We start from the raw sequence: 54,321 nt of genomic DNA on the forward strand, positions 1-54,321 counted from the left end.
ACTGGGCGACCGCCAGCCAGTCGTTCTGCTCCGGGTGCTCGAAGTCGATGAGCCGGACTTTGCCAGCGGTCAGCGTGCCATCAATGGCGTCGTACTCGACATCGACGCCTTCGGTCAACAGACGGTGGATACGGCGGTTTTCTTCGAGCAAGGAAGGGAACTCGGACTGCATCATGCGCCGCGCTGCGTCCTGGCAAGCCTCCTCCGGCATGCCAGGATTCAAGCGCGCCACCGCCTGCTTCAGCCGCCGCTTCAGCACCACCTCATCGTGACTCTCGCGTTCGGGACGATGGCCATCGGGGCCGATGTCCTCCTCGCGTTCGATGCAGTACCCGAGCGCGCGCAGCTGATCCAGCATTGCGCTTTCGACTTCGGCCTCCGACAAAAACGCCACGGCTTACCCTCCCTGGTGCGCTGGCAGGGCCAGCATGTTTTCGATGAAGCGGATCATCACGTCCTTGTTATTGTTGGGCACGTTTCCATCACTGCGCCGACGAATGCCTTGAAGCTCCGTGATGCGCTTCGCGCTGGATCGAGATGACACCCGATTGCCCTGGCCGCCTCGATTTTGGCCAAACCGCTCTTGAAATAGCCGTGCTTTTGCATCACGCGCTCGAAGGCTTCCCAGGTGCCGCCAGCGATTTGATCTGGGTCGCGGAAAGCCTGCTGGCGCGGCAGGTTTGATGGCACCCGCGGATAGGCTTGGCACACCGCCGCCCAGTCGCCGAAGTACCAGGCTTCGAGCTCCTCGATGGCGATGCGGTTGACGAGCTGCCAAGGCGCGGTCGCGGCCTGTGTGCGTGTGCGCAGCCCGGCGCGCTGGGCCAACGACTCCATTCGACGCTTGAGCACGTGGCAATCCTCGTCGTCGCGGTCCACCACGACCACGATGCGCCAGTCCTCCGGCAGCCATGCCGCATAGCCCTTCAACCGTGCTTCGAGTTTGCCGAGCAGGTCGTGCTTGCCTTGGAAAGCATGCACTTCGAAGCTGCAGTCTTGCGGCAGCAGGCGTGGCAACAGCGCGCGCAGGAAGGCTTCCATCGACGGCTCTTCGACCAAAAATTCCAAATGCGCGACAGCCGCCATGCTCAACCACTCCGCTGCGGGCGGCTCGGCGCGCCTTGATTGACCAGCGGGTCGCCCACGCCAAGCTGCCCTTCCATCCACAGATGCCCCAGCAACGCGCCCTGGAGGACGAATTCACGCACGCCGGGCAGGTCGATCGCGCGCCGCGTTTGTGTGTAGCCCTGCTCGTCGCGCCACAACACGCGCACCTCCTCGGGTCGCAACGCGTTCACGAAGAAGGGCGAATGCGTGGTCACCAAGAGCTGTGTGCGTTCGCTTGCCGCACGGCACTCCTCTGCCAACTCGGGGAGCAGCCGCGGATGCAAAAAGTTCTCCGGCTCCTCGATGCCGATGAATGGCGGCGGGGTCGGGTCGTAGAGCAGGGCCAGATAAGCCAGCATCTTCAACGTCCCGTCGGATGCGAATTTCGCCAGCACCGGGTGGCTGAATGGCGCATCCTTGATCTGCAAGAGCAGGCGGCCATCGGGCATCGTCTCGGCCAGCACGCGCTCGATGCGCGGCACGCGACGGCGCAAGACCTCGAAAATCTGCTCCAGCCGGTCGCCATGCTGTTCGGCCAGGTATTGGATGACATTGGCCAGGTTGTCCCCTGTCTTGGTCAGCCGCTCCTGCGGGCCGGCCTCCGGCTGTCCGCGTGCGCTGTCGGCGGAGAGGTAAGAGACATACCAGCCGGTGATGAACTCGCGCAAGGCAGCCACACGGGGATGTTCCGCAAACTGGCCGAGTGCGTTGACCGCCAACAGATCGGCCGATTTGAGGGGAATGTCGATTCGTTCATCGCGTTCGTCGGGTTGCTCGCCGCTGACGGCCTTCCCTTTCCCTTCGCGATAGTCGAGGAAGCGGAACGGCTGCCCATGACTGCCGCGCTTCCAGCGCAGCCATTCTTCGACGACGATCGGGCTGCCGGCGCGCTCATCGACGGCGAGGTGGTAGGTGATGAGCGGGAACGCGGGCTCGCGGTACTTGATTTCGATCGTGACCGGGCCATTGCCGCCACGCGTCTTGAGCTCCTTTGCCCGCCCGCGCTTATCCCAGGCGCGGCGTAAGCCCATCTCGAAGCATTCGGCCAAAAAGGCAAACACGTCGAAGACGGTGGACTTGCCACTACCGTTCGGTCCCAGAAGGACGGTCAGTGGCGTCAGGTCCTTGAACTCCACCTCGCGCAAGGCACGGAAGTTTTGCACCTTCAGTGACGCAATGCGTGGAATAACTGCCGGGTGGTAAGACTTGTTGGTCATGGCCTCAACTCCTTCATTCGGCCCTGCCGGGCAGGGCCAGCATGTTCTCGATTAAGCGGATCATCACGTCCTTGTTCTTGGCGTCCGACTCCACCACCAGCGCTGCTTCCAGCTCCGCGGCGTTTAGCTCGAAACGCTGGCGGTCCAGGCTGTAGCCTTTTGTGAGGTGCTCGCGCAGCACGCCCGTGGCCCATTGGCGAAAGCGCGTGCCTTGGACTGACTTGACCCGGTAGCCGACCGAGATGATGACATCGAGGTTGTAATACTCGACCTGGTAGGTTTTGCCGTCGGCGGCAGTTGTTGCAATTTTTGCAACAACTGGCTCCCGCTCCAGCTCACCGCTGGCGAAGATGTTGCGCAGGTGGCGCGAGATCACCGATTTGTCGCGCTCGAACAGGTCGGCGACCTGCTGCAGGCTGAGCCACAGGTTCTCGCGATCGAGCCGCACCTCGACGCGCGCCTCGCCGGTTTCATAGATGATGATGTCGGTCACGGGCTTCACAGGCCGCGCTCCTCGAGGAAGGCTTCGGCGTCTTTCACGCGGATTTCGCCGGAGATGAGCTTGGGCAGCAGGGTGTCGCGGAGTTGGGCGAGGGAGCGGGGGGTAAAAATAGGCTTAAATACGTAACAGACTGATTCGTCTATGATTTCATACATCACCGCACCTCTTTTCAGGGGCACGATTAAATAAAGCTCAAGCCCAGAATGGGAGGTAGCGGGCGAGTGCACCATGCAGACGTATTCGACAACGGGTTCGGTCGCGGTGCGGTTACTCATTCAACTTCTTCCTACTGCTTGCCTTGAAACGCTCAGGCTTTCCCTTGACGAGCTCCAGCTCATAGCGCCTGCGGTCCAGTACCTCGAGAAAGCCCATCTCGTGTCCGGCTGACACGGTGATCTTTCCGTTTGATTCCTTCACCTCGACGCCCGTGCTCTCACATAGCTTCTTGAGCGCAGCCTTGTCGATGTTCTTGGTCTCTGCATGCCCGCAAATCGAGGCCAGGTAGCGAGCAGCACGCGGATGTCTTTCCGCATATGCCTTGATGCTATCGAAATCCACAAACTCGAGGTCTTCGCGGATCGCTTTGATGTTCGCGGGTACCGCATCCAGTATCGCTTGCTGGAGTTTGCCAGCGAACTCGAATCCGCTCGGCCGGAGGATGTGGATGTTGGCTGAGTCAATTAGCAAGTCGAAGTCGCTGTCCAGCTTGAATACATCGTCGGGGATCAGCTTCAGCGAATCCGTGACGAAGCGGATAAGGCGCTTCTTGAGAACGCCCTTGAACTGCGACGCGCGGCGCAGCGCCGTCAGCCGCCGCTGATTCTTGTCGGTCATGCGGACAAAGTAGCAAAACACGTTGGCCGGCTTGTCGAGCGCCGCGGTCTCGATGCCCAGGTTGGCAGCTTCATGCAGCTCGCGTAATGAGGAAGCCATCTCATCCGCCATTGGCAGATAAAGGTACTCCGTACCCCCATGCTTCTCGGATGGCTCGTACTTCTTCGGTCCGTCCTCGAATTCCTGCATTGCGTCCCATGTCGTCTGCACCATTTCGCGCAGGGCACCCTGCACGTCCGCATCCACCGGCACGGCGACGAACGTCTGGCCGTTGCCATCGTCCCGGCCCACGCCAAACTCGATGACCGTCACATTCGCAAGGTCGAACTGTAGATTTAGCTTCACGACTCAACCTCCATATACACCGTGTCGCTCAACCGGTAAGCGATGATCCTGTCGCCGCTGGCCAGGCTCTCGCGGCGGGTAATTACTGCCTGATGAGTCTTGCCAGTGAGCGGATTGCCGTCAGCCGGAGGGTCAACCGTGAAGACCCGAAAGCCGAGTGCCGCGAAAATCAGGTTCATGTAGTGCAGGTTCAGGTGCCAGAACAGAAAGACGATGAACGCCAGCGCGGCGAGCGTCGCCCCAAGGTCGCGCCAGGTGCCGATGGCCTCCGAGTAGAACGGCAGCAGCATTGCGAACAGATACACGAGGAGGTGGTCCCGATGGTCGTCGGCAGAACCGACAGTGATCTCGCGCTTGTCGTTTTGCTTCTTCGCCGTCCAGATGCGCAGCCACAGGAACGCATTGGGGACGACGACCATCACGGCGCAAAACACAATGAACCAGAAATCGGGTATGAGGCTGTTCCCGCGGATCGCCCACAGGATGAAGAGCGGCGAGATGCTGCTGAGCACCATCAACAGCCGAGCGGCCTTGAGCCCTTCGCGGTGCGTGCTGGCAGAGCGACTGGTCATGACGCCACCTTTTCTATGAACCGATCCACATCCTTCACCCGCAGCTCGCCGGAGATGAGCTTGGGTAAGAGTGCATCGCGCAGGGCGGCGAGGGTGTGGTTCGCAAAGAACACCGGCGGAATCCGGTCAAGCAGCGGTCGTGCGATCTGGTCGAATGACTTGCGAACTGGTGCTGGTGGCAAGACGACTGGCATCGACTCAAGCGAGCCCTGCCACACTGCATACGGAATAGTACTTCCGGTCGAGTGGTTGGTCGCGTACTCGATCGTTTTGGCATCGTGAATCAGCAAGGCGACAAAGGAGAAATCATCAGCCTCGCGTGGCTGCAAGACGAAGACGGTTGTTCTGGTTGTGCCGTCGAACGGAGCGATTGCCACTTTGTGGAAGTACGGTCGCATGGCTCCAAAAAGGAGATCCCCTCTCCGGAACTTAGTCAGGCTACTTTGTGCTTCCTCGCCCGGTCTGCAGTCAGCCAGCAGGAGCGAGCGAGCGGCAATGCATTCGATCGGCACGTACGGTCGAGATCGCGTCTCGACCGAGGGGCTACACCGGTCAACCCTCTGAACCAGCACGTCGCCGAGCGTCCCCACCTCCCACCCCTCCGGAATCTCGCCCAATTCGGAATCGACGAGACGGTCGGGGAAGAGGTCGTAGAGGTGGGCGGGGAGGCCGGGCAGGGACTCCCCGCGCTGCCAGCGCGGGCGACCATGAAGGTCGCCCCTACATTTGGCGCGCACAGGCTCGAAGTCCACAAACCACGCCTTGAACAAGGCGCGGGCCATCGCCTCCAGCGTTTCGTTCTGGCGGCGCAAGTTTTCGATCTTGTCGTCCAGCGTGCCGAGGATGTGCGCGATGGCGCGTTGTTCGGGGAGGGGGGGAACAACGAACTCCAAGGCCGCCAAGGATGCGACCGTCAAATACGGCAACGCCGTACCCTGTGCTATCTCGGCGAAGTCAAACTGCGAGAGCGCGTAGTAGAAGTAGCGGGCATCGACCCGCTCGACGCGGGGAATGGCACCCATCATGTTGTTGTCGATGAGTATTTCACGTCCAACTTGTCTCAAGCGGTTTTGACGTAGCGCTTCGCCGATCTTCGCAAACACGACAGTGCCCGGCGGGAATGGTTTCGCTCGTAACTCCTTGAGGTCTGGTGCTGAGACCCAGTTGTTCGCGTCCTGAATTCGTATCGTATTGGAAGGAAGGTTCATGTCACTAACCTTCACGAATGGGAACTCGCCTGATGATTTCCCTTGAAACGCAGGCTTGAAGACGGTCCCTGCTCGGAAGTCACATAGCTCGCCGAGACTGGCCGTCACCCACTCACCCCCCATCCCTCACCTCCTTTTGTTTTGCGCCGCTCACGCCATCCCACCGCGCAGCTTCGGCCCGCCGTCCCGCCAGCGCCGAGTTTTTCATTCCCCCGCCTCCTCGAACAGCCGTAAGTAAGGATCGAAGCGAAAGCGCCGGTTCATGGTTGCGTCCCTTCGTTGAGCACGTCCAGATACGCCTGATAGACAAACACCCGCTCGCGTTTCTTGCCGGTGATCTCGCGTACGATGCCGAGCCGCTCCAGTCCCTCGACGGCGCGGGCGACGGTGGGGAAGCTCAAGCCCAGTCGCCGGCTCAGATCGTCGATGCTCGCCAATGGCCGGCGGCGTAGGGCGTCGAAGACGCGCAGGGCGTTGGCCGCGGCGCGGCCAAGGATCTGCACCTGCGCGGCGTCCGCAGCAAAGAGCGCGAGCAGCCGGTGGGCGGTGTCCACCGCGCCGGTGGCGGTCTCGGCCACGCCGTCGAGGAAGAAGTCGAGCCAGGCTTCCCAGTCGCCACTTTGCCGCACGGCATCGAGCAGGCGGTAGTACTCGGCGCGGTGCTGTTTGAGGTAGAGCGAGAGATACAGCAAAGGCTGACGGAGCACGCCGTCGTGGTGCAGGATGAGTGCAATCAATAGCCGCCCGACGCGGCCATTGCCATCGAGGAAGGGGTGGATGGTTTCGAATTGCACGTGGGCCAATGCCGCCTTGAGGAGCGCGCCGGGGGCGTCCTCCGCGTGCAGGAAGCGCTCCAGTGCTGCGATGCAGGGCTCGACCGCATCGGGCGGTGGCGGCACGAACTGGGCGTTGCCGGGGCGGGTGCCGCCGATCCAGTTTTGGCTGGTTCGAAATGCGCCGGGCTGTTTGTCCGCGCCGCGCCCGCGCGCGAGGAGTTTGCCGTGGATCTCGCGCAGCAGCCGGTTGCACAGCGGAAAGCCTTCGGCCAGGCGCGAAAGGCCATGCTCCAGCGCGGCGACGTAGTTGGAGACTTCCACCACGTCGTCGAAAGGCACGCCGTGGGCTGCATCGAGCTCGAACAGGAGCAGGTCGGAGAGCGACGACTGCGTGCCTTCGATCTGGCTCGAGAGCACCGCCTCGCGCCGCACGTAGGCGTAGAGGAAGAGGTCGGGGTCGGGCAGCAGCGCGGTGATGGCGTCCAGCCGCCCGCAGGCCAAGAGCGCGCGTTCCAGTCGCGCCTGCCGGGACGCGTCGAGCACGATGGGCGGCGTGGGCGGTAGCGGCGCGGGGATGAAGGCCAGGATCTGCTCGCCGACCGTGGTCGTGATCCGGTAGCTGCCCGTGGGGCCGCGCTGCATGGTGGTTTATCCCTCCCTTATTGACGCCAGCGTGAATAGCTGTGCACATTATTCACAAATAGGCTAATTTCTGTAAATAGCGTGGCATTCAAAACCCCAGCGTTTTCAGATTGGCCTCGATGGCGGCGTCGAGATTGACGGCCTCGGCCTGCTGCAAGGCGGCCCCGGCCGCGAAATGCACGCGTCGCGCAAATAAATGCACGCGTGCATTTGCCGTGCATTTCCGTGCATTTCCAGCGCTCACCGTGGCCTCGTTGCTGCGCGCGTAGGAGGGTGCCGGGCGGCCGTTGCGCAGTTGTTCGTAGAAGATCGTGTCGATGCCGCGCGCGGTGCGCTCGACGATGCCGGCGCGCTTGAAGGCGTCGGCCAGCAAGGGGTTGCGGGGACGCGGTGCGGTGACGAGCAGGTTGTCGAGCCGCACGCCCTCGGGAAAGCCGCCGGGGCTGGTGATCTCGATCTGGTCGCGCTGCCACTGGAAATGCACGGCGCCCAGACGCTGGTAATCGCGGTGGATCAGCGCGTTGGCCAGCGCTTCGCGCAGCGCGCGCTCGGGATAGTCGGGCACGCCCACGCGCAGCAGGCCCACCATCAGTTCCTGCTCGCGGTTGCGGGCGCGGATGCGCGCTTCGATTTCTTCCATTGCCCGCAACAGTGGCCAGCGGAAGAAGTCATTGACCTCCACGTCCAGCCCGCGCAGCACCTGGAAGGCGACTTCGTGCGTGGGGACGAAGCGGCGCACCGCGTCTTCCTTGCCAAAGAGCAGCAGCGCCGCCAGCCGAACCCCGCGCACGGCGCCGTTGGCGTCCACGACGCCCAACGCCTTGGCGAGTTCCAGATCGGGCAGGTCGAGCAGGGATTCGTCGCTGCGCCCGCGCCGCTCGCGCACGCTGCGGCGAAAGCGTTCGAACTCGAGCGGGTCGAGATGCTCCCAACGCGCCTCGGGGACGATCTGCGCGGACGGATCGAGCAGCCCCCGGTCGGCCAGCAGCGACTGCACGGCGTAGCCATCCATCGGCATGCAGGCGGGCTTGCCATCGCCGCCCAGCACGCGGCGCAGAAAGACGCCATCGCTGGTGGCCACCGGCTGCCGTTGTGCAGGGATTTCGATGGCGAGCACGGTGACGCCAGCGAGTTGGACGCCTTCGATCCGCACGGAAAGCGCAGGGCGGGTGCGGTTGGCGATCAGGGCCGCCACTTTGGCCGGATCGGTCGTCGCGCCATGCCGAGGCCGTGCGCCGGTGATGCGGCCATCGTCTTCCACGCCGATGAGCAGATAGGCGCAGTCGTTGCCGGTGCGATTGGCCAGGCACACGACGGCCTCGATGATCTGGCGGTCGTTGAGCGGTCCTTGCTCCTCGCCCTTGAATTCGACCGCGAGCGTTTCTCCGGCTGTGATGAGGGCGCGCAGCGTCTCTGGGCTCATGCGGATTCACTCCAAAACCCCAGCGCCTTCAGATTGGCCTCGATGGCGGCATCCAGCTTGGCCGCTTCCATCCGCTGCTCGCGCCACTGGGCGGTGAGCCGGGCCATCTTTTCCGCGAACGGCTCGCCGTCGTCTTCCTGCGCCGCCGCGGCCACGTGGCGGCCGGGGGTGAGCACGTAGCCGTGCTTGCGGATGTCGTCGAGCGTGACGGATTTGCAAAAGCCCGGCACGTCGGCGTATTCGCCCGCGCCGGGCTCGCTGCGCCAGGCGTGGTAGGTATCGGCGATGCGTTTGATCTCTTCGTCGGTGAGCTCGCGCCGGGTGCGGTCCACCAGCACGCCCATCTTGCGGGCGTCGATGAACAGCACCTGGCCTCTGCGGTCGCGCCAGCCCTTGCCCGGGTTCTTGTTGCGCGCCAAAAACCACAGGCAGGCGGGGATCTGCGTGGAGTAGAAGAGTTGCCCCGGCAGCGCCACCATGCAGTCCACCACGTCAGCCTCGACCATCGCGCGGCGGATCTCGCCTTCGCCGGATTGGTTGGAGCTCATCGAGCCGTTGGCCAGCACCACGCCCGCGGTGCCGTTGGGGCCGAGGTGGTGGACGATGTGCTGGAGCCACGCGTAGTTGGCGTTGCCCACGGGCGGCGCGCCGAACTTCCAGCGCACGTCTTCACGCAGGCGCTCGCCGCCCCAGTCGGAGACGTTGAACGGCGGATTGGCGAGGATGTAGTCGAATTTCAGGTCGCGCAGTTCGTCCTTGTGAAAGCTGCCCTCGTTGTTCCAGCGGATGTCGGCATCGATCCCGCGCACCGCGAGGTTCATTTTGCAAAGCCGCCAGGTGGTGTAGTTCGACTCCTGCCCGTAGATGGCGATATCGCCGATGCGCCCGCCGTGCTCCTGCACGAATTTTTCCGACTGCACGAACATGCCGCCCGAGCCGCAGCAGGGGTCATAGACGCGGCCCTGGAACGGTTCGAGCATTTCCACCAGCACGCGCACCACGGAGCGCGGGGTGTAGAACTCGCCGCCGCGCTTGCCTTCGGCCCCGGCGAACTGGCCGAGGAAGTATTCGTACACGCGCCCGAGAATGTCGCGGGATTTGTCGCCAGCCTCGCCCAGCGCAATACCGGAGATCAGGTCGATCAGCTCGCCCAGCATCACCTTGTTGAGCGCGGGGCGGGCGTAGTCTTTGGGCAGCACGCCTTTCAACGATTCGTTTTCCTTTTCGATGGCGCGCATCGCGTCGTCGATCAGGGTGCCGATTTCGGGGCGCTTGGCATGGGCTTGCAGGTGCGACCAGCGCGCTTCTTTCGGTACCCAGAAGATGTTCTCGGCCAGATATTCGTCGCGGTCTTCGGCCGCCTGCGGGTCTTCGGCGAGCAATGCCTTGTGCTTGGCCTCGAAGGCATCCGAGATGTATTTCAGGAAGACGAGACCCAGTACCACGTGCTTGTAGTCGGAAGGCTCCATGTTGCCGCGCAGCTTGTCGGCGGCTTTGAAGAGCTCCGCCTCGAAACCGAGGCTGGCGCCATTGTTGTTCCGTTGCGTGCCCGGCTTGGCCATCTGAAACGCTCAGTGCAACACCTGCGGCGCATCGCCGATGCTGGAAGGCGGCACGGGCGAGGCGTGATGGACGATCATGCGCCAGCCCAGCGCGCCGCGGACATAGACATTGGTGGCGGCGACCGGTGCGGCGAGGTGTTTTTCGCCGACCACGGCGATTTGTTCGATCACGCTATGCACGGCGGTGAAGGGGCTGTGCAGCGTGGTCAGGGCGAGCAACTGGACTTTGAGCCGCCGACCGCCTGCGAAGATGTGACGCCAGCCTTCACGCACCAGCGCATAGCCGGCAAGCCGCGGCCCGCCCGGATGGACGCAGATGATTTCCTCGTCCTCCGCCCAGACGGACATCATCATCTCGAGGTCGCCACGCTCGAGCGCTTCATAAAAGGCGGCTTCGGCTTCCTGCGGCGAAGTGTAGATCGGTTTCTTGGGCATCAGTGGTTCAATGCATCGAGCACACGCTCGGGGGTGAGGTCTTCGAGGCAACGCAGCGTATCTGGCGGCGCGAGCGGGCACTCTCGCTTGAAGCAGGGAGAGCACGGTAGCTCGAGGCTGAGGATTTTCGCATGCGCCGAGAGCGGCGGCGTAAAGCTCGGGCTCGACGAGCCGTAGAGCGCGATGAGCGGGCGGTCGAGTGCCGCGGCGACGTGCATCAGTCCGGAATCGTTGCTGACCACGGCGCGCGCGCTGGCGATGAGGTCGATCGCCTGTTCGAGCGTGGTGCGGCCACACAGGTTCAAAGCCTTACCTGCGGACAAATGGGCAATCTCTTCGCCGATCGGGGCATCTTTCGCGGAACCGAGCAGCCAAACGGGGGCATCGAGCCGGCGTGCCAGAGTCGCGAAATGGTGCGCCGGCCAGCGCTTTGCCGGGCCGTATTCCGCGCCGGGGCAGAAGATCACCGCTACGCTTTCCAATGGCAGGCCGAGCGCTTCGCGTGCCTGACGTTGCCGTTCCGGCGTCGAGATCAGGCGGGGTTTTGGCGTGGGATCGGGAAATTCACCGGCCAGCGCAGCGTATCGGTCGACCAGTCGTGGCAGCGTGCTCTTGGAGTGGCGCTCGTTGAGCAGGAAGAAGCGCGCCTCACCGGTATGGCCGATACGGCGCGGAATGCGCGCGAAGAACGGCACCAGCGCGGATTTCCACGAGTTCGGCAAGACATAAGCGGCGGAAAACCCAGCGCTGGCCAGACGGCGCCCCAAGGCCCTGCGGCCGGCCCAGTCGAAGCTGCCGTGCGGAAAGGGGTTTTCGATCACCGCATCGACTTCCGGCATGCGCGTAAGGAGCGACGCGCTCCAGGCCGGCGCCAAGACCTGGATCTCGGCCGCCGGATCGCGTGCCTTGAGCCGCATCAGGAGCGGCTGCATCATGATCGTATCGCCGATCCAGGACGGCGCGACGATGAGGATTTTCAGTGATGCCCCTTCGGTTTTTCGCCCGTGAAGCGGTAGGTCGTGCCGCAGTAAGGGCAGGTCGCCGAGCCCGTTTTCAGCACGTCGAGGAAGACGCGTGGATGGCGCGCCCACAGTGGCGCGCCCGGACGCGGGCAGGCGAGCGGCAGATCATGCGCGGTGACGGTGACCTCGCGGGTCTTTTCATCCAATACGGCGTTCATTTCTCGTCTCCAGGATTCAAACCGGGGTGAGCCAGTCGGCATGGGCCGGGACGCGGCCGGCGACGACGTCGAAGAACAGCTGCTGGATCTTTTCGGTGATCGGCCCGCGCCGGCCGGAGCCGATGGTGCGGCCGTCGAGCTCGCGGATCGGGGTCACTTCGGCCGCAGTGCCGGTGAAGAAAGCTTCATCGGCGATGTAGATGTCGTCGCGCGTCAAACGCTTCGAGACGACCGTGTAGCCGAGCTCCTTGGCGAGCGTGTGGATCGTCGCGCGGGTGATGCCGATCAAGGCGGAAGCGATCTCGGGTTCGAAAATCTGACCGTTCTTGACGACGAACAGGTTCTCGCCCGGGCCTTCGGCGACGAAGCCATCGACGTCGAGCAGCAGCGCTTCGTCGTAGCCATGTTCGGTCGCTTCGAGATTGGCGAGGATCGAATTGGCATAGGTGCCGGAATACTTGGCGCGGCACATCGAGACATTGACGTGATGGCGCGCGTAAGAGGAGGTCTTGACGCGGATGCCCTTCTCCAGACCTTCCTCGCCGAGATAAGCGCCCCACGGCCAGGCGGCGATCGCGACATGCACCTTGGCGCCGATCGGTGAGACGCCCATCTTTTCCGAGCCGTAGAAGGCGATCGGCCGGATGTAGGCGGATTCGAGGCCATTGGCGCGCACGACTTCCTTTTGCGCTTCGATCAGCGTTTCCTTGTCATACGGCATCGGCATGCGGTAGATGTGCGCCGAATCGAACAGCCGGTCGGTGTGTTCCTTGAGCTTGAAGATGGCCGTGCCGCCTACGGTCTTGTAGGCGCGCACGCCCTCGAAGACGGCAAGGCCATAGTGCAGGGAATGGGTCAGCACGTGCGTGGTGGCTTCGCGCCAAGGCACGAGCTTGCCATCGTGCCAGATGAAGCCGTCGCGGTCTGCCATGGACATGGTGATCTCCGGGAGGTTTGAGATGCCTCAATTCTAACTTGGCCGCTAGAATGCGGGGCATGGATCGCATTTGGAAGCCCAATGTCACGGTCGCCGCGTTGATGGAACGCGACGGCAGGTTCCTGCTCGTCGAGGAAGAAACCGCGGAAGGGCTACGCTTCAACCAGCCGGCCGGTCATCTCGACGAAGGCGAGTCGCTGATCGAAGCCTGCACGCGCGAGGCGCTGGAGGAGACCGCCCACGCCTTCACGCCGACCGCGCTGGTCGGCGTCTATCAGTGGCCGCGCCCCAAAAGGTTGAATGAGGGCGACATCACCTATCTGCGCTTTGCCTTCGCGGGAAAAGTCGGCGCTCGCGATGCGGCACGGCCGCTCGATACCGGCATCCTGCGCGCCGTCTGGATGACCGTGGAGGAAATCGAAGCCTGCCAGGAGCGCCACCGCAGCCCGCTGGTGCTGCAATGCGTGCGCGATTATCTCGCCGGCAGGCGCTTCCCCCTCGATCTGATCCGGCATTATGGCTAAGGTCATCGTCGGCATGTCCGGCGGCGTCGACTCGTCGGTCGCCGCGCTGCTCCTGAAGCGCCAGGGCTTCGATGTCGTCGGCCTGTTCATGAAGAACTGGGAAGACGACGACACCGAGGATTACTGCTCGTCGCGCCAGGACCTGATCGACGCCACCGCCGCCGCCGACGTGATCGGCCTCGAGCTCGAGGCGGTCAATTTCGCGGCCGAGTATCGGGAGCGTGTCTTCGCCAATTTCCTCGCCGAATACCGCGCTGGCCGCACGCCGAATCCGGATGTGCTGTGCAATTCGGAAATCAAGTTCAAGGCCTTTCTCGACCATGCGCTCAAGCTGGGCGCCGACTACATCGCCACCGGCCACTATGCCCAGGTGCGCGAATTCCTCGGCGAGTATCAGCTCTTGAAGGCCGAGGACGGCACCAAGGATCAGAGCTATTTCCTCTACCGCTTGAACCAGCAGCAGCTGGCCAAGACCCTGTTTCCGCTGGGCGGCCTCTACAAGCGCGAAGTGCGCGAGATCGCGCGCCAGGCGGGGCTGGCCAACTACGCCAAGAGGGATTCCACCGGCATCTGCTTCATCGGCGAGCGGCGCTTCCGCGAATTCCTCGCCCGCTATCTGCCCAAGCAACCGGGCGAGATTCGCCGTCTCGACGACGATCGCCTCATTGGTGAGCACCAAGGGGTCGCGTATTACACGCTCGGCCAACGAGAGGGACTGGGTATCGGCGGGATCAAGGATGCGATCGATGCGCCGTGGTTCGTCGCCGCGAAGGACAACGAGAAGAACATCCTCTATGTCGTGCAGGGACACGACCATCCGGCGCTCTACCGCAACCGCCTGATTGCCGGCGAGCTGTCCTGGGTATCCGGACGCGCGCCGCACACCCACTGGGTGTATACGGCAAAGACGCGCTACCGGATGCCCGATGCGGCCTGCGAAGTCGAGCGCGTCGATGCCGAACGTTGCGAGGTCGTGTTCGCCGCGCCGCAGTGGGCGGTCACGCCCGGCCAATCGGTGGTGATCTACGAATCGAACGTCTGCCTGGGTGGCGGGATCATCCTTTAGGCGCAGTCTCGGCAAACGACGGCCGTTGCATCAGCTTGTCGTAGTGCTTCGCCAGATTGGGGTATTGGCTGCGCCAGTCGAGCTCGGGAAAGCGCAGCAGCAGATAGCCGAGCAGGCTGCCCAGCGCGACGTCGGCGAGCGTAATGCTCGTGCCATGACACCAGGCTTGTTCACCCAGATCGCGCGCGCAGGCGGCCAGAGCGAAATCGATGACCTTGCGCTGACGCTCGATCCATTCCTGGCTGCGTTGATTTTCCGGACGACGGTTTTCCATCACCACGGCGACGGCGGCATCGAGCGTGCCATCGCACAAGGCCTCCCAGCGGCGGATCAGCGTGCGTTCGCGCCCGGGTGGTGGCAGCAGGCGGTTGTTCGGTGCGAGATTGTCGAGATATTCGACGATCACGCGCGAATCGAACAGGCTACTGCCATCGTCGAGCAGCAGCACCGGGATGCGGCACAGCGGATTGTGCGGGGCCAGCCCGCTGCCATCGGGCCCGCCATTGTCGATGACGAACTCGCAGTCGATCTTCTTTTCGGCGAGCACGATGCGCGTCTTGCGGACATATGGGCTGGTGAGCGATCCAAGCAGTTTCATGAAGTGAATCCGACGATGCGATGCGGCGAATCGTATCATCCCACGTGCCGTTTCACACCATCGGCAAAGCTATGCGCTGATAAAATCATGCAATCGACCCTTGCCCGCCCCCATCGCCTTTCCCCTACGATGCCAAATGAATCCGATCGACGCCAATGATGTCCGCTCTTTTGCGCAGCTTGCCCTGACGGCGCTTTCCCCGCTCGATGGCCGTTATGCCGCCAAGGTCGAGCCGCTGCGCGCGCATTTCTCCGAATACGGCCTGATCAAGAACCGCATCCGGGTCGAAATCGAATGGCTCAAGGCGCTTGCCGCCAACCCGGCGATCGAGGAAGTGCCGCCCTTTTCCGCAGCCACGCTCGCCGAGCTCGATCTGGTCGTCTCCGGCTTCGCGGTGGCCGATGCCGAGGCGGTGAAGAAAATCGAGGCCGTGACCAACCACGACGTCAAGGCGGTCGAATACTGGCTCAAAGAGCGCTTCCGCGACAACGCGGAAGTGATGAAGGTCGCGGAGTTCATCCACTTCGGCTGTACCTCGGAGGACATCAACAACACCTCGCACGCGCTGATGCTCAACGATGCGCGCCGCGCCATCCTGCTACCCGGACTCGACCGCGTGATCGAGAAATTCCGTCAGCTTGCGCACGATTTGGCCGAACTGCCGATGCTCTCGCGTACCCACGGTCAGCCGGCTTCCCCGACCACGCTCGGCAAGGAGATGGCCAACATCGCCGCGCGGCTGATGCGTGCGCGAGAACGGATCGCCAGCGTGCGGATGATGGCCAAATTCAACGGTGCGGTCGGCAACTACAACGCCCATCTGGCCGCCTATCCTCACCTCGACTGGGAAGCGATCGCACGCGATTTCATCGCCTCGCTCGGCCTCGAATTCAACCCTTACACGATCCAGATCGAGCCGCACGATGCGATGGCGGAACTCTTCGACGCGATCGCGCGGTGCAACACGATCCTGATCGACGCCGACCGCGACATCTGGCAATACATCTCGCTCGGTTACTTCAAGCAGAAGACCAAGGCGGGCGAAGTCGGCTCCTCGACGATGCCGCACAAGGTGAATCCGATCGACTTCGAGAACTCCGAAGGCAACCTGGGGCTGGCGAACGCGATCCTGCGCCATCTTGCCGAGAAGCTACCGATCTCGCGGCTGCAGCGCGATCTCACCGATTCCACCGTGCTGCGCAACATGGGGGTGGCCTTCGGTCATGTCGTGCTCGCATACGATTCGACGCTGCGTGGTTTGGCCAAGCTCGAAGCCAATCCGCAGCGCCTCGAGGAAGATCTCGATGCCTGCTGGGAAGTGCTAGCGGAAGCCGTGCAGACGGTGATGCGCCGCTATGGCGTGCCCAATCCCTATGAGCAGCTCAAAGAGCTGACGCGCGGCAAGGGCATCGAGCCGGAGGCGCTGCGCCGCTTCATCGACGGGCTGGCGATCCCCGATGCCGAGAAAGCGCGGCTCGAGATGATGACACCGGCGAGCTACCTCGGCCTGGCCGCCGCGTTGGCGAAGAGGATCTGAATGGCTTTTGCCGACAATCTGAAACAGCTGCCGAAAGTTTCGCATTTGGCGGCGTTGCAGCTTTTCGACCGGCAAGGCAACCTCGTCGCCACGATCGAGAACAAGCCGGGTCAGAGCGGATCGCTGGCGGTGTATAACCATCTGGCGCAGCTTTTTGGCGCGATCACCCCGGAAGCGGCGAAGAAGGGGCTGGAGCTCTACGCCGAGCATGCCGAGGAGGCGCGCGCTCATCCCGGCAAGCATCCGAACATCGACCGCTTGTTGACCTTGGTCACCGAGGGAGGTCTGCTGCGTGTGAAGCAGGTTTTCGCCACCGGCGAATGACATACAATGAGTTCGCCATTCATTAACCACCCCAGGAGATCGACATGAAAATGAAAACACTCGTCACCGGCATGGCGCTTGCCGCCATCGCCGCTTCCGCCACCGCCCAGGTCGTCGGCAAGATGGAAGACCAGATCCGCTGGCGCCAGTCGGCCTATCACACGATGGCCTGGAGCATGGCGCGCATCAAGGCCAATCTCGAAGGCACTTTCAACAAGGAGCAGGTCGTCGAAGCGGCGAACGTCATTCAGGCGATCGCCAATTCGAAGATGGGCGCGCTCTACCAGCCGGGTTCCGACAAGGGCAAAGGCTGGAAGGAAACACGTCTGAAATCCGAATTCTTCGGTAGCCCCGAGCTCGGCAAGATCGCCCAGAACTTCGGCCAGCAGGCCAACGAGATGGCCAAGGTCGCCGCCACCGGCGATGCCGCGGCGATCAAGGCCCAGTTCGGCAAGCTGGGCGAAGCTTGCAAGGCTTGCCATGACAAGTTCCGCAAAGAGGAGTAAGCCTCTTTGTGGAACTGGCGGCGTAGGCCAACTTCGCGGCGCGAAATCAAGGCGCGGCAGCGCCGGCCGAAGCCACGAGTTCAGAAAGGAAGAAGACTGAGAGGACGTGATTTCCTCGCCCAGCGGCCGCCTTCGGGCGGCCGTTGTCGTTTGTGCCGTCCCGAAGCCGCCGAGTTTCAGAAATCGGGGGCGGCCTGCCCAGCCGGTGGCGTGGCTGGCATCGGTAGCCAAACGCCGGAAGCGGCCCAGACCACGGCCAACGCGATCAGCACCGCGACGAGGAAAACGATGGGGCCGCCGCCCCTTGCCGATTCGCCGGATTGACCCTCGGCCCAGCCGGTGAGCATGGGTTTGACGAGGTTCTGCTGTTTTACACGCGCGTAGAAGGCGATTGCGCCGACATGCAGCGTGACGAGCAGCAGCAGCCCTTTTTCGAGTAGTTGATGGATGCCTGTGAGGCGTGTGGATAGCGCGCTGCCGACGAGGGGGTAGAGATAGCCTTCGAACGCGATGTCATCGTTGGCAAACAGGCCGGTGCCTGCCTGCAAGGCAAGACAACCGAGCAGGGCGAGCACGGAAAGCGCGCCCAACGGGTTATGGCCGAGCCCCTGCCACTTTCCCGCGAGATAGGCGCGGATCGCCGCCGGCCCACGCACGAAGGTGGCAAAGCGTGCATAGGTCGAGCCGACAAAGCCCCAGACGATGCGAAACGTGATGAGTCCAAGGATGGCGAGCCCCAGGCGGCCGTGCCAGACCATCAAATTGCCGCCGATCTTCACCGTGACGAAGGCAGCGACGACGCAGATCACCAGCAGCCAGTGGAACAGCCGTGTCGGCAGATCCCAGACATATGTTCTCATTGCGCGTTATACGCAGGCGCCATCTTCGGTCATCCCCGCCGGCTTTTCCTTCTTCGGCTTGACGAACTGCTCGCGGGTCACGCCAAGCCACATCACCAAGGGGCTGGCGACCAATACCGAGGAGTAGATGCCGAACAGGATGCCGATGGTCAGCGCCAGCGCGAAATAATGCAGCGCCGGGCCGCCGAAGATCAGCATCGAGGTGACCATCATCTGCGTCGAGCCGTGGGTGATGATGGTGCGCGAGATCGTGCTGGTGATCGCGTGGTTGATCACCTCGGGCGTCGTCATGCCGCGCTTTTTCTTGAAGGTCTCGCGCACGCGGTCGAAGACGACCACCGATTCGTTCACCGAATAGCCGAGCACGGCGAGCACCGCGGCCAGCACCGGCAATGAGAATTCCCACTGGAAGAAGGCGAAGAAGCCGAGGATGATCACCACGTCGTGCAGGTTGGCGATGATCGCCGAGACGGCGAAACGCCACTCGAAGCGGAACGCAAGATAGACGACGATGCCGATCACGACCAGCATCAGCGCCATCGCGCCGTCCTCGGCGAGCTCCTTGCCGACCTGCGGGCCGACGAATTCGACGCGTTTGATGGTCGGCTCGCCGCCGACCGCCTGCAGACTGGCATGCACGCGTTCGCTGACCTTGGCGGTTTCTTCGCCGGCCTTGAGCGGCACGCGGATCAGCACGTCGCGCGCGGAACCGAAGTTGATCACCTGCGGGTCGCCGAAGCCGTCGACTTCGAGCTGCTTACGAATCTTGTCGAGGTCGGGGGGCTGCGCATAGCCGACCTCGACCAGCGTGCCGCCAGTGAATTCGATCGACAGATGCAGCCCCTTGGTGGCGAGGAAGAACACCGCCAGCACGAAGGTGATCATTGAAATGATGTTGAACACCAGCGCGTGGCGCATGAAGGGGATGTCTTTCTTGATGCGGAAGAATTCCATGCGCGTTTCCCCTTACTTGGTTTCGATGCCCGGTTGCCAGACCTGGCCGATGCTGATGGAATCGAGCTTCCTGCGCCCGCCGTAGATCCAGTTCACCAGCGCGCGCGAGACCACCACCGAGCTGAAGATCGAGGTCAAGATGCCCAGACAATGCACGACGGCAAAACCGCGCACCGGGCCGGAGCCGAAGATCAAGAGCGCGACGCCGGCGATCAAGGTGGTGATGTTGGAATCGAGAATCGTGCCCCAGGCACGCTCATAACCGGCGGCGATCGCCGCATGCGGCGTGACGCCATTCCTGAGTTCCTCACGGATGCGCTCGTTGATCAGCACGTTGGCATCGATGGCCATGCCGAGCGTGAGCGCCACCGCGGCGATGCCGGGCAGCGTCAGCGTCGCCTGCAGGAGCGAGAGCAGGGCGACCAGGAACAGCAGGTTGGCGGTCAGCGCGATCACCGAGACCAGGCCGAGCAGGTGGTAGTAGGCGATCATGAATGCGGCGATGGCCAAAAAGCCCCACAGCGTCGAGTGCATGCCCTTGGCGATGTTGTCGGCGCCCAGGGAGGGGCCGATCGTGCGCTCCTCGATGATCTCCATCGGCGCGGCGAGTGACCCGGCACGCAGCAGCAGCGCGACATCGCTCGCCTCGGTCGTCGTCATGCGACCGGAAATCTGCACGCGACCGCCGCCGATCTCCGACCGGATCACCGGCGCAGTGACCACTTCGCCCTTGCCTTTTTCGATCAACAGGATGGCCATGCGCTTGCCGACGTTCTCGCGCGTGACGTCTTTGAAGATGCGCGCGCCGGCGGCGTCGAGGGTGAGGTGCACGGCCGGTTCGTGGGTCTGGGAATCGAAGCCGGCCTGGGCATCGGTGAGTCGATCTCCGGTGAGCACGACCTGCTTTTTGACCAGCAGCCCGCGGCCGCCGCGTTCGATGTAGTAATCGGTGCCGGCCGGTGGCTGGCCCTTTGCAGCCAGTTCCATGATCGCCGGGTTGGCGCTGGCTTCGTCGTCCACCATGCGGATTTCCAGGGTCGCGGTGCGGCCGAGGATGTCCTTCGCCTTCGCGGTGTCCTGCACGCCTGGCAGCTGGACGACGATGCGGTCCGCGCCCTGCTGCTGGATCACCGGTTCGGCCACGCCCAGCTCGTTGATGCGGTTGGAAAGCGTGGTGATGTTCTGCTTGATCGCGAATTCCTGGATGCGTTTCTGCGCCGCAGGCTTCAGGCTTGCCACCAGCTTGAAGTCGGCGCCATCCTGCGCGTCGATGATGTCGAGATCGGGTTGGTTGTCGGCGATCACTGCGCGCGCCTTGTCGCGCGTCTCGGCATCGCGGAAGCGGATCACCAGTTGATTGCCCTCGCGCGCGATGCCGCCGTGACGGATGGACTTGTCGCGCAGCAGCGTGCGCAAATCGGCGCCGAGCGAGTCGAGCCGCTTGGTGATGGCCCCCTTCATGTCCACCTGCAGCAGGAAATGCACACCGCCGCGCAGATCGAGGCCCAGATACATCGGCAGCGCATGGATCGCGGTCAGCCAGTCTGGCGAGGCCGACAGCAGGTTCAAAGCGACGCTGTAGGAGCTATCGGCAGGATCGGGATTGAGCGTCTTCTCGAGCGCATCCTTGGCCTTGAGCTGCGTTTCGGTATCCTTGAGACGCACGCGGATGCTGTGTGGGTCGGCGAACACCCCGGTCGGCTGGATGCCGGCTGCCGCAAGGATTTCCTCGATGCGGCCCTGCAGTTTCTGATCGACCTTGATCGTCGCCTTGACGCTGGAAACCTGCACGGCCGGCACTTCGCCATAGAAGTTCGGCAGCGTGTAGAGCAGGCCGAACAGCAACGCGATGACGACCAGCGCGTTCTTCCAGAGCGGGTATCTGTTCATCAGAGTGACTTCAGCGTGCCTTTCGGCAGCAGGGCCGCAACCGCTTGCTTCTGGATCTGCACTTCGACCGGGGCATCCTTCAACGAGGCGACCTCGATGGCGACGTAGTTTTCACCGACCTTGGTGATCTTGCCGACGATGCCGCCCTGGGTCACCACTTCGTCGCCCTTGGCGAGCTCGCTGATCAGCTTCTGGTGTTCCTTGGCCTTCTTCATTTGCGGCCGGATCATCAGGAACCACAGCACGATGAACATCAGGATGATCGGGGCCAGCCCCATCAGGCCGCCGGTCGGGTCCTGGGCAGCGCCTTGCGCGGCCTGAGCATGAGCATTGGAAATCAGCATGTTTGAATCACTCCTTTGAAATGAGGGGGATTATACGCATCCGCTGCTGCGCTCTTGGTTGAAACGGCGGGCAAAGCTCGCCAAGCTGCCGGTGGCGATCGCCTCGCCCAGCTCGCGCATCAAGGTCTGGTAGTAATGGAGGTTGTGGATCGTGTTGAGGCGCGCGCCGAGAATCTCATGACAACGATGCAGATGGTGCAGATAAGCGCGAGTGAAATGGCGGCAGCAGTAGCACTCGCAGGTCTCATCGAGCGGCCGCGTATCGTTCTTGTAGCGCGCATTCTTGATGCGGATGTCGCCGAAACGCGTAAACAGATGGCCATTTCTGGCATTGCGGGTCGGCAGCACGCAGTCGAACATGTCGATGCCCTGACCGACGGCAAAGACGATGTCTTCGGGTGTGCCCACGCCCATCAAATAGCGTGGTTTGTCCACCGGCAGGCGCGGTGCGGTGTGGGCCAGTATCCGCGCGAAATCCTCCTTCGGCTCGCCGACCGACAGACCGCCGATCGCCATGCCATCGAAGCCGATCTCCAGCAGACTGGCGAGCGATTCGTCCCGCAGGCTCTCGAACATCCCGCCCTGGACGATGCCGAACAGGGCATTGGCGTTGCCGAGCCGGTCGTGCTCGGCACGCGAACGGCGCGCCCAGCGCAAGCTGAGGCGCATCGACTCCGCGGCCTGCTTCATGTCGGCCGGGTAGGGCGTGCATTCGTCGAAGATCATCACGATGTCGGAATTCAGCACGTGCTGGATCTGCATCGAATCCTCGGGGCGCATGAAGAGACGGCTGCCGTCGATCGGCGAGGCGAACTTGACCCCTTCCTCGGCAATCTTGCGCAATTCGCCCAAGGAGAACACCTGAAAGCCGCCCGAGTCGGTCAAGATCGGGCGTTCCCAGCCCATGAAGCGGTGCAACCCCCGATGCGCGCGGATCACCTCGAGCCCGGGCCGCAGCCAGAGGTGGAAGGTATTGCCCAGAACGATCTGCGCGCCGAGCTCGACGAGCTCGTGGGGCGCCATCGCCTTCACGCTGCCATAAGTGCCGACCGGCATGAACACCGGCGTTTCCACGCTGCCGTGGGCGAGCTTCAGGCGGCCGCGGCGGGCGAGGCCGTCGGTGGCGAGCAGCTCAAACTTCATCGTGACGGTCGATCAGCATGGCATCGCCATAACTGAAGAAACGGTAGCGATGGGCCATCGCGTGACGGTAGGCGGCGCGGATGGCCGCCATGCCGCCGAAGGCGGAAACGAGCATCAAAAGCGTCGATTTCGGCAGGTGGAAATTGGTGATCAAGCGGTCGACGACACGGAAGCGGAAGCCCGGCGTGATGAACAATGCCGTCTCTGCCTCGCCGACTTTCAGCCGGCCTGTTTCATCGGCCGCGGCTTCGAGGCTGCGCAAGCTGGTGGTGCCGACCGCGACGATGCGCCCGCCGCGGGCTTGGGTCGCGGCGATCGCTTGTGCGGTCTCGGCCGGCACGTGGTAGCGCTCGCGGTGCATCTCGTGGTCGGCGATGTTTTGGACGCGCACCGGCTGAAATGTGCCGGCGCCGACATGCAAGGTCACGTGGGCGATGCCGATGCCGCGCGCTTGCAGGCGAGCAAGGAGCGGTTCGTCGAAATGCAATCCGGCGGTCGGCGCGGCGACCGAGCCATGTGTGCGGGCATAGATGGTTTGATAGCGCTCTTCGTCCGGAGCGTCCGCCGCCCGCACGATATAGGGCGGCAGTGGCAAGCGGCCATGCCGCTCGATCAGCGCGATCGCCTCGCCCGGAAAACGCAACCGGTAGAACTCGCCATCGCGGCCGAGCACCTCGACATCGAAAGCATCTTCGATGCGAAGCCGGCTGCCTGCCCTGGGCGGCTTGCTGGCGCGCAGCTGCGCGAGTGCTTCGTCTTCGCCGAGGATGCGCTCGATCAGCACTTCGACCCGACCGCCCGTCGCCTTTTGCCCGAGCAGGCGGGCGTGCAGCACCTTGGAGTCGTTCATCACCAACAGATCACCTGGCGAAAGCAGCTCCGGCAGCTCGCGAAAAACCCGATCCTCGAGTCGCCCGCCACGCAGCACCAGCAGCCGGCTCGCGCTGCGCTCGGGTAAAGGCGCCTGGGCGATCAGTTCTGGCGGCAGCGGGTAGTCGAAATCGTCGAGGGTGAGGGGCATCGGTTGCGGGAAGCCGGGCTTTTGCGGATAATGCGCGCACTTCGAGTGGCGGCGCAGCATTCTACGTTGTGCGGCTTGGAATGGCCGAGATGGCGGAATTGGTAGACGCAGCGGACTCACAACAGGCGAAGCTGGTTGCGGCGTAGGCTCACGTGAGCGAAGCGAACGTTAAGCTCGGCGAAAGCCGAGCGGCCGAAGCCAAAGCAGAAGCTTCGGCGTAGGCTCACGTGAGCGAAGCGAACGTTAAGCTCGGCGAAAGCCGAGCGGCCGAAGCCAAAGCAGAAGCTTCGGCGTAGGCTCACGTGAGCGAAGCGAACGTTAAGCTCGGCGAAAGCCGAGCGGCCGAAGCCAAAATCCGCGGCGGATTTTGAACAGGTAAAATCGAAGCCCATCTTTAGCCGAGATGGCGGAATTGGTAGACGCAGCGGACTCAAAATCCGCCGCCGCAAGGCATGAGGGTTCGAGTCCCTCTCTCGGCACCAGTAAAATCAATCAGTTACGAAAAGCCCGCCAGAACGGCCGGGCTTTTTTTGGCTATTTGTGGCCATCTTTCACGCCCGAGGTTAAGCCCCCCTCTCGGGAAGGGAGACTTTGTGCGCGGCTTCGCCGCGAGGGTTGGCTGCCGTCGAGTAAACTTGAGTTGGCGCACTTATTGTTTTGTGTTTCGCGCTACAAGTCCGGACAGTTTATTTGCTTGCTACAAATAATGCTTTTCAAGGGAAAAAGCTTTAGGTAAGCTGGCGCAGTTTTCCACCCGCACATCCACCCACGCTAACGAGGAGCATGCCCATGAACAAATCCGAGTTGATCGAAGCCACCGCGAAAGCTGCCGACATTTCCAAGGCTGCCGCCGACCGCGCTCTGTCCGCCGCCATCGACGCCGTCGTCAAGGCGGTCGCCAAGGGAGAGACCGTCACTCTCGTGGGATTCGGCTCCTTCAAGCCGGCCAAGCGCGCCGCGCGCACCGGCAAGAACCCGAAGACGGGCGCTTTGCTGAAGATTCCCGCCACCACGGTGCCGAAATTCACTGCGGGTGCGAGCTTCAAAGCGGCCGTGGCCGGCAAGAAGGCCGCGAAGAAGAAATAAGCCCGCCAGGTTTCTCGACAAAAAGGCCAGCCCGCGGGCTGGCCTTTTTGCTGCTGCGCCCCGTTTGGGGCGCAGCGACCGATGCGAAGGCTTACTTCTTCTCTTCGGTGGGCTTGGCGGCATCTGCCGGAGCAGCGCCTTCGGCGGGCTTGGCGGCTTCGGCCGGAGCAGCAGCCGGAGCAGCGCCTTCGGCGGGCTTGGCGGCGTCGGCCGGAGCAGCAGCCGGGGCAGCGCCTTCGGCGGGCTTGGCAGCCTCAGCCGGAGCGGGAGCAGCCGCCGGAGCGGGCGCAGCGGCGGGTGCAGGCGGCGCTTCCTTCTTGCCGCAAGCGGCCAAGGACAGGGCGCTGAGCAGGGAAATGAGGAGGAGAGATTTTTTCATGGTGGCTTCCTTTAGCTTGATGAGGTGAGGGGTTACAAACTTTGAACTTCGAAGAGCTTTGGAATTCGCTGTTCGCATGAGTCAACTCTCCAGGGAAGGAGAAAGTTGACAGGGCGCTATTCTAGCCACTTTCGGGCCCAGTCCAATGCTGCGGCCAAGTGACGCTGCGCGGCTTCCGAGCAGGGCGCGCCCAAGATGAAGCTTTCGCCGCGAATCTCCAGCAGAAAGCAGGGCGGAGGCGGTGCATCGTAAAAATTTTCATAGATGCGTAACAGACCATGTGGATCGAGGGCATGCGTGAAGCCTGGCGCCGCGGCCGAAGCCGAGATCGGGCCGCGGACGGCGTACGGCACCGTGGCCGTGATGCTGGCATCGACGAACAGCACGCGCTGCCGACCGGCAAGATCGAGCGCATGCTCGATCTGCAGCTGATAGTCGCTCAGGCATTCGACATCGGGAAGGCCCAGCGCTGAAAGCTCGTCGATGAAGCGGGGACCGAGCGCATCGTCGCCGCGCGAAGGATTGCCCCAACCGAAGATCAGGATGGGCGCAGTCAATGGCGCAGAAAACGACCTTGCGAGTCGCGCAGCGCCCGATCGCATGCCGTGCCGTCAGCGCCGAAAACTTCCACTTCGAGGGGCATGCGGCCCAGCGCGTGGGTCGCGCAGGACAGGCAGGGATCGAAGGCGCGGATCGCGACTTCGATGTGATTGAGCAGCGCTTCGGTAATCTGTTGGCCGTCGAGATACTGGTGGGCGACGGCAAGGATCGCCTCGTTCATCGCCTGGTTGTTGTGGGTGGTCGAGACGATCAGGTTGGCGCGGATCACCAGGTCGTTTTCATCTACGCGGTAGTGGTGGATCAATGTTCCGCGCGGCGCCTCGATCACGCCGACGCCGCGCTCCTGCCGCTGGCCGGTGGCCAACAACTCCCTGCCGCGGATGTCGTCGTCGTGGAGCAGTTCCTTGATCGTCTCGGCGGCATGGAGCATCTCGATCATCCGTGCCCAGTGATAGCCGAGTGTCGCGCCGACAGCCTGGCCGTCGTCGAAGGCGAGGAATTCCTTGCGTTCGTGGTCGGCCAGCGGGGTCGGGATGAAATCGCACAGCGCAACGCGCGCCAGCGGCCCGACGCGATACCAGCCGTGCTCGGCATCGCCCAGGATTTTGAGGAACGGGAATTTCATGTAGCTCCAAGGCTTCACGTCCTCGCCGATGAGCTCCCAGTAGCGCCTGTAGTCGGCATGGTCGAAGAGCGGTGCGCCGTCCGCGCGGCGCGCGCGCAGGCCGCCATCATAGAGATCCATCGCTCCCGACGGCGCCACCAGACACATCGCCGGCGCGGTGAAGCGGGCGAAGGTGCGGTAGTGCTCGCAATGGGTCTCGAACAACTGCTTTACCAGTGCGACCGCTTCGCGCGACCAGCCGATGATCGCGTAGATATCCTTCAGCAGCGCTGCGCGCTCGTCCGCGCTGAGTGACTTGTTGACGCCGCCGGGAATCGCACCGGTGCCATGGATGCGTTTGCCCGCGGTCAGACGGATCACTTCCTGGCCGTATTTGCGGATCAGCACGCCTTTGCGGGCGATTTCCGGATGGTGGCTGGCCAAGCCGACGATGTTGCGCTTTGCCAGCTCGGCGTCGAAGCCGAACAACAGATCGGGCGAGGCGAGGTAGAAAAAATGCAGCGCGTGAGACTGCAGGATCTGCCCGTAATGCATCAAGCGGCGGATCTTCTCGGCGGTCGGGGTCAGCTTCGCGCCGACGATCATGTCCATCGCCTTCGCGGCGGCCAGATGGTGCGAGACCGGGCAGATGCCGCACAGGCGCTCGACCATCACCGGCACTTCCCAGTACGGCCGGCCTTCGATGAACTTTTCGAAGCCGCGGAATTCGACGATGTGCAGGCGCGCCTGCTGCACCTTGTTCTCGTCATCGAGCAGGATCGTGACCTTGCCGTGGCCCTCGACGCGCGAGAGCGGATCGATACTGATGCGTTTGAGCGAGGCGTCAGTCATAGTGCAGTAAGTCGTGTCCCAATGTCGGCGTGCGACCGGCGATCAGGTCGCTGAGGAATTTCCAGATCGCATCGCCGGAGGGCGGGCAGCCGGGCAGAAAATAATCGACCTTCACGACTTCATGGATCGGGTGTACCTGGTTCAAAGGCAGCGGCAGCTCTGGGTCGTTGGGAATGTGGGCACCGCGGGCCAAGCCGCCTTCGGTTTCATAGACCGCCTCGAGGATGTCGCGCAGGTCGAGGTGGTTGCGCTGCGCCGGCAGGCCGCCGTTGACCGCACAGGCGCCGACGGCGACGAGGATCTTGCAATTCTTCCTGAATTCGCGCAGCACATGCACGTTTTCCGCATTGCAGACGCCGCCTTCGATGAGGCCGATGTCACACGCGCCGCAGCGCTTGATGTCGGTGAGCGGCGTGCGGTCGAACTCGACCAGCTCGAGCAGCGTAAACAATCTTTCGTCGATGTCGAGCAGCGACATGTGGCAGCCGAAGCAACCAGCCAGCGAGGTGGTCGCGATGCGCAGCTTGCGTACATCATTCACGGCTTGCCTCCTGCGCCTGGGCAACCGAGACCGGCGCGCGGTCGTATCGGCGTTGGCCATAAGGCACGCTGAAGCCGACGCGCTTTTTCAGGATCACCCCGACCGGGCAGACGTTCGCGGCGCGGTCGGTGAGCGCGAAATCGGTGTCGGCGAGCCGCCCGGATGCGCTGTTGATGATCACCTTGCGGCCGCGCATGCCGCGTCCGCCCATCACGAAGACGAATTTGCCGTCGCGCGCCGAGGCCTGTTCGCACAGCGAGCAGAGGATGCAGCGGTTGAAGTCGAGCAGCACGTCCGGATGCGAGGCGTCGACCGGCCGGTTGGGATAGAAATGATCGAAGTGCGGGCCCATCATGCCGAGCTCGTAGGCGGTGGCCTGCAGCAGGCATTGACCGCTTTTCTCGCAGGAAGGACAGAAGTGATTGCCTTCGACGAACAGCATCTGCAGTAGCATGCGCCGTGCATCATCGAGCTCGGGGGTGCGGTTGGCGACTTCGAGGCCCTCGCTGGCCTGGGTGGCACAGGCCGGAACAGAGCGACCGCCGATGCTCACCGTGCACAGCCGGCACGAGCCATGTGGCTTGTAATCCGGATGCCAGCACAGATGGGGAATGTAACGTCCCGCCGCGTGCGCGGCCTGCAAAATGGTCTGTCCCGCCGTGAAGGGGATCGGTTCACCGTCGAGAAAGAAAGTCGTTTCTTCGCTCATTCCTCATTCCTCGACGAGATGGGCAGCGCGATCCTCGCGTCCGGTCATTTGGCGCGCCTGGGAAAGCTCCGCATCGAGATCGAAGGCCGGTGCGAAATCGGAAGACTTGAGACGCCGCTCATACGCCGGGCGGAATTTCGTCAGCGTTTCGAAGATCGGATTGCCTGCGGAATGGCCCAGGCCGCAGTGTGCGGTGCCCGCGAGCAAGCGATGCAAGCGCGGCAGTTCCTGGAGGTCGTATTGCGAACCGCGCCCGGCGGCGATCTTGTCCATCAGCCGGGCATTGATCTGCGTGCCGACGCGGCACGGGGTGCAAAAGCCGCAGGATTCATGGGCGAAGAAATGCGCGAAATTCCTCGCCACCTCGAACATGTCGCGCGTGCAATCGAAGACCATCAGCGCGCCGGCGGTCGGCACGTCCTCGAAGCACAGCCGGCGGCCGAGCTCTTCGCCGGTCAAGGTCGTTCCGGATGGGCCGGAGACCTGCACCCCCTGCACGCAATTCCTCACGCCTGCAGCTTCGAGCACCTCGGCGACGCTGACGCCGAATGGATACTCATAGACGCCGGGATGCGCGACGTCGCCAGAGACCGAGAGCAACTTGCTGCCCGTCGATTGCGCGGTGCCGATCGCGGCGAACCAGGCCGCGCCCTTTTCGGCGATGCGACAGACGCAGGCAAAGGTCTCGACGTTATTGACGATCGTCGGCTGGCCCAGATATCCCTTTGTCACCGGGAACGGCGGCCTAAGGCGCGGCCGGCCCGGCTTGCCTTCGAGCGATTCGATCAGCGCGGATTCCTCGCCGCAGACGTAGGCGCCAGCGCCGAGATGGATCTCGATGTCGAAATCGAAGCCGTCGCGACCAAGGATGCCATTACCGAGTAGCCCCTGTTCCCTGCGTCGCTGCAAGGTGGCTTCGAGAGCTTCGAGCAGGTAGCGGTATTCGCCGCGCAGATAGACGAAGCCACGGCGCGCACCGATCGTGAATGCGGCGATCGTCATGCCTTCGAAGACGAGGTCGGCATAGGAATTCAGCAAGACGCGATCCTTGAAAGTGCCGGGCTCGCCTTCGTCGGCATTGCAGACCACGACGCGTGTCTGGCCGGCTTCGAGCGGCGCATCGCGGCAGGCCTGCCATTTCCGCGCGGTGGGAAAGCCCGCGCCGCCGCGGCCGCGCAGGCCCGCTGCGGCGATTTCGGCGAGCTGCGCCTCGGGCCCGCGCGCCCATGCTGCGGAAAGTGCCGTGCCCGGCGCGAACGCCTCACCCAGCAAGGGGCCAGTGCGGCGCAGATTATCCTCTACCCGGAACCATTCCGCCGGCCACGAGGCAAGCGGTGCGCGGTTGCGGATCAGTTCGGCCATCGCATCGACGCGCTCCGGCGTCATGCGCGTCATGGTGCGGTAATTGACCAGCAGCGCCGGGCCCTGATCGCCCATGCCAATGTCGGAGGTGGTGTGCACGAAAGCCAGACCGTCTTCGGAAAGCCGTCCCGGTTCGAGCCACAGCGCCTCGCAGAGTCGCTGCATCAACGCCTGGCTGCCTGCCATCTGGTCGACGATGTTGTCGGACCAGAGCAGGCAATAATCGCCGCGTGGCCGCAGATGGAAAAAACTGTAGAACGCCGCGGTGGCCTCGACCTTGGCGCGCGGCCAGCCGACGCCTTCGGCGATGCGCGTGATGGTCTCCGGCGCAAGCCAGCCGAGCACCTCCTGGGTTTCGCGCAGGATCTGCATCAGCCGCGTGCCATCGTGATGGTGGTGGGCGAGCGCCCGATCGATCACGTCGAGAGGGTCCATGCCTGCTAGCATACCCCCGTTCCGTTTCATTTTCGCGAAAGGAAGACGATGCGCATCCTGAGCTGGAACATCCAATGGGGCCGCGGTCTGGATGGTCGCGTCGATCTGGCGCGCATCGCCGAGGAGGCGCGCAACTTCGACGCCGATGTCTATTGCTTTCAGGAAGTGGCAGTGAATCATCCTGGATTGGCCGGGATGCCGCCAGGCCAGTCCGATCAGCTCGCGGTGCTGTCCGGCCTGTTCCTCGGCTTTGAAGCGATCTACGGGGTCGGCAGCGACCTGCCCGACGGCCTGGGCGGCCGACGCCACTTTGGCAATCTGATCCTCTCCCGTTTGCCAATCCTGCAGGTTTTCCGTCATCTGCTGCCCTGGCCGGCCGAGCCGTCCGTGCCGAGCATGCAGCGCGCAGCCGTCGAGGCGGTGATTGCCGCGCCGGAATTTCCCGGCGGCGCTGTGCGCGTGATCACGACGCATCTCGAGTACTACTCGGCCAGCCAGCGCGCGGTCCAATGCGCGGCGCTGCGCGCGATCATCGATGAGGGCTGGCGGCATGCCGTGTCGCCGCGCTTTGCAGAGGAAACCGATCCGCCCTTCGCAGTGCTGCCGCGCGGCGAAGGCTGCGTGCTGTGCGGCGACTTCAACAGTCCGGCCGGCGCGCCGGAACAGGCGACGCTTACCGCGCCGGGCGACGCCCCGGCATTGGTCAATGCCTGGCACGTCGCGCAGGATGCCGTCCCACCAGCGCCGACTTTCGGTGTTCATGAACGACGCTATGTCGATGCGCCCGCCTGCTACGACATCTTCTTCGTCAGCGCCAACATCGCCGACCGGATAAGCCGCGTCGCGGTCGATGAGGGCAGCAAGGCATCGGATCACCAGCCGGTGCTGCTCGAGCTGAGCTGAAAATACCGCACGCTCGTCGGCTGAGCCAGTCGTTCCGCAAACGCGCATGATCGCCACGCCTACCCGCGAAGGCTCGAAAACCCGATGCGCAAAAATGAACACCCGCCCTCCCCCAGACCCTTTCTCGCGGGAGGGGGGACTTTGTGCGCGCCACCTCCTCGCGCGCAGCCACTTCTCCCACCCCTTCACGTCCGCCTGCGCCGCGCGCGGCGGCCACTCAGCCGCGACGAGCTTCTCGCGCTCGATCCGCGACATCGCCTCTGCAAAATCCCGCGCCAGCGTCCACGGCATGGCCATCGCGTAGCGATAGGCGAATCCGGCGCCGACGAGCCGGGCGACCCACTCGTGCCACCAGAGGCGGCCATCGCCGCGGCCAGGCGCTCGGCCGCCGCGTTGATCCTGGGCAGCACACGCCGGACGAAAAAAACCGCGTTGACCTCCAGCACCCGGCCGGCGAGGTCAGCGAGCACATCGGGCGTCTGCCGGCCGGGCCAGTTGCGGTCGACCTTCGCGTCTATGGCAGTGGCCTTGATCGCGGCCCCCGAGTTGCGTATCAGCTCTAACAGGCTATTGAACCCAGATTGTCCATTAGACCGTCCTGTCAGCGGATGAGCGTGAGCAAGCCTTTTCATTCTGGACTGCGCGGGCGCGCACCATCTGCGGGTGGGCCCTTCGCGCCCGCGCTCCTCGCCAATAGACACTACTATTGGCTCGTCGCGGTGACGCAAACCTGCTCGCCCTCGCCTCGAAATCGCCTCGCGCCCTAATGGACAATCTGGGTTCAAGAATCAAGGGCTGTTGAACAATATGGCATTCAATTGGCTGGCCCGGGCCGGAGGAGATATGAACCGCACCGAACGCTTCTACAAGATCGACCAGATGCTCCAGGCACGCGGCATCGTGCCGCTGGAAGCTTTCCTGCACGAGCTGGAGGTCTCGCGCGCGACTTTCAAGCGCGATCTCGAATACCTGCGCGAGCGGCTCAACGCGCCGATCGTCTGGGATCGCGAGGCGGGCGGCTACCGCTTCGAGCGCGCCTCAGCCGCCGGGCCGAAGTATGCGCTGCCCGGGCTGTGGTTCTCGGCGGACGAAACCTATGCGCTACTCGCTGCGCACAAGCTGCTCGCCGAGATCAAGCCCGGCGTGCTGGCCGCGCATCTGGCGCCCTTGCAGGCGCGCCTCGCGGCCTTGCTGGAAGGATCGGGGCATGGGGCAGGGCAGATCATGCAACGCGTGCGCATTCTGTCCGTGGGGCGGCGGCGCGTGAAGCCACAATGCTTTGCCGAGATCGCCCATGCCGTACTCAAGCGCCGGCGCATCGAGATCGAGGCAGTCAACCGGGCGCGCAATGAAACCAACACCCGCATCGTCTCGCCGCAGCGCCTGGTGCACTACCGCGACAACTGGTATCTGGATGCCTGGTGCCACTGGCGGCGGAGCTTGCGCACCTTCTCGCTCGACGCGATCCAGCGCGTCAAACTGCTGACCGAGCCGGCGCGCGAGATCGCCGATGCGGCGCTCGATGCCCATTACGCCAGCGCCTACGGCATTTTCTCGGGCAAGCCCAAGGAGCGTGCGGTACTGCGCTTCAGCCCTGAGCGCGCGCGCTGGTTGGGAGCGGAAATCTGGCACGCCGGACAGCGCGGCGAATGGCTTCCCGATGGTAGCTATCGGCTCACCGTCCCCTATGCGGATGACCGGGAACTGGTGATGGACATCCTGCGCCACGGCCGCCACGTGGTGGTCGAAGCGCCGGCATCATTGCGCCGGGCCGTGACCGAGGAGCTCGCGGCCATGACCGGGTTGTACCGCAATCCGCCTGCGGGACGGTCATGAGGCTCAGTATTTGAGCCGCCCGACCGCTAGCCTCGCCCCATCGGAAAGGAGACAGGCCATGATCATCGACCTTATTCTCGCTGCCTATGCTGGCGTCAGCACCGAAAGCTTCTTCGTTTTCGTGTTTCTGATGGTTCTCTCGGTTTTGCTCGCCGATCCCGATCGGCCATTTTCCAGCGGCCTGTTCCGATTGGCGTTCATCGCCTTGGGCATCTCGGCGTTGTCTTCGCTGTTCGGCGGCGATTGCGACTGCGATCTATGACGAAGTGGTGCGCGATGAAGCTCTGACCAGCCGCGGTGAACTGATGCGTTTCACCAGTCCTTGGGCAACCGCCACCACCAGTGAGACGGTGGAATCGACACCGGCCGGCCCGTCTCGACTTCCACCCAGCCTTCAAGCTCAGTCGCCGGGTCGACGCGGGGAATCAAGTCGCCAAACGCCCGCTCGAACTCCGCCGGGTGCGCGCGCCAGAAGGCATCGATCTCGGCCAGCTCCGCCAGCGCCGTCTCCGACAGCAGCCTGGCCTCGCGCGCGAACTCGTAGACCGAGCGATGGTGCAGCGTCCAGTCCAGGTCGAACTCGTAGTCCTGCCAGTCGGGCTGTGTGATCGCATCAAAGAACCCGAGGAACGCATCGTTCTTCGGGTCATCGGAAACGCCATATTTCAAAACGACCATTTCTTCACTCCTCGCCCGTTCTGCCTCGCGTATATGTCGCTGCGCAGGCTGCCCCGCTCCTCATCTTTCACACCATCTCGGTGGCCAAATGCATCGATCCGGCCTTCGATTCTGAACGCTGGAGCATCGGATTCCAGTGCGATGATCCAGCCCGCGAGGTAGCCGATCACCGTCCAGCCGAGCAGCACGCTGTAGAGAAAGGCCTTGCGGATTTCCCCGTCTGGCCGGCCGCGCCGCCAGGCAGTGACCACCGGTGGCAGGGTGAGCGCGAGATAAAGCCCGATTAGGGTGGCGAGCAAGGATTCCGTCATGTCTGCGCCCCGATCATCGTCGAGCGATCATCGGCATGCCACCGCGCTTCAGTCATGCCCTGCCGTGGATCGGCTTTTTCACGCCGGGGCCGCATGCAATGTGCGGATGCGGGGCGCGATCTGGTCGTGAAGCTCGCGCATCGCGATGCGCATGTCGTACTCCGCCTGCAGATTGATCCAGAACCTGGGGTCCATGCCAAAGTAGAGCCCCAGACGCAAGGCGGTATCGGCCGTGATGGGTCGGCGGCCGTGAACGATCTCGCTGATGCGGCTCGGGGAGACGTCGATGTCGGCCGCGAGTTGCCGCGCCGTGATCCCCAATGGCTTCATGAACTCTTCCAGCAGGATCTCTCCGGGATGGATTTCGTCGAGCAGTTTCGCCATGTCTGGCTCCTCTAGTGATAGTCCACGATTTCGACCCGATGCGCGCCGTCTTTGCGCCAGACGAAACAGATGCGCCATTGGTCGTTGATGCGGATGCTGTGTTGGCCCTTGCGGTCCCCTCTCAAGGCTTCGAGTTGGTTCCCCGGGGGGATGCGCAAGCTCGCGAGCTCGGTCGCCGCATTGAGCTGCAGCAGCTTGCGCCGCGCGACCCGTTCGATGTTTCGGAACCGCAGCACGGGCCGGCTATGGAAAAGCGCCTCGGTGTCGGCACAGGCGAACGATCGGATCATGGCGCATCATGTTCCGTGTGACGGAAACTGTCAAGCAGGCCGGGGGCGAATGCCCTGAGGCGCGCCCGCCATGCAAGGATCGGAATCGCCCGTCGGGATGCTGCGTGGGACAGGGAGGTTCTCCTCGACGGTCTCGATCACCAACCCCACCCGCCGCCAGGCTTCGGCTTCGAGGTCGATCGCGTCGATGCGCGCGGTGAGGCGCTCGCCCATGATCAGCCGCGCGGCGATGTCCGCGTTCTGCGGCCTCGGCACGTAGCCGAGCTTGGCCCCGCGCCATTCGATACGCACCGCCAAGGGGTCGTGCGGGTTGTCGCGCTCGTGGGTGAGGGTGAGCGCATCGCCCAGCGATAGCGACGCTTCCACTTCCGGCCCCTGGTGGTATTGGAACCCGGCGACATGGGCAACGAGCAGGACATTCGGCCCCGGCAGGGGCCGTTTGAGCCATTCGAGCACGCGCTTCAATTGCCGCTCGGATTTCGCATCCAGCCAGGCGGCGTGCGCCCCTGTCTCGAGTCGCGCCTCCAAAAGCTGCACCTCGATGCGCCCGCGCGCCTCCAGCGCCGCCCAGCGCGCCTGCTGCCGTTCGGGTTCGTTGAGCACCGTCTCGACCCGCTGCGCCCAGGCTTCCATCTCGGGGCTGACGTCCCGGTTCATCGGCCCGCGCAGCTGCACCAGCGCATAGACCGTGTCGTAATCGACGTCTTCGCGCAGCCGGGGCCGGTATTCGGCGGTGGCCTGCTCGCGGCCGCGCTCGAGGTGGAAGAGCCGGGTGCCGGCCACCGATGCCTCCCAGTAGCGCGGGCTGTCTGCGCAGTGCTGCATGCGCTGCCCCTCAAAGAGCAGCATCGTGGGCGTGACGAGCTCGACGGCCGTCTTGTCATCCTCGTGAAGGTGGCCGACGATCTCCGGCAGGCAAAGATCGGGCGGCGTGGGATCGGGCGCGGGACGCTGCTGATGCCAGCGCATGGAAGCCCCAAGCAGCCCCATGAGGCCAAAGCAGGCGAGCCACCCCGCAGCCAGCCGCGCGGGCTTCGGCCCGTAGCGATCCTTCAACAGAGCCGCCGCCCGCTCGCGCGCCGCGTGCAGGAAGTCGTCGCAGTCGGCAATCGCATTGAGCAGATTGCCGAAACGTTCGCTTGCCGCGCGCCAGGTGAGGTCCCAGCCCAGGCGGAACGCGCCGCGGTGCACCTCGGGCGACACCGGCATCGGGCGCGCGTCGTCTTCTGCCCGTGCCTCGTTGAACAGCATGAAGTAATTGGTCAGATAAGGCTGCCAGCGCTCGAAGTCGGTGAGACTCGGCCGCTGGTTGTCGGGCAGCGCGTCGAGCAGCTGCAAATACAGCCGCCGCTCGTCGCCATTGCGCCCGCCCCACATCGCGGCATTCACGGGCGCGCGCACCATCCCGCGCGAGATGCCCCAAAAGGCCGCCAGCGCCCCGGTGAGGTCCCGGCCTTGATCGATCGCCTCTTGCACCGCATCGCTTTTCATGCGCCAGGCGTGGCGCTTGCCATCGAAAAGATTCGGCGAATGGTGCAGCGTGAGCAGAATCGGCGCGACCAGCGCCGGAAAGCGCGCGAGCGCCTGCAAGCGTCGCTCGCGCACAAGCGGCGGCAAGGTGGCGAGCCGGTTGTAGTTCCTCACCGAGGCGAGATAGCGGGCAGGCGCCGGGTGCGGCGTGCGCCCGCCGGTGCTTGCCACCGGCGTCGGCTCCCGCTCCAGCGCGAGCAGAAGCTGCATCACCTGGGCGTCGAGCTTTTCAGCGAACGCGCGAAAGTCCGCCGAAAAAAGATAGCCCGCATGCAGGCGCGAAGGCTGGGGCAATACTGGCGCGGCGTAGAGAATCTGCACGAAGCCGACCTCACGCAGGTTGAGCTGGTAACGGTTGCCGTGGAGATCATCGGCCAGCGCCGCATTGATCGGCGCAATGACGGCATCCTCGCCCAGGGTCACGTTGGGCAGACGAAAGGCCAGCAACCGGCCATCCGTCAGAAGCAGCCACAGGCGCGGGGCGTCGTCGTGCTGCCCGAGGGCTTGCCCTGACAGCCACAGCCGCGCGCGCACCGTGGGCGGCAATGGCGCTGCAGGGGTATCGAAAGTCGGCGCTGGTGGGACGGTAGGGTAGAAATACGCAATTGAGCCTTCCATGCCACCCATGATGCGGCACGGTGTGGCTCATGGTGTGAGCCCGCCGGATGGCGCGTGATGGGTGACGCGGGGCCGGACTCGAACCGGCATCTACTTACCCGTTTCGGGCAGCTACCCTTCCATTGGGCCACGCCGCGTCACTTGAGAAAGCTTATCGCGATTCGAACCCCAGCGCCAACCGCAAGCCCCAAGGCCGCCATGCGCTCGGGCTGAATCGAGGAGGCGCTCATCCGTCGTCTCCCCACGCATTGCCGATGATCAGGCCGATGACGCACAGCCAGCCCTCGACATGGGTGCGATAGCGATGGCGCAGGAAGGCCGGAAAAATCCGCTCTGGTTTCGTCATCTCGGCACCTTTCGTCGTGGGACGTTCATAGTGTGCTATTTGAGGTAGCACAAATCCAGTAGCTCGCCATCGCCGCCATAGAGCAGATACTCGCCATTGCCCAGAGGACGAAAAGCAGCGATAGGAGCGAGAGGAGCGTTTGGAGCATGCGGACATGGTGCGCTCACCTAGGCTCATGGCGTGAGCCTGGCCCGCTTGGCTGGGCGGGATAGAATCGGCAAAAAAACTACTGGAGAGTGGATCATGTGCCTGGCCATCCCCGCCCGTGTCGTCGAGATGCCCGATGCGGACACCGCGATCGTCGATCTCGGTGGCGTGAAAAAGGCAGTCTCGCTGGCGCTCATCGACGATGTCGCGGTGGGCGATTACGTCATCGTCCATGTCGGCTTCGCGCTCAACAAGCTCGATCCGGTCGAGGCGGAGCGGACGCTGGCGCTGTTCGCCCAGATGAATGATCTGGTGGCTGCGCAGGATGCTGCGGCGGGCAGCGCATGAAATACATCGACGAGTTTCGCGACGGCGAGCTCGCCAAGGGTCTGGCGGCGGCGATCGCCGCCGCGGCGCGACCGGAGCGCCAGTATGCCTTCATGGAATTCTGCGGCGGCCACACCCATGCGATCTCGCGCCATGGGGTGACCGATCTTTTGCCGGCCAATGTGCGCATGGTGCATGGGCCGGGCTGCCCGGTGTGCGTGCTGCCGATCGGCCGCATCGACATGGCGATTCGCCTTGCGCTCGAACATCGGGCCATCCTCTGCAGTTATGGCGATTGCTTGCGCGTGCCGGCCTCCGGGGGGTTGTCCTTGCTGAAGGCCAAGTCGCACGGCGGCGATGTACGCATGGTCTATTCGCCCGCCGATGCGCTGGAGATCGCGCGGGAAAACCCGGCGCGGCAAGTGGTGTTCTTCGCGATCGGCTTCGAGACGACGACCCCGCCGAGTGCGGTGGTGATCAAACAGGCGGCGGCGCTCGGCGTGAAGAATTTCAGCGTGCTGTGCTGCCATGTGCTCACACCTTCTGCCATCATGAGCATCCTCGAATCGCCGGAGGTGCGGCGCTGGGGCACGGTGCCGCTCGATGGCTTCGTCGGCCCGGCGCATGTGTCGACGGTGATCGGCAGCCGGCCCTATGAGTTCTTCGCCGCAGAGTATCGCAAGCCGGTGGTGATCGCCGGCTTCGAGCCGCTCGACGTGATGCAGGCGATCCTGATGTTGATCCGCCAGGTGAATGAAGGCCGCTGCCAGGTGGAGAACGAATTCACGCGCGCCGTGACGCGCGAGGGCAACCGCAAGGCGCAGGATCTCGTCGCCGAGGTCTTCGAGCTGCGGCGCAGCTTCGAGTGGCGCGGCATGGGCACGATTCCCTACTCGGCGCTGGCGATCCGGCAGGCTTTTGCCGATTTCGATGCCGAGCGCCGTTTCGCGCTCGAATACCATCCCGTGCCCGACCACAAGGCCTGCGACTGCGGAGCGATCCTGCGCGGCGTGAAAGAGCCGCGCGATTGCAAGCTCTTTGGCAGCGTGTGCACGCCGGAGAATCCGATCGGCAGCTGCATGGTGAGCTCCGAAGGGGCGTGCGCGGCCTATTACACCTATGGCCGGCATCGAGAAGGGGGCGCGGGATGAGGATCCTCTTTCTCACCCATGGCTTCAACAGCCTCACCCAGCGGCTGTATGCCGAGCTGACGGCGCGTGGCCACGAGGTGTCGGTGGAGTTCGACATCGCCGATTCGGTGAGCGAAGAGGCGGTGGCGCTCTGGCGGCCCGATCTGATCCTGGCGCCCTTTCTGAAGCGCGCAATACCGGAGTCGATCTGGAAGCACCACCTGTGCTGGGTCGTCCATCCCGGCATCGTCGGCGATCGGGGTCCCTCGGCGCTCGACTGGGCGATCCAGGAGGGTGCGAACGTGTGGGGTGTCACGGTCTTGCAGGCCGAGGCCGAGATGGATGCCGGGCCGATTTGGGCGACGCAAAACTTTCCGCTGCGCCGCGCTCGCAAGGCGAGTGTCTATCGCCAGGAAGCGACCGAGGCGGCGCTCGCGGCGGTGCTTTCTGCGCTCGAACGGCTCGAGCGCGGCGAGAAACCGACGCCGCTCTCTGAGTGGCCCAACGCACGCGGGCAGCTGCGTCCGTCGATGAAACAGGTGGATCGGGCGATCGCCTGGCAGAAGGACGACACGCAAACGGTGCTCGGCAAGATCGACGCGGCCGATGGTTTCCCCGGCGTGGCGGACAGCCTGTTCGATCAGCCCTGTCATCTCTACGATGCCTGGCCGGAGGAGCGGCTCAGAGGCGAACCTGGCGCAGTGATCGCGCGCCGCGCGACGGCGCTGTGCCGCGCCACCGTCGATGGCGCGTTATGGATCGGCCATGTCAAGCGGGCGGGCGGCATCAAGCTGCCGGCGACGATCGCCTATGCCAAAGAATCCGCCGGCGTGCCCGAAGTGCCGCTCGATGGCTGGTGGGCATCCGAGCATGCGACCTGGCAAGATATCCGATATGAAGAAGACGGCGCGATCGGTTGGCTTCATTTCGACTTCTACAACGGGGCGATGGGAACCGAGCAATGCCAGCGGCTGCTCGATGCCTTTTTATGGGCGACGCAAAGACCGACCCGGGTCATCGTCCTGATGGGCGGGCGCGACTTCTGGAGTAACGGCATCCACCTCAATCTGATCGAAAATGCGCCCAGTCCGGCGGACGAATCCTGGGCCAACATCAATGCCATCGACGATCTCGCCGAGGCGATCATCCGCTGTGAATCGCACCTGACGGTGGCGGCACTCGGTGGCAATGCCGGGGCGGGTGGCTGCTTCCTCGCGCGCGCCTGCGATGAGGTTTGGGTCAAGGATGGCGTGGTGCTCAACCCCCACTACAAGAACATGGGCAACCTTTTTGGCTCGGAGTTCTGGACCTATTCTTTGCCTCCCCGCGTCGGGGCCGAGGGCGCGGCAATGATCATGCATCATCGCCTGCCGATGCTGGCGCGCGAAGCCGTGCAATGCGGCTTCTACGATGCCGTGCTGCCAGCGCCGACTTTCCGTGTCGATATCGCCCGGCGCGCGCAGGAGCTGGCCGCCGCTTGGGCGCAGCGGCGGGCGGACAAGCGTGCGCAGCGCGCCGCGGACGAAGCCCAAAAGCCGCTCGCCACCTATCGTGCCGAGGAGCTTGCCCAGATGCGGCGCAACTTTTACGGCTTCGATCCGAGCTACCACGTCGCGCGCTGGCATTTCGTTTCCAAGACGCCGCATTCCTGGACGCCACGGCATTTGGCCCGGCATCGTATGTGAATTCAAGGAGGGAAACCGGTGGGCCGTGAGGGGATTTGTGAGCGCATGTCGGCGGCCGTCGGTGAAGGGCGCGGGGAAGAATGTCACTTGTTCGCGGCAAGCCGAGTTGTGGCTGTCCCGCGCCCGAACCTTACGGCCGCCCCATGCGCGAACCATGAGCCGAACGGCGCACCGGTTTCATCCTCCGTGGGGGTTCATGAACCATGGCTGTTCGTTGAGCAACGATGACTCCACCGCCTGCAGCGTTGCCCGTCGTGCTGGTCGTCGATGACGAACCGCGTTCGCTCGAAGCCCTGCGCCGCGCGCTCGACGAAAGTTTCGAGATTCTCACCGCCACTTCCGCAACGGAGGCGGAAGCCGTGATGGAGCGCGAATTCGTCCAGATCGTGCTGTGCGACCAGCGGATGCCGGATCTGGCCGGGGTCGAATTCTTGAAGCGTGTGCGCAGCCGCTGGCCGGATACGGTGCGGATGATCCTGTCCGGTTACGCGGAGGTGGAAGACATCATCGCCGGCATCAACGAGGCCGGTATTTGGCAATACCTGCTCAAGCCTTGGCATCCGGATCAGCTGCTGCTGACGCTGAAGAACGCTGCCGAGATGTGGCGTCTGCAGCAGGAAAACCAGCGCTTGTCGATCGATCTGCGCACCAGTCCTCAAGAGCTCGCGGCGCGGGTGGCGCGCCGGCGGCGGCAGCTCGCGGCGCGCGACAGCTTCGATGCACTGATCCGCGCGCCGGGTAGTCCGCTCGATGCGGTGTGCGCTCTGGCGCGGCGCATCGCCACACACGATCTGCCTGTGTTGCTGCAGGGCGAATCGGGTACCGGCAAGGAGCTGTTGGCGCGGGCGCTCCACCACGCCAGTGCGCGCGCCGATGGCCCGTTCGTGGTGGAAAACTGTGCTGCGATGCCCGATACGCTGCTCGAAGCAGAACTCTTCGGCCACAAGAAGGGGGCTTTCACCGGTGCCTTCGAGGATCGTATCGGCCTTTTCCAGCAGGCCGATGGCGGCACCTTGTTTCTCGATGAGGTCGGCGATACTTCGCCGGCAATGCAGGTCAAGCTCCTGCGCGCCTTGCAGGAAGGAGAGGTGCGGCCGGTCGGCAGCAGCCGGTCGGTGCGCGTCGATGTGCGCGTCATCGCGGCGACCCATCGCGATCTGGAAGCCGACGTGCTCGCCGGGCGCTTCCGCGAGGATCTCTACTATCGCCTTGCCGGCATCACGCTGACGCTGCCGCCCTTGCGCGAAAGACCGGCAGACATTCCGTTGCTCGTCGCTGCGCTGCTGCAAAAGTCGGGGGGGAGCGGACGACGTTTCTCCGGCGCGGCGCTCGAGCGGATGTGTCGCTACCGCTGGCCCGGCAATGTGCGCGAACTCGCCAACGAAGTGCGGCGCGCACTGGCGCTGGCGCTCGAAGAAGAAATGGGCCCTGAGCTCCTCTCGCCCCGTGTGCATGCCAATCAGGCGCCACGCCAGGCGGAGCTGGCGCAAGGCACGCTCAAGGAACGTTTGGCGGCTTTCGAGGCCGAAGTGTTGCGTGAGGCGCTCGTGCGTCATCGCGGCAACAAGTCGCGGGTCGCCGCCGAGCTCGGCTTGACGCGAGTCGGTTTGCGCATGAAACTGGAGCGGCTGGGGATTCTGGAATCATGAAACTGATCTGGTTGCAATCCGGTGGCTGTGGCGGTTGCACGCTGTCTTGGCTTGGCTACGCTCATGGTCCCCTCCTCGAGGTGCTCGCCGAGGTGGGCATCGAGCTCGTCTGGCATCCGAGCCTGTCGGCCGCCAGCTGCGACGAAGCGCTCGCCCTCTTGGAAGCTTGTGCGAGGGGCGCCAAGCCTTTCGACATCCTCTGTGTCGAAGGCGCACTGCTGCGTGGCCCGTGGCTCGATCAGCTGCCCAGTGGCAACTTCCATCGCTTCGGCGGGGGCGAGTCGATGCTCGACTGGGTCTTGCGCCTAGCGATGCGGGCACGCCATGTCGTCGCCATCGGCAGCTGCGCGGCCTTCGGTGGCATCACCGCCGCCGGCGGCAATCCGACCGATGCCGCCGGGCTGCAGCACGACGGTGAGATCGGCGGCGGCGTGCTGGGGCCTTATTTTCGCGATCCGACCGGTTTGCCGGTCATCAATGTCTCGGGCTGTCCGCCCCATCCGGACTGGATCACCGAAACCCTGGCCCTGCTCGCGCAAGGCCGTCTCACACCAGAGAGCCTCGACGAGTTCGGCCGGCCGCGTTTCTTTGCCGAGCGTCTCGTGCATCACGGTTGCCCGCGCAACGAGTATTACGAATTCAAGGCCGGCGCGGAACATTTCGGGCAGCAGGGCTGCCTGATGGAAAACCTGGGCTGCAAGGGCACCCAGGCCCATGCCGACTGCAATCTGCGTCTGTGGAACGGCGAGGGCTCCTGCCTGCGCGGCGGTTTTCCCTGTATCCGCTGCACCGAACCGGAATTCGAAGAGCCCGGCCATCCATTCCACACGACGCCGAAGGTGGCCGGCATTCCGATCGGCCTGCCGGCGGACATGCCCAAGGCCTGGTTCGTCGCGCTGGCGGCGCTCTCCAAGTCGGCCACTCCGCCGCGCGTCAAGGAAAACGCCACGGCCGAGCGCCTGCGGCGCGCGCCGAGCGTGAAGCGGACGAAGAAATGACGCGCCGCATCGTCGGCCCTTTCAACCGCGTCGAAGGGGATCTCGAGGTCACTCTCGAGATCGAAGGCGGGCGTGTTGCCGCAGCTTTCGTGAATGCGCCGCTCTATCGTGGTTTCGAGCAGATTCTCGAAGGCAAGGCGCCGCTCGACGCCCTCGTCTTCGTGCCGCGCATCTGCGGCATCTGCTCGGTGGCGCAATCTGCTGCGGCGGCGCGTGCCCTGGCCGATGCTGCGGGCATCGCGCCGCCGAGCAACGGTCGCCTCGCCGCCAATCTGACGCTCGCCATCGAGAATCTCGCCGATCATCTGACCCACTTCTATCTGTTCTTCATGCCCGATTTCGCCGCCGCCGAATACGCCGGCGCATCCTGGTATGCCGAAGTCAGTGCGCAGTTTGGCGCGCAAAGCGGTCAGGCCGGAAGGCAAGCGCTCGCCGCCCGCGCCCGCTTCATGCAGGCGATGGGGCTTCTCGCCGGCAAATGGCCGCACACGCTCGCCGTGCAGCCGGGCGGCACGACGCGGCCGCTGGCCGAATCCGAGCTCTTTCGTCTGCAGCGCATCGTGCGCGAGTTCCGCGCTTTTCTCGAGGCGCGCCTATTCGGCTCGCCGCTGGAAACCATCGCAGGACTCGACGGGCAAACGGCGCTCGAGCGCTGGCGCAGGCAAGACCGCGCGGGCGATCTGCGGTTTTTCTTAGAGCTCGCCGACCGGCTCGATCTGTGGTCGCTGGGCCAGTCGGGAGCGCGTTTCCTGAGCGTCGGCGCCTACGACGAAGAGGGCGGGAAATGCCTTTTCGCACCAGGGACCTGGTATGAGGGCAGGGTCTTGCCCTTCGATCCGAGCCAGGTGAGGGAAGACCTCAGCCATGCCCGCTATGCCAGCGCACAGACGGCGCAAAGACCCGAAGAAGAGCGCACCGTGCCGCTTTACGACAAACCCGGCGCCTATTCCTGGTGCAAGGCGCCACGGCTGGGCGGAGAAATCTGCGAGACCGGGGCGCTGGCGCGCCAGCTCGTCGATGGCCAACCGCTGGTGGGCGACATCGTGGGTCGGCGCGGGGCAGGGGTCGGCGCACGCGTGCTGGCGCGGCTGCTCGAATTCGCGCGCGTCGTGCCTGCGCTGCAGCGCTGGCTCGACGCCTTCGATCCCGAGGGGGCGTGGTGCACTGCGGCGCCACTGGCGGAAAACTGTCTCGGCAAGGGCTTCGTCGAGGCGGCGCGCGGTGCGCTCGGCCATTGGCTCACCGTGCATCAGGGCCGCATCGGCGGCTATCAGATCATCGCGCCGACCACCTGGAATTTCTCGCCCCGCGCTGCCGACGGCCGGCCCGGGGCGCTGGAGCAGGCTCTGGTCGGTCTGCCGGTGCCCGAACAGGGCAGGGTCCCGGCGGTGGTGCATCACGTAGTGCGCAGTTTCGATCCCTGCATGGTGTGCACGGTGCACTGATGGTGGCTTTTTGCCGTCCTGCCAGCGCCGACTCTCGTGCGACATGAAAAAAAGCACGCTGATCCCTCCGGCCGACGAGCTCGCCCGACGCTACCCACGCGCCGATCAAGCGGCCGGCGAGGAAATCTGGCTCGACGTCATCCGCAAGATGGATGAGGTCTATCACGATCTGCTGCAATACGAAGTGGCGCTGGAAGAAAAAAACGCCGCGCTGGAAGAGTCGCAGCGTTTCATCGCTTCCGTGCTGGCGTCGATGTCGGACATCTTGATCGTCTGCGATCGGACGGGAACGATCGAGAGCGTCAATGCGGCGCTCTCGGCGCTGCTCGGCCGCAGTGCGGATACCCTGGTGCGCCGCCCGCTCTTCGATCTGTTCGCCGATGAGGCTTCGCGCGCCAAGGCAAGCCGCCTGTTTGCCGAGCAGCGCGCCACACCCATCCAGGATTGTGAACTCTTGCTCAAGGCGGCCAATGGCAGCGAGATCGCCCTGTCGATGAACTGCACGCCACGCTACGACGGCGTGGGCAAGATGCTCGGTTTCGTCATCACCGGTCGGCCGGTGGGCGAATTGCTCCGCGCCTATCAGGCGCTGCGCCGCGCGCACGAGGATTTGCAAACCGCACAACGGCAACTCGTGCATTCCGAAAAGATGGCCTCGCTCGGCCGCCTCGTTGCCGGTGTCGCGCACGAGCTCAACAATCCGATCAGTTTCGTCTTCGGCAACGCTGTGGTGTTGAAACGCTATGCCGAACGTCTCACACGCTATCTCGACGCGGTGCATCGGGGCAGCGCGCGTCCGGCGCTCGAGGCCTTGCGTGAAAAGCTCCGCATCGACCGCCTGCTCGACGATCTACCGGCGCTGATCGACGGCATGCTCGAAGGCGCAGAGCGCACGCGCGACATCGTCGATGCGCTGAAGCGCTTTTCGGCACCTGGCAGCGGCGAGCGCACGCATTTCGATCTCGTCGAGGTGATCGGACGGGCCATTCACTGGGTCGGCAAGGGCAGCGGCGCTCGGCTCGAGGTGGTGCGGGATTTGCCTGCGCGCCTGCTGGTGGAAGGCAATGCCGGTGAAATCCAGCAGGTGGTGATGAATCTGGTGCAAAACGCGACCGATGCCACCGCCGGCGCCGCCACGCCGCGCCTGGCAATCAGCGGCCGTCTCGATGCCGGGCGTGCCATCGTCGAATTTCATGATAACGGCCCGGGCATCCAAGCCGAGCATCTCGGCCGGCTGTTCGATCCCTTCTTTTCCACCAAGCCGGTCGGACAGGGCACCGGCCTGGGGTTGGCGATCAGCTACGGCATCGTCGAACGTCATGGTGGCGAGCTTACCGCCGCCAATCACCCACGCGGTGGTGCAGTGTTCCGTCTCGTGCTGCCTTTGGCGAGCGCCCCTGAGAACCCATGATCTTTCGGGTGGTTATCTGATGTGTTTAGCAGATAACCATTTGGTAGCGGCACGATGAAGCAAGAAAAGTACAACCTATTGATTAATCTGGTTTAAGTTTTTTCTGGCACATTGGCACGCTTTCTGCGAGGGGTCTGGGAGATTCGAAACCCAAACATCGCGGGTAGGAGGGAACCCATCATGAGTGCCACCACGACGAGCGCTGGGCTCGCCAATGATTTCGATTGGCCGGGACCGGATGATTTGGAGCGGCGCCTGCAGATGCCGCGCCGCGACTTCCTCAAGTTCTGTGCCGGACTGGCCGGAACCCTGGGCCTACCGGTCGGCGCCGAAGCCGCGGTGGCCAAGGCCATCGAGTCGGCGAAGCGCCCATCGGTGATCTGGCTGCACTTCCAGGAATGCACGGGATGCTCAGAGTCGCTGCTGCGCGCCGAGCACCCGACGCTGGAAAAGCTGATCCTCGACGTCATCTCGCTCGATTACCACGAAACCTTGATGGCGGCTGCCGGTCATCAGGCCGAAGCGGCGCGCAAAGCGGCGATGGCCGCCAACAAGGGCAAATACATCCTCGTCATCGAAGGCGCGATCCCGACCAAGGAAAACGGTATCTACTGCAAAGTCGGCGGCCAGACGGCGATCGAGCTGACGAAAGAATGCGCGGCCGATGCGGCGGCGGTGATCGCCATCGGCTCCTGCGCTTCCTGGGGCGGTATGCCATCGACCGTGCCCTCGGTTGCGGGCTGGGATTCGAGCCCGACCGGTTCGGCGGGTGTCGCGGAAATCCTCGGCAAGCCGGTAGTGACGATCCCCGGTTGCCCGCCCAATCCCTACAACTTCCTCGCCACCGCGGTGCATTTCCTCACCTTCGGCACGCTGCCGGCGACCGACAAGCTCGGCCGGCCGCTGTTCGCCTACGGCCGCCTCATTCACGAGAACTGCGAGCGGCGCGCCCACTTCGACGCCGGCCGTTTCGCGATGGCCTTCGGCGACGAGGGGCATCGCAAGGGCTATTGCCTCTACAAGCTCGGCTGCAAGGGGCCGGAGACCTATGCCAACTGCCCGACGATCGGTTTCGGCGATGCCGGCGAGAACAACTGGCCGGTCGGCTGTGGCCATCCGTGCATCGGCTGCACGGAGAAAGGTGTGGGCTTCACCAAGCCGATCCACACCGTAGCGAAGATGCTCAACGTCGCGCCGCCCTTGCAATATCCGCGCATCAGCGAGGACATCGGCAAGGGCTCGAGCTTTGCTTCCGCCGCGGCGCTGGCGGCGATCGCCGGCGCGGCGGCCGGCGGCGCGGCGATGCTGGCGAGGAATCTCGGTCTGTCGCATCAGGCCGCAGAACTGGAAAAAGCCAAAGAAGCCAAACCCAAAGCGGAGGTCTGAGATGGCCACGCGACGCGATTTCCTGAAAGGCGCGCTGGCAGCAGGCACCTTGTTCGGCGCTGGCCAGACGGCACAGGCGCGCGAAACCCACCATGTGCCGGAAGGCGCGCTGGGACTCCTTTATGACGCAACGCTGTGTGTCGGCTGCAAGGCCTGCGTCGCCGCCTGCAAGGCGGCGAACGGCAACCCGCCGGAGTTTTCCACCGTCGATCATCTCTGGGATACGCCGCTCGACACCAGCGGCTACACCTTCAACATCATCAAGATGTACCGCAACGGCACGATGGAGACGAAGGATAGCGAGATCAACGGCTATGCTTTCATGAAGACCTCGTGCATGCACTGCGCCGATCCTTCGTGCGTTTCTGCCTGCCCGGTCTCGGCAATGACCAAGGACCCGGTCACCGGCATCGTCAAATACGACCCGAACAAGTGCATCGGCTGCCGTTACTGTGTGGCCGCCTGCCCGTTCGGTATCCCGAAATACCAATACGACAGCCCGACCGGGCGGATCGGCAAGTGCGAGCTGTGCCGCCATCGTCACAAGGATGGCCATTACTCGGCCTGCGCCGAGGTTTGCCCCACCGGGGCGACGCTGTTCGGCAAGACATCCGACCTGCTCGCCGAGGCGAAGCGGCGTTTGTCGCTCAAGCCAGGCAGCATCACGACCTTCCCGCGCGGCCGGTTGGGGGAGGCGGCGGCCCCCGGGGTGACCTGGCTTCCGGAGCCCGATCAAAGTTACGAAGGTCCGGTCGGCCACTACCAGCAGCACATCTACGGCGAGAAGGAATACGGCGGCACGCAGGTCCTGAAGCTCTCCGCGGTGCCCTTCGAGAAGGTCGGCATGCCGAAGCTGCCCCCCTACTCTTCGGCAGCGACGTCGGAAACCATCCAGCACACGCTCTATGGCGGGCTGGTGATGCCGATCGCGGTGCTGGCGGGGCTCACTTTCGTTGCCAAGCGCAATGTCAAGCCCGATGAAGGAGACGAGCAATGAGCGCGCAACATCATGCCAAGCCCACACCGGTCGGCGGTCCGCTGCTCAATGCCGTGACCCTCACCGCTGGTGTGCTGATCCTCATCATGGCCGCCATCCTGGCCGTGCGCTTCTTCTATGGCCTGGGCAGCGTCACGAACCTGAATGACGGTTATCCGTGGGGCATCTGGATCGTCGTCGATGTGATGATCGGCTCGGCCTTCGCCTGCGGCGGCTTTTCGGTCGCGATGCTGGTCTACATCTTCAACAAACAGGAGTATCACCCCCTCGTCCGCCCGGCGCTCTTGGCCAGTCTGTTCGGCTACACGCTTGCCGGTGTCGCGGTGATCATTGACCTGGGCCGCTGGTGGAACGTCTGGAACATGTACTGGCCGTGGTCGGCGAACCCGAACTCGGTGATGTTCGAGGTGGCGATCTGCATCACGCTCTACATCATCGTGATGTGGATCGAATTCGCACCGACCTTCTTCGAAAAATTCAGCATGAATGAGGCGAAACGCCGCTTGTCGAAGATCATGTTTCTCGTCATCGCGCTGGGAACCTTGCTGCCGATGATGCACCAGTCTTCACTCGGCACGCTGTGGGTGGTGCTGGGCCAGCAGGTGCATCCGCTTTGGCAGACGCCGCTGGTGCCGCTGTTGTTCCTGCTCACGGCGATCATCATGGGCTATGCCGTGGTGTTGTTCGAATCCTGTGTGGCCTCGTCGGCTTACCGGCGTTCGATCGAAATGCATCTGCTCACCCCATTGGCGAAGGTCATGCTCGGTGTGGTGGCGGCCTATCTCGTCGCGCGTTTGGCCGATCTGCTGTGGCGCGGCGTGATCGGTCTGGCTTTCGCACCTTCGCTCGAAGCGCTGATGTTCTGGCTCGAGACGGCCTGCTTCGTCGCACCGTTTTTGCTCATCGGGACAGAAAGCCAGCGTCGCAATCCGGCGCGCCTGTTCGTCGCCGGCATCGTCATCATGCTCGGCGGTTCGCTGTTGCGCTTGAACGGTTTCCTGATCGGTTACGAGACCGTCATCGGCGCCGAGACCTCGGGCGTGAATTTCCGCTACTTCCCATCGCTGACCGAAATCCTCGTCACCGTCGGCATGTTTTCGCTCGAGGTCCTCGGTTACGTCATCATTACCCGCCGCTTCCCGGTCCTGCCGCGCGAAGAGGCCCACGCCTGAGAGAAGCTGGAGAAAAAAATGAGCAAACGCATCACGATTGATCCGATCACCCGCATCGAGGGGCATTTGCGCATCGACGTCGATGTCGATGGCGGCAAAGTGAAGAAGGCATGGTCCTCCGGCCAGATGTGGCGCGGCGTCGAGCTGATCCTGCAAGGCCGCGATCCGCGCGATGCCTGGACGATCACGCAGCGCATCTGTGGCGTGTGCACCACCGTGCATGCGATCGCCTCGGTGCGCGCGGTCGAAAATGCGTTGCAGATGGAAGTGCCGCTCAACGCGCAATACATCCGCAACCTGATCATCCTCGCGCACGCGGTGCATGACCACATCGTGCACTTCTATCATCTCTCCGCGCTCGACTGGGTGGATGTCACGCAAGCCCTGAAGGCGGATCCCGACAAGACTGCGGCACTGGCCGAAGGCCTGTCTTCATGGCAGCGCAATGGCAAGCACGAGATGCGCGCGGTCAAGGAACGCCTGGCCGGCTTCGTGGGGGGTGGGCAGCTCGGCATCTTCACGAATGGCTACTGGGGCCATCCGGCGATGAAGCTGCCGCCGGAAGTGAATCTGCTCGCGGTGGCCCACTACCTGCAGGCGCTCGAAGTGCAGCGCAAGGCCAACAAGATCGTCTCGATCCTCGGTTCGAAGACGCCGCACATCCAGAACCTCGCGGTCGGCGGCGTGGCCAACCCGATCGCCACCGATTCGCAATCGGTGCTCACCGTCGAGCGGCTGATGGCGATCAAGGGCTGGATCGACGAGCTGGCCGATTTCGTCAAGAACGTTTATCTGATCGACGTCGCGGCGGTGGGCGCCTTCTACGCCGATTGGACCAAATACGGCGCTGGCGTGACGAACTACCTCTGTGTGCCGGACATCCCCCTCGACACCAAGGGCACGCAATTCGCCTTGCCCGGTGGTTACATCGAGGGAGGCGATGTCGCCAAGTTCAAGCCGATCGCCGCCTTCGACGACGCGTTCTGGGGCAAGGGCGTCGAGGAATCGGTCAAGCACTCGTGGTATGACTACAGCGCGCAGAAACCGCTGCATCCATATCAAGGCGAGACCAAGCCGAAATACACCGACTTCCAGGCCGATGGCAAGTATTCCTGGCTCAAGTCGCCGACCTTCTACGGCAAGCCCGCCCAGGTGGGACCGCTGGCGAACGTGCTGGCGATGTTCGCCGCCGGCCACGAGCCGACGAAGAAATATGCGACTGCGGCGCTCGATCTCGTCTCCAGCTTGGCCAAGACCAAGGTCGGCATCGATGCGCTGCATTCGACGATCGGCCGCCATGCGGCGCGCGCGGTGCGCTGCGCGGTGATGGTCGACCAGCTCGCAGAGCAATGGCAACTGCTGATCGGCAATATCGCCAAGGGCGATACGAAAACCTTCAATCCGCCGACCTTCCCGAAAGGCGAAGTCATGGGCGTCGGCTTCCATGAAGCGCCGCGCGGCGTGCTCTCCCACTGGGTGGTCATCGAGGACGGCAAGATCAAGAACTACCAGTGCGTGGTGCCCTCGACCTGGAATGCCTGCCCGAGGAACGAGAAGGACGAGCCGGGGCCGTATGAAGCCTCGCTGCTCGACAATCCGATCGCCGATCCGGAACAACCATTGGAGGTGTTGCGTACCGTGCACTCCTTCGATCCGTGCATCGCCTGCGCAATCCATCTGACCGACAAGGACAAGACCAGCGAGGTCACGGTGAAGGTGGTCTGATTTGCGCGCGGTGGTCTTGGGCATAGGCAACACGATCCGTGCCGATGAGGGCGTGGGCGTGCGCGTCGTCGAAGCGCTAGAACGCGACTATGCGCTGCCGGCTGACGTCGTCGCCATCGACGGCGGCACGTCGAGCATGGAAATGCTCGAGGAGCTCTCTCACCTCGATTTCCTGCTCGTCGTCGATGCGATCGATGACGGCAGGCCGCCGGGCGAATTGGTGCGATTGGAGGGCGAGGCGGTGCCGGTATTCTTCCGCCGCAATCTCTCGCCGCATGGCATCGGTCTCTCCGACGTGCTCGCCGCGCTCGAGTTCATGGGGGCGGCACCAAAGGAGACGGTGATCCTCGGCGTGCAGCCCGGCTCGTTGGAGTTGGCGACGGCGCTGACGCCGCCGATTGCCGCACAGGTGCCGGCACTCGTCGCACAGGTCGTCGATGAGCTCTCGCGACGAGGATTGGCACCCATGCGCAAAGTCGGCGCCGACGAGACGGCACATGTTCTCTGAAGACCCGGGCGCACGGATCGAAGAAGTCTTCCGGCGCATCCAGGAGGAACGGATGGCCGGACTCCCATTCATCAATCCGGCTTTGTCCGTCGCTGCCGTCGGCTTTGCGCGTCATGGCGCGGATTGGCGTGGCGTGCTGCTCACACCTTGGGGCATCCAATTGCTGCTTCTGCCCGCCGTCGCCGACTGGCCCGTGCCGCCGCTGCTGACGCGCGCCTTCCGCCAGTATCCTGCGGGGACCTTCGCCTTTCTGCCCAATCACGAAAAGGAGCTGGGTGATTACCTCGCCTGCCCGCTGATCTCCGACATGCACCCCTTTGCCGACCAGCAAACGGCGCTCGCTACCGCGCGCGCCTGCCTGATTGCGCTCGACATTCCACCGGTGAGATCAGAAGCCCAACCCGCTGCGCCTGCCTCGGATGGGCGGCGGCGGTTTTTGGGGCTGGACGGCTAGAATCTCCGCATGCATGAAATGTCCCTCGCCGAAGGCGTGCGCGAGCTGATCGAGGACGCTGCGGCACGCGAAGGTTTCACGCGCGTGAAGAGCGTGCGCGTCGAAATCGGCGAGCTTGCCGGTGTCGAGCGCGAAGCTTTCGCGTTTTGTTTCGATATCGTGATGGCCGGTGGCATCGCCGACGGGGCGTGGCTCGACATCGTTGCCACACCAGGTGTTGGACGCTGTTCCGTGTGCGGCCGTGAAACGCCGCTGGCAAACGTTTATGATCCCTGTGCGCATTGCGGCGGCTTTCCGGTCGAGGTGACCGCAGGCTGCGCGATGCGCGTCATCGACCTCGAAGTGGAGTGAAGCCATGTGCACGACCTGCGGTTGTGGAGAAGGTGAGACGACGATCGAAGGCCATGCCTTGCATGAGCATGAACACACCCATGCGGATGGCACGACGCACAGCCATCCGCACGATCATCACGGCACGCATGGACATGACGGCGCGCACGACCATATGCATCATCCATATCACTCGCACACTCACGCATCCAGCCGCACGCTGCGGCTGGAAATGGACATCCTGGCGAAGAACGCTGCCTATGCAGCGCAAAACCGCGCGCGCTTTTCTGCCCACGGCGTGCTGGCTTTGAATCTCGTCTCCAGTCCCGGCTCGGGCAAGACCACCTTGCTCGTCAAGACCATCGAGGCGCTCAAAGGGAAGCTGCAGATCGCGGTGATCGAGGGCGATCAGCAGACCCGCTTCGATGCCGAGCGCATCCGCGCCACCGGCGCGCCTGCCGTGCAGATCAACACCGGCAAGGGCTGTCATCTCGATGCCCACATGGTCGGTCATGCGCTCGATGCGCTGCCGCTCGAAAAGGGAGGCGTGCTGATGATCGAGAATGTCGGCAATCTCGTCTGTCCGGCCGCCTTCGATCTCGGCGAGGCCGGCAAGGTGGTGATTCTCTCGGTCACCGAAGGCGAGGACAAGCCGCTCAAGTATCCCGACATGTTCCGCGCCGCACGGCTGATGCTGATCAACAAGTGCGATCTGCTGCCCCATTTGCAGTTCGAGGTCGATAAGGCGATCGGCTACGCGCGCCGCGTCAATCCGCTGATCGAGGTGATACGCATCAGTGCAACCACGGGCGAGGGCTTGGCCGAGTGGCTGGCCTGGATCGAGAAGGCCGTTGCCGGCATCCGTGCCTGAAGCCCGTCGCATCCGTGTCACGGGTATCGTCCAGGGGGTCGGTTTCAGGCCCTTCGTCTGGCGGCTGGCGCATGAGCTGGCGATCCGGGGCTGGGTGAGAAACGATGCCGCCGGCGTCGAGATCCACTGCGAAGGCGAACGGCTCGATGAATTCGCGGCGCGACTGAGACTCGAGGCCCCGCCGCTTGCCCGCATCGATGCGCTGCAGGTGGTGCCGGTGGCCGCTTTCGGCGCGCCGGATTTCCGTATCTTCGAAAGCGCAGGCGGCAGGGTGACCACCGCGATCGGTCATGACACCGCGACCTGCGCCGACTGTTTGGCGGAGCTCTTCGATCCGGCCAACCGCCGCTATCGCCATCCTTTCATCACCTGCACGCATTGCGGACCGCGCTACACGGTCACGCGACGCCTGCCTTACGACCGGCCGCAGACGAGCCTAGCGCCGTTTCCGCTCTGTCCCGACTGCGCGCGCGAATACACCGATCCGGCGGATCGGCGCTTTCATGCCGAGACGATCTGTTGTCCGAACTGCGGGCCGCGCTTGCGGCTTTGCGATGCGGCCGGAGGCGTCATCGGCGGCGATCCGATCGCCGCCACGCTCGATCTGCTGCGCGCGGGCAGGATCGTCGCGATCAAGGGTCTGGGCGGTTTTCATCTCGCCTGCGATGCGACCAACGCCGCTTCGGTCGCCGCCTTGCGGGCGCGCAAACAACGCGAAGAAAAGCCTTTCGCGGTGATGGTCGCCGATGTCGCGCAGGCCGCCCGCTATGCAAAAATCGGCGCTGACGAGACGGCACTGCTCGAAGCCCCAGAGCGCCCGATCGTGCTGCTGGAAAAGAAAATCGAGCTTTCCGGCATCGCGCCGGGACTTGCCGAGATCGGCCTGATGTTGCCGGTCACGCCGATCCAGTTCCTGCTGTTTCACGACGCGCCCGAGATGGCGCTGGTGATGACGAGCGCCAATCCTCATGGCGAACCCTTGGTGATCGGCAACGACGAGGCGCTCATTCGTCTTGCCGGCATCGCCGACGCCTTTTTGCTGCACGACCGCGAGATCGTCGTGCGCTGCGACGACTCGGTGCGGCGGGCGACTACCTTCATCCGCCGCGCGCGCGGCTACGTTCCCCGCGCGCTCAGGCTGCCGCGCGAGGTTC

At 63.9% G+C, this 54,321-nt stretch carries 59 protein-coding genes and 2 tRNA genes (2 of these 61 only partly in view); 26 read left to right on the plus strand and 35 right to left on the minus strand.

Going from position 1 to position 54,321, the window contains the following annotated elements:
- From EL335_RS03320 to EL335_RS03390, 15 genes are all read right to left on the minus strand, one after another.
- Positions 1-394: the 5' portion of a type I restriction endonuclease subunit R gene (locus tag EL335_RS03320; protein ID WP_126444236.1), read on the minus strand. Its footprint begins 2,987 nt before the window's first position; the window shows 394 of its 3,381 coding nt (coding positions 1-394); its start codon is at positions 392-394; the stop codon falls past the left edge of the window.
- A 56-nt stretch (positions 395-450) separates the two neighbouring features.
- The gene (locus EL335_RS03325; protein ID WP_126444237.1) at positions 451-1,086 is read right to left on the minus strand and encodes a DUF4276 family protein; all 636 of its coding nucleotides are present in this window, start codon (positions 1,084-1,086) and stop codon (positions 451-453) included.
- 2 nt (positions 1,087-1,088) lie between these two features.
- Entirely contained in the window at positions 1,089-2,324 is a 1,236-nt protein-coding gene (locus EL335_RS03330; protein WP_126444238.1) for an AAA family ATPase, read from the minus strand.
- A 13-nt stretch (positions 2,325-2,337) separates the two neighbouring features.
- Positions 2,338-2,826 (minus strand): virulence RhuM family protein, encoded by a 489-nt coding sequence (locus tag EL335_RS03335; RefSeq protein WP_126444239.1) that lies wholly within the window; start codon positions 2,824-2,826, stop codon positions 2,338-2,340.
- Complete coding sequence (locus EL335_RS03340) at positions 2,823-3,101, minus strand: restriction endonuclease subunit S (RefSeq protein ID WP_284155428.1); 279 nt, start codon at positions 3,099-3,101, stop codon at positions 2,823-2,825. Before EL335_RS03340 ends, EL335_RS03335 begins: the two co-directional genes overlap by 4 nt.
- Positions 3,094-4,005, minus strand: a complete 912-nt coding sequence (locus tag EL335_RS03345; protein ID WP_126444240.1) for a Kiwa anti-phage protein KwaB-like domain-containing protein — start codon at positions 4,003-4,005, stop codon at positions 3,094-3,096. Before EL335_RS03345 ends, EL335_RS03340 begins: the two co-directional genes overlap by 8 nt.
- The gene (locus EL335_RS03350; RefSeq protein WP_126444241.1) at positions 4,002-4,577 is read right to left on the minus strand and encodes a hypothetical protein; all 576 of its coding nucleotides are present in this window, start codon (positions 4,575-4,577) and stop codon (positions 4,002-4,004) included. Before EL335_RS03350 ends, EL335_RS03345 begins: the two co-directional genes overlap by 4 nt.
- Entirely contained in the window at positions 4,574-5,908 is a 1,335-nt protein-coding gene (locus EL335_RS03355; RefSeq protein ID WP_126444242.1) for a restriction endonuclease subunit S, read from the minus strand. The genes EL335_RS03350 and EL335_RS03355 overlap by 4 nt, the downstream gene beginning before the upstream one ends.
- Positions 5,909-6,045: 137 nt before the next feature.
- Entirely contained in the window at positions 6,046-7,203 is a 1,158-nt protein-coding gene (locus tag EL335_RS03360; RefSeq protein WP_126444243.1) for a Fic family protein, read from the minus strand.
- Between the two features lie 88 nt (positions 7,204-7,291).
- Entirely contained in the window at positions 7,292-8,626 is a 1,335-nt protein-coding gene (locus tag EL335_RS03365) for an RNA/DNA-binding domain-containing protein (protein ID WP_284155429.1), read from the minus strand.
- Positions 8,623-10,188 (minus strand): class I SAM-dependent DNA methyltransferase, encoded by a 1,566-nt coding sequence (locus EL335_RS03370; protein WP_126444244.1) that lies wholly within the window; start codon positions 10,186-10,188, stop codon positions 8,623-8,625. The genes EL335_RS03365 and EL335_RS03370 overlap by 4 nt, the downstream gene beginning before the upstream one ends.
- 9 nt (positions 10,189-10,197) lie before the next feature.
- Entirely contained in the window at positions 10,198-10,623 is a 426-nt protein-coding gene (locus EL335_RS03375) for a YybH family protein (RefSeq protein WP_126444245.1), read from the minus strand.
- On the minus strand, positions 10,623-11,660 hold the full coding sequence (gene waaF / locus EL335_RS03380; protein WP_348541428.1) for a lipopolysaccharide heptosyltransferase II: 1,038 nt from the start codon (positions 11,658-11,660) through the stop codon (positions 10,623-10,625). The genes EL335_RS03375 and waaF overlap by 1 nt, the downstream gene beginning before the upstream one ends.
- Complete coding sequence (locus EL335_RS03385) at positions 11,600-11,803, minus strand: zinc-finger domain-containing protein (RefSeq protein WP_126444246.1); 204 nt, start codon at positions 11,801-11,803, stop codon at positions 11,600-11,602. Before EL335_RS03385 ends, waaF begins: the two co-directional genes overlap by 61 nt.
- Before the next feature lie 16 nt (positions 11,804-11,819).
- Positions 11,820-12,740 (minus strand): branched-chain amino acid transaminase, encoded by a 921-nt coding sequence (locus EL335_RS03390; RefSeq protein ID WP_126444247.1) that lies wholly within the window; start codon positions 12,738-12,740, stop codon positions 11,820-11,822.
- Positions 12,741-12,799: 59 nt separating this feature from the next.
- Here EL335_RS03390 and EL335_RS03395 point away from each other — a divergent pair, with 59 nt between their 5' ends.
- Both EL335_RS03395 and mnmA read left to right on the plus strand, forming a co-directional pair.
- On the plus strand, positions 12,800-13,264 hold the full coding sequence (locus EL335_RS03395) for an NUDIX hydrolase (protein WP_126444248.1): 465 nt from the start codon (positions 12,800-12,802) through the stop codon (positions 13,262-13,264).
- Positions 13,257-14,330, plus strand: coding sequence for a tRNA 2-thiouridine(34) synthase MnmA (mnmA, locus tag EL335_RS03400; RefSeq protein WP_126444249.1), 1,074 nt, complete (start codon positions 13,257-13,259; stop codon positions 14,328-14,330). Before EL335_RS03395 ends, mnmA begins: the two co-directional genes overlap by 8 nt.
- Here the strand turns inward: mnmA and EL335_RS03405 are convergent.
- Positions 14,320-14,928 carry a glutathione S-transferase N-terminal domain-containing protein gene (locus tag EL335_RS03405; protein ID WP_126444250.1) on the minus strand — a complete coding sequence of 203 codons (609 nt, stop codon included), beginning with the start codon at positions 14,926-14,928 and terminating at the stop codon, positions 14,320-14,322. The genes mnmA and EL335_RS03405 overlap by 11 nt on opposite strands.
- 136 nt (positions 14,929-15,064) lie before the next feature.
- Here EL335_RS03405 and purB point away from each other — a divergent pair, with 136 nt between their 5' ends.
- From purB to EL335_RS03420, 3 genes are read left to right on the plus strand one after another with little or no spacing between them, the layout of a single operon-like run.
- Positions 15,065-16,465, plus strand: a complete 1,401-nt coding sequence (gene purB / locus EL335_RS03410) for an adenylosuccinate lyase (protein ID WP_126444251.1) — start codon at positions 15,065-15,067, stop codon at positions 16,463-16,465.
- Positions 16,466-16,789, plus strand: a complete 324-nt coding sequence (locus EL335_RS03415) for a DUF2322 family protein (protein WP_126444252.1) — start codon at positions 16,466-16,468, stop codon at positions 16,787-16,789.
- 44 nt (positions 16,790-16,833) lie between these two features.
- Entirely contained in the window at positions 16,834-17,295 is a 462-nt protein-coding gene (locus EL335_RS03420) for a c-type cytochrome (RefSeq protein WP_126444253.1), read from the plus strand.
- A gap of 176 nt (positions 17,296-17,471) precedes the next feature.
- Here the strand turns inward: EL335_RS03420 and EL335_RS03425 are convergent, their stop codons facing one another.
- The 7 genes from EL335_RS03425 to EL335_RS14245 all read right to left on the minus strand — a co-directional run bounded on the left by EL335_RS03425 (position 17,472) and on the right by EL335_RS14245 (position 23,899).
- Positions 17,472-18,155: a cytochrome b/b6 domain-containing protein gene (locus EL335_RS03425; RefSeq protein WP_126444254.1), complete on the minus strand. Its 684-nt coding sequence runs from the start codon at positions 18,153-18,155 to the stop codon at positions 17,472-17,474.
- A gap of 6 nt (positions 18,156-18,161) precedes the next feature.
- The gene (gene secF, locus EL335_RS03430; RefSeq protein WP_126444255.1) at positions 18,162-19,109 is read right to left on the minus strand and encodes a protein translocase subunit SecF; all 948 of its coding nucleotides are present in this window, start codon (positions 19,107-19,109) and stop codon (positions 18,162-18,164) included.
- Between the two features lie 12 nt (positions 19,110-19,121).
- Positions 19,122-20,999: a protein translocase subunit SecD gene (gene secD / locus EL335_RS03435; RefSeq protein ID WP_126444256.1), complete on the minus strand. Its 1,878-nt coding sequence runs from the start codon at positions 20,997-20,999 to the stop codon at positions 19,122-19,124.
- A complete protein-coding gene (gene yajC, locus EL335_RS03440; protein WP_126444257.1) occupies positions 20,999-21,343 on the minus strand; it encodes a preprotein translocase subunit YajC in 345 nt (114 codons plus the stop codon). The genes secD and yajC overlap by 1 nt, the downstream gene beginning before the upstream one ends.
- A 30-nt stretch (positions 21,344-21,373) precedes the next feature.
- A complete protein-coding gene (tgt, locus tag EL335_RS03445; protein WP_126444258.1) occupies positions 21,374-22,486 on the minus strand; it encodes a tRNA guanosine(34) transglycosylase Tgt in 1,113 nt (370 codons plus the stop codon).
- Entirely contained in the window at positions 22,476-23,507 is a 1,032-nt protein-coding gene (gene queA, locus EL335_RS03450; protein WP_126447657.1) for a tRNA preQ1(34) S-adenosylmethionine ribosyltransferase-isomerase QueA, read from the minus strand. The genes tgt and queA overlap by 11 nt, the downstream gene beginning before the upstream one ends.
- Positions 23,508-23,623: 116 nt before the next feature.
- A complete protein-coding gene (locus EL335_RS14245; RefSeq protein WP_148103018.1) occupies positions 23,624-23,899 on the minus strand; it encodes a hypothetical protein in 276 nt (91 codons plus the stop codon).
- A gap of 5 nt (positions 23,900-23,904) precedes the next feature.
- Between EL335_RS14245 and EL335_RS03455 the strand changes: the two genes are divergently transcribed.
- Together EL335_RS03455 and EL335_RS03460 are read left to right on the plus strand one after the other, a co-directional pair.
- Positions 23,905-23,989: transfer RNA gene (locus tag EL335_RS03455), tRNA-Leu, on the plus strand.
- A 307-nt stretch (positions 23,990-24,296) separates the two neighbouring features.
- Positions 24,297-24,593, plus strand: coding sequence for an HU family DNA-binding protein (locus tag EL335_RS03460; protein ID WP_126444259.1), 297 nt, complete (start codon positions 24,297-24,299; stop codon positions 24,591-24,593).
- 91 nt (positions 24,594-24,684) lie between these two features.
- Here the strand turns inward: EL335_RS03460 and EL335_RS03465 are convergent, their stop codons facing one another.
- From EL335_RS03465 to EL335_RS03490, 6 genes are all read right to left on the minus strand, one after another.
- Positions 24,685-24,972, minus strand: a complete 288-nt coding sequence (locus EL335_RS03465; RefSeq protein ID WP_126444260.1) for a hypothetical protein — start codon at positions 24,970-24,972, stop codon at positions 24,685-24,687.
- A 116-nt stretch (positions 24,973-25,088) separates the two neighbouring features.
- Positions 25,089-25,529: a hydrogenase maturation protease gene (locus EL335_RS03470; RefSeq protein WP_126444261.1), complete on the minus strand. Its 441-nt coding sequence runs from the start codon at positions 25,527-25,529 to the stop codon at positions 25,089-25,091.
- Positions 25,526-26,989, minus strand: a complete 1,464-nt coding sequence (locus EL335_RS03475) for a Ni/Fe hydrogenase subunit alpha (protein ID WP_126444262.1) — start codon at positions 26,987-26,989, stop codon at positions 25,526-25,528. Before EL335_RS03475 ends, EL335_RS03470 begins: the two co-directional genes overlap by 4 nt.
- The gene (locus tag EL335_RS03480) at positions 26,982-27,530 is read right to left on the minus strand and encodes an NADH-quinone oxidoreductase subunit B family protein (RefSeq protein WP_284155431.1); all 549 of its coding nucleotides are present in this window, start codon (positions 27,528-27,530) and stop codon (positions 26,982-26,984) included. Before EL335_RS03480 ends, EL335_RS03475 begins: the two co-directional genes overlap by 8 nt.
- Positions 27,523-28,239 carry a 2Fe-2S iron-sulfur cluster-binding protein gene (locus EL335_RS03485; RefSeq protein ID WP_126444264.1) on the minus strand — a complete coding sequence of 239 codons (717 nt, stop codon included), beginning with the start codon at positions 28,237-28,239 and terminating at the stop codon, positions 27,523-27,525. The genes EL335_RS03480 and EL335_RS03485 overlap by 8 nt, the downstream gene beginning before the upstream one ends.
- 3 nt (positions 28,240-28,242) lie before the next feature.
- Positions 28,243-30,036: an NAD(P)H-dependent oxidoreductase subunit E gene (locus EL335_RS03490; protein ID WP_126444265.1), complete on the minus strand. Its 1,794-nt coding sequence runs from the start codon at positions 30,034-30,036 to the stop codon at positions 28,243-28,245.
- Positions 30,037-30,084: 48 nt separating this feature from the next.
- Here EL335_RS03490 and EL335_RS03495 point away from each other — a divergent pair, with 48 nt between their 5' ends.
- From EL335_RS03495 to EL335_RS03505, 3 genes are all read left to right on the plus strand, one after another.
- On the plus strand, positions 30,085-30,939 hold the full coding sequence (locus EL335_RS03495) for an endonuclease/exonuclease/phosphatase family protein (protein ID WP_126444266.1): 855 nt from the start codon (positions 30,085-30,087) through the stop codon (positions 30,937-30,939).
- 843 nt (positions 30,940-31,782) lie between these two features.
- Positions 31,783-32,775 (plus strand): helix-turn-helix transcriptional regulator, encoded by a 993-nt coding sequence (locus EL335_RS03500; RefSeq protein WP_126444267.1) that lies wholly within the window; start codon positions 31,783-31,785, stop codon positions 32,773-32,775.
- 58 nt (positions 32,776-32,833) lie between these two features.
- Positions 32,834-33,037 (plus strand): hypothetical protein, encoded by a 204-nt coding sequence (locus tag EL335_RS03505; protein WP_126444268.1) that lies wholly within the window; start codon positions 32,834-32,836, stop codon positions 33,035-33,037.
- 50 nt (positions 33,038-33,087) lie between these two features.
- Here EL335_RS03505 and EL335_RS03510 read toward each other — a convergent pair whose 3' ends face one another.
- The 6 genes from EL335_RS03510 to EL335_RS03535 all read right to left on the minus strand — a co-directional run bounded on the left by EL335_RS03510 (position 33,088) and on the right by EL335_RS03535 (position 36,725).
- Positions 33,088-33,453, minus strand: a complete 366-nt coding sequence (locus EL335_RS03510) for a hypothetical protein (RefSeq protein ID WP_126444269.1) — start codon at positions 33,451-33,453, stop codon at positions 33,088-33,090.
- Positions 33,441-33,764, minus strand: coding sequence for a superinfection immunity protein (locus EL335_RS03515; RefSeq protein ID WP_126444270.1), 324 nt, complete (start codon positions 33,762-33,764; stop codon positions 33,441-33,443). Before EL335_RS03515 ends, EL335_RS03510 begins: the two co-directional genes overlap by 13 nt.
- Positions 33,765-33,842: 78 nt before the next feature.
- Complete coding sequence (locus EL335_RS03520; RefSeq protein ID WP_126444271.1) at positions 33,843-34,148, minus strand: HigA family addiction module antitoxin; 306 nt, start codon at positions 34,146-34,148, stop codon at positions 33,843-33,845.
- A gap of 11 nt (positions 34,149-34,159) precedes the next feature.
- Positions 34,160-34,438 (minus strand): type II toxin-antitoxin system RelE/ParE family toxin, encoded by a 279-nt coding sequence (locus EL335_RS03525; protein ID WP_126444272.1) that lies wholly within the window; start codon positions 34,436-34,438, stop codon positions 34,160-34,162.
- Between the two features lie 30 nt (positions 34,439-34,468).
- Positions 34,469-36,586 (minus strand): HIRAN domain-containing protein, encoded by a 2,118-nt coding sequence (locus EL335_RS03530; protein ID WP_126444273.1) that lies wholly within the window; start codon positions 36,584-36,586, stop codon positions 34,469-34,471.
- A gap of 62 nt (positions 36,587-36,648) precedes the next feature.
- Positions 36,649-36,725, minus strand: a tRNA-Ser gene (locus tag EL335_RS03535).
- A 450-nt stretch (positions 36,726-37,175) separates the two neighbouring features.
- On the opposite strand from EL335_RS03535, the gene EL335_RS03540 reads away from it, so the two are divergent.
- The 16 genes from EL335_RS03540 to hypF all read left to right on the plus strand — a co-directional run.
- Positions 37,176-37,427, plus strand: coding sequence for a HypC/HybG/HupF family hydrogenase formation chaperone (locus tag EL335_RS03540; RefSeq protein WP_126444274.1), 252 nt, complete (start codon positions 37,176-37,178; stop codon positions 37,425-37,427).
- Positions 37,424-38,557, plus strand: a complete 1,134-nt coding sequence (gene hypD / locus EL335_RS03545) for a hydrogenase formation protein HypD (protein ID WP_126444275.1) — start codon at positions 37,424-37,426, stop codon at positions 38,555-38,557. The genes EL335_RS03540 and hypD overlap by 4 nt, the downstream gene beginning before the upstream one ends.
- Positions 38,554-40,221 (plus strand): hydrogenase maturation protein, encoded by a 1,668-nt coding sequence (locus EL335_RS03550; RefSeq protein ID WP_126444276.1) that lies wholly within the window; start codon positions 38,554-38,556, stop codon positions 40,219-40,221. The genes hypD and EL335_RS03550 overlap by 4 nt, the downstream gene beginning before the upstream one ends.
- Positions 40,222-40,445: 224 nt before the next feature.
- A complete protein-coding gene (locus tag EL335_RS03555) occupies positions 40,446-41,870 on the plus strand; it encodes a sigma-54-dependent transcriptional regulator (RefSeq protein WP_126444277.1) in 1,425 nt (474 codons plus the stop codon).
- Positions 41,867-42,868, plus strand: coding sequence for a hydrogenase small subunit (locus tag EL335_RS03560; protein WP_126444278.1), 1,002 nt, complete (start codon positions 41,867-41,869; stop codon positions 42,866-42,868). Before EL335_RS03555 ends, EL335_RS03560 begins: the two co-directional genes overlap by 4 nt.
- Positions 42,865-44,313: a nickel-dependent hydrogenase large subunit gene (locus tag EL335_RS03565; RefSeq protein WP_126444279.1), complete on the plus strand. Its 1,449-nt coding sequence runs from the start codon at positions 42,865-42,867 to the stop codon at positions 44,311-44,313. Before EL335_RS03560 ends, EL335_RS03565 begins: the two co-directional genes overlap by 4 nt.
- A 43-nt stretch (positions 44,314-44,356) precedes the next feature.
- Positions 44,357-45,724, plus strand: a complete 1,368-nt coding sequence (locus EL335_RS03570) for a sensor histidine kinase (protein ID WP_126444280.1) — start codon at positions 44,357-44,359, stop codon at positions 45,722-45,724.
- A gap of 180 nt (positions 45,725-45,904) precedes the next feature.
- Positions 45,905-47,110: a hydrogenase small subunit gene (locus tag EL335_RS03575; RefSeq protein ID WP_172600017.1), complete on the plus strand. Its 1,206-nt coding sequence runs from the start codon at positions 45,905-45,907 to the stop codon at positions 47,108-47,110.
- A gap of 1 nt (position 47,111) precedes the next feature.
- Positions 47,112-48,107: a hydrogenase 2 operon protein HybA gene (gene hybA, locus EL335_RS03580; RefSeq protein ID WP_126444281.1), complete on the plus strand. Its 996-nt coding sequence runs from the start codon at positions 47,112-47,114 to the stop codon at positions 48,105-48,107.
- Entirely contained in the window at positions 48,104-49,279 is a 1,176-nt protein-coding gene (gene hybB / locus EL335_RS03585; protein WP_126444282.1) for a Ni/Fe-hydrogenase cytochrome b subunit, read from the plus strand. The genes hybA and hybB overlap by 4 nt, the downstream gene beginning before the upstream one ends.
- Positions 49,280-49,297: 18 nt before the next feature.
- Entirely contained in the window at positions 49,298-51,004 is a 1,707-nt protein-coding gene (locus EL335_RS03590; RefSeq protein ID WP_126444283.1) for a nickel-dependent hydrogenase large subunit, read from the plus strand.
- A gap of 10 nt (positions 51,005-51,014) precedes the next feature.
- Positions 51,015-51,512, plus strand: coding sequence for a HyaD/HybD family hydrogenase maturation endopeptidase (locus EL335_RS03595; RefSeq protein ID WP_284155432.1), 498 nt, complete (start codon positions 51,015-51,017; stop codon positions 51,510-51,512).
- On the plus strand, positions 51,502-51,966 hold the full coding sequence (hybE, locus tag EL335_RS03600; protein ID WP_172600018.1) for a [NiFe]-hydrogenase assembly chaperone HybE: 465 nt from the start codon (positions 51,502-51,504) through the stop codon (positions 51,964-51,966). The genes EL335_RS03595 and hybE overlap by 11 nt, the downstream gene beginning before the upstream one ends.
- 9 nt (positions 51,967-51,975) lie before the next feature.
- Positions 51,976-52,317, plus strand: a complete 342-nt coding sequence (locus EL335_RS03605) for a hydrogenase maturation nickel metallochaperone HypA/HybF (protein WP_126444286.1) — start codon at positions 51,976-51,978, stop codon at positions 52,315-52,317.
- Positions 52,318-52,321: 4 nt separating this feature from the next.
- Positions 52,322-53,167 (plus strand): hydrogenase nickel incorporation protein HypB, encoded by an 846-nt coding sequence (gene hypB / locus EL335_RS03610; RefSeq protein ID WP_126444287.1) that lies wholly within the window; start codon positions 52,322-52,324, stop codon positions 53,165-53,167.
- On the plus strand, positions 53,160-54,321 hold the 5' portion of the coding sequence (hypF, locus tag EL335_RS03615) for a carbamoyltransferase HypF (RefSeq protein ID WP_284155433.1). 1,070 nt of this gene lie beyond the right edge of the window; only the first 1,162 of its 2,232 coding nucleotides appear in the window; the start codon lies at positions 53,160-53,162; its stop codon lies beyond the right edge, outside the window. The genes hypB and hypF overlap by 8 nt, the downstream gene beginning before the upstream one ends.

Origin of the sequence: Sulfuricystis multivorans (genome assembly GCF_003966565.1) — a bacterium.
Lineage (GTDB): Bacteria > Pseudomonadota > Gammaproteobacteria > Burkholderiales > Rhodocyclaceae > Sulfuricystis > Sulfuricystis multivorans.

What these genes read in the sequence shown, in the direction of transcription:
- EL335_RS03325 (WP_126444237.1), bottom strand. Translation starts at nt 1,086, where the DNA reads ATGGCGGCTGTCGCGCATTTGGAATTTTTGGTCGAAGAGCCGTCGATG.
- EL335_RS03330 (WP_126444238.1), bottom strand. Translation starts at nt 2,324, where the DNA reads ATGACCAACAAGTCTTACCACCCGGCAGTTATTCCACGCATTGCGTCA.
- EL335_RS03340 (WP_284155428.1), bottom strand. Translation starts at nt 3,101, where the DNA reads ATGAGTAACCGCACCGCGACCGAACCCGTTGTCGAATACGTCTGCATG.
- EL335_RS03350 (WP_126444241.1), bottom strand. Translation starts at nt 4,577, where the DNA reads ATGACCAGTCGCTCTGCCAGCACGCACCGCGAAGGGCTCAAGGCCGCT.
- EL335_RS03355 (WP_126444242.1), bottom strand. Translation starts at nt 5,908, where the DNA reads ATGGGGGGTGAGTGGGTGACGGCCAGTCTCGGCGAGCTATGTGACTTC.
- EL335_RS03360 (WP_126444243.1), bottom strand. Translation starts at nt 7,203, where the DNA reads ATGCAGCGCGGCCCCACGGGCAGCTACCGGATCACGACCACGGTCGGC.
- EL335_RS03365 (WP_284155429.1), bottom strand. Translation starts at nt 8,626, where the DNA reads ATGAGCCCAGAGACGCTGCGCGCCCTCATCACAGCCGGAGAAACGCTC.
- EL335_RS03370 (WP_126444244.1), bottom strand. Translation starts at nt 10,188, where the DNA reads ATGGCCAAGCCGGGCACGCAACGGAACAACAATGGCGCCAGCCTCGGT.
- EL335_RS03375 (WP_126444245.1), bottom strand. Translation starts at nt 10,623, where the DNA reads ATGCCCAAGAAACCGATCTACACTTCGCCGCAGGAAGCCGAAGCCGCC.
- EL335_RS03385 (WP_126444246.1), bottom strand. Translation starts at nt 11,803, where the DNA reads ATGAACGCCGTATTGGATGAAAAGACCCGCGAGGTCACCGTCACCGCG.
- EL335_RS03390 (WP_126444247.1), bottom strand. Translation starts at nt 12,740, where the DNA reads ATGTCCATGGCAGACCGCGACGGCTTCATCTGGCACGATGGCAAGCTC.
- EL335_RS03395 (WP_126444248.1), top strand. Translation starts at nt 12,800, where the DNA reads ATGGATCGCATTTGGAAGCCCAATGTCACGGTCGCCGCGTTGATGGAA.
- mnmA (WP_126444249.1), top strand. Translation starts at nt 13,257, where the DNA reads ATGGCTAAGGTCATCGTCGGCATGTCCGGCGGCGTCGACTCGTCGGTC.
- EL335_RS03405 (WP_126444250.1), bottom strand. Translation starts at nt 14,928, where the DNA reads ATGAAACTGCTTGGATCGCTCACCAGCCCATATGTCCGCAAGACGCGC.
- purB (WP_126444251.1), top strand. Translation starts at nt 15,065, where the DNA reads ATGAATCCGATCGACGCCAATGATGTCCGCTCTTTTGCGCAGCTTGCC.
- EL335_RS03415 (WP_126444252.1), top strand. Translation starts at nt 16,466, where the DNA reads ATGGCTTTTGCCGACAATCTGAAACAGCTGCCGAAAGTTTCGCATTTG.
- EL335_RS03420 (WP_126444253.1), top strand. Translation starts at nt 16,834, where the DNA reads ATGAAAATGAAAACACTCGTCACCGGCATGGCGCTTGCCGCCATCGCC.
- EL335_RS03425 (WP_126444254.1), bottom strand. Translation starts at nt 18,155, where the DNA reads ATGAGAACATATGTCTGGGATCTGCCGACACGGCTGTTCCACTGGCTG.
- secF (WP_126444255.1), bottom strand. Translation starts at nt 19,109, where the DNA reads ATGGAATTCTTCCGCATCAAGAAAGACATCCCCTTCATGCGCCACGCG.
- secD (WP_126444256.1), bottom strand. Translation starts at nt 20,999, where the DNA reads ATGAACAGATACCCGCTCTGGAAGAACGCGCTGGTCGTCATCGCGTTG.
- yajC (WP_126444257.1), bottom strand. Translation starts at nt 21,343, where the DNA reads ATGCTGATTTCCAATGCTCATGCTCAGGCCGCGCAAGGCGCTGCCCAG.
- tgt (WP_126444258.1), bottom strand. Translation starts at nt 22,486, where the DNA reads ATGAAGTTTGAGCTGCTCGCCACCGACGGCCTCGCCCGCCGCGGCCGC.
- queA (WP_126447657.1), bottom strand. Translation starts at nt 23,507, where the DNA reads ATGCCCCTCACCCTCGACGATTTCGACTACCCGCTGCCGCCAGAACTG.
- EL335_RS14245 (WP_148103018.1), bottom strand. Translation starts at nt 23,899, where the DNA reads ATGGGCTTCGATTTTACCTGTTCAAAATCCGCCGCGGATTTTGGCTTC.
- EL335_RS03460 (WP_126444259.1), top strand. Translation starts at nt 24,297, where the DNA reads ATGAACAAATCCGAGTTGATCGAAGCCACCGCGAAAGCTGCCGACATT.
- EL335_RS03465 (WP_126444260.1), bottom strand. Translation starts at nt 24,972, where the DNA reads ATGAAAAAATCTCTCCTCCTCATTTCCCTGCTCAGCGCCCTGTCCTTG.
- EL335_RS03475 (WP_126444262.1), bottom strand. Translation starts at nt 26,989, where the DNA reads ATGACTGACGCCTCGCTCAAACGCATCAGTATCGATCCGCTCTCGCGC.
- EL335_RS03485 (WP_126444264.1), bottom strand. Translation starts at nt 28,239, where the DNA reads ATGAGCGAAGAAACGACTTTCTTTCTCGACGGTGAACCGATCCCCTTC.
- EL335_RS03490 (WP_126444265.1), bottom strand. Translation starts at nt 30,036, where the DNA reads ATGGACCCTCTCGACGTGATCGATCGGGCGCTCGCCCACCACCATCAC.
- EL335_RS03495 (WP_126444266.1), top strand. Translation starts at nt 30,085, where the DNA reads ATGCGCATCCTGAGCTGGAACATCCAATGGGGCCGCGGTCTGGATGGT.
- EL335_RS03500 (WP_126444267.1), top strand. Translation starts at nt 31,783, where the DNA reads ATGAACCGCACCGAACGCTTCTACAAGATCGACCAGATGCTCCAGGCA.
- EL335_RS03505 (WP_126444268.1), top strand. Translation starts at nt 32,834, where the DNA reads ATGATCATCGACCTTATTCTCGCTGCCTATGCTGGCGTCAGCACCGAA.
- EL335_RS03510 (WP_126444269.1), bottom strand. Translation starts at nt 33,453, where the DNA reads ATGGTCGTTTTGAAATATGGCGTTTCCGATGACCCGAAGAACGATGCG.
- EL335_RS03515 (WP_126444270.1), bottom strand. Translation starts at nt 33,764, where the DNA reads ATGACGGAATCCTTGCTCGCCACCCTAATCGGGCTTTATCTCGCGCTC.
- EL335_RS03520 (WP_126444271.1), bottom strand. Translation starts at nt 34,148, where the DNA reads ATGGCGAAACTGCTCGACGAAATCCATCCCGGAGAGATCCTGCTGGAA.
- EL335_RS03525 (WP_126444272.1), bottom strand. Translation starts at nt 34,438, where the DNA reads ATGATCCGATCGTTCGCCTGTGCCGACACCGAGGCGCTTTTCCATAGC.
- EL335_RS03530 (WP_126444273.1), bottom strand. Translation starts at nt 36,586, where the DNA reads ATGGAAGGCTCAATTGCGTATTTCTACCCTACCGTCCCACCAGCGCCG.
- EL335_RS03540 (WP_126444274.1), top strand. Translation starts at nt 37,176, where the DNA reads ATGTGCCTGGCCATCCCCGCCCGTGTCGTCGAGATGCCCGATGCGGAC.
- hypD (WP_126444275.1), top strand. Translation starts at nt 37,424, where the DNA reads ATGAAATACATCGACGAGTTTCGCGACGGCGAGCTCGCCAAGGGTCTG.
- EL335_RS03550 (WP_126444276.1), top strand. Translation starts at nt 38,554, where the DNA reads ATGAGGATCCTCTTTCTCACCCATGGCTTCAACAGCCTCACCCAGCGG.
- EL335_RS03555 (WP_126444277.1), top strand. Translation starts at nt 40,446, where the DNA reads ATGACTCCACCGCCTGCAGCGTTGCCCGTCGTGCTGGTCGTCGATGAC.
- EL335_RS03560 (WP_126444278.1), top strand. Translation starts at nt 41,867, where the DNA reads ATGAAACTGATCTGGTTGCAATCCGGTGGCTGTGGCGGTTGCACGCTG.
- EL335_RS03565 (WP_126444279.1), top strand. Translation starts at nt 42,865, where the DNA reads ATGACGCGCCGCATCGTCGGCCCTTTCAACCGCGTCGAAGGGGATCTC.
- EL335_RS03570 (WP_126444280.1), top strand. Translation starts at nt 44,357, where the DNA reads ATGAAAAAAAGCACGCTGATCCCTCCGGCCGACGAGCTCGCCCGACGC.
- EL335_RS03575 (WP_172600017.1), top strand. Translation starts at nt 45,905, where the DNA reads ATGAGTGCCACCACGACGAGCGCTGGGCTCGCCAATGATTTCGATTGG.
- hybA (WP_126444281.1), top strand. Translation starts at nt 47,112, where the DNA reads ATGGCCACGCGACGCGATTTCCTGAAAGGCGCGCTGGCAGCAGGCACC.
- hybB (WP_126444282.1), top strand. Translation starts at nt 48,104, where the DNA reads ATGAGCGCGCAACATCATGCCAAGCCCACACCGGTCGGCGGTCCGCTG.
- EL335_RS03590 (WP_126444283.1), top strand. Translation starts at nt 49,298, where the DNA reads ATGAGCAAACGCATCACGATTGATCCGATCACCCGCATCGAGGGGCAT.
- hybE (WP_172600018.1), top strand. Translation starts at nt 51,502, where the DNA reads ATGTTCTCTGAAGACCCGGGCGCACGGATCGAAGAAGTCTTCCGGCGC.
- EL335_RS03605 (WP_126444286.1), top strand. Translation starts at nt 51,976, where the DNA reads ATGCATGAAATGTCCCTCGCCGAAGGCGTGCGCGAGCTGATCGAGGAC.
- hypB (WP_126444287.1), top strand. Translation starts at nt 52,322, where the DNA reads ATGTGCACGACCTGCGGTTGTGGAGAAGGTGAGACGACGATCGAAGGC.